Source organism: Geodermatophilus sp. SYSU D00965 (assembly GCF_054050075.1).
Window position 1 is genome coordinate 169304 of sequence record NZ_JBJGYQ010000005.1, and the last position, 57671, is coordinate 226974.

Sequence of the window (57671 nt, forward strand, 5' to 3'; positions counted from 1 at the left end):
ACCCAGCGGTCGATCGCGGCGTCGACGGCGGCCCGGGCCTTGGAGGCCGACAGGCCCTCGCCCGCGGCGACCTCGTCGCAGAACTGGACGTGCCGGCCCTCCATCACCTCGGCCACCCGGTACAGCACCTGGCCGCGGTTGTAGGCGGTGGCGCCGGACCACTTGCCGAAGGCGGCGCGGGCGGCGACGACGGCGTCCCGGGCGTCCTTGCGGGAGGCCCAGGCGGCGTTGGCCAGGAAGTGCCCCTTCGCGTCGGTGACCTCGTAGGTGCGCCCCGACTCCGAGCGCGGGAAGGCCCCGTTGACGTAGAGCTTGTAGGTCTTGCGGACGGCGAGACGGTCCGGGCTCACTCCGAGGCCCCCTTCAGGTACGCGGCGAGCCCGTGCCGGCCGCCCTCCCGGCCGTAGCCGGACTGCTTGTAGCCGCCGAAGGGCGACGTCGGGTCGAACTTGTTGAACGTGTTGGCCCAGACCACGCCTGCCCGCAGCTGGTCGGCGATCTTCAGGATCCGCGACCCCTTCTCGGTCCAGACCCCGGCCGACAGCCCGTAGGTGGTGTTGTTGGCCTTGGCGACGGCCTCGTCCGGCGTCCGGAAGGTCAGCACGGACAGCACCGGCCCGAAGACCTCGTCGCGGGCGATGCGGTGGGCGGGGGAGACGTCGGTGAACACCGTCGGCGGGAACCAGAAGCCGCGGTCGGGCAGCTCGCAGGCCGGCTGCCAGCGCTGCGCGCCCTCGGCCTCGCCGATGTCGGAGAGCTCCCGGATGCGGGCCAACTGCTCCGCCGAGTTGATCGCGCCGATGTCGGTGTTCTTGTCCAGCGGGTCGCCGACGCGCAGGGTGCCGATCCGCCGCTGCAGGCTCGCGATCACCTCGTCGTGGACGGACTCCTGCACCAGCAGCCGGCTGCCCGCGCAGCACACGTGGCCCTGGTTGAAGAAGATGCCCTCCACGATGCCCTCGACGGCCTGGTCGATCGGGGCGTCGTCGAAGACGATGTTGGCCGCCTTGCCGCCCAGCTCCAGGGTCAGCGTCTTGCGGGTGCCGGCGACGGCCCGGGCGATCGACCGCCCGACCTCGGTGGACCCGGTGAAGGCCACCTTGTCGACGTCGTCGTGCTCCACCACGGCCCGGCCGGTGTCGCCGGCGCCGGTCACGATGTTCACCACGCCCGGCGGCAGGTCGGCCTGCCGGCAGACCTCGGCGAACAGCAGCGCGGTCAGCGGCGTGGTCTCGGCCGGCTTGAGGACGACGGTGTTCCCGGTGGCCAGCGCGGGCGCGACCTTCCACGCCAGCATCAGCAGCGGGAAGTTCCACGGGATGACCTGGCCGGCGACGCCCAGCGGCCGCGGGCCCGGCCCGAGGCCCGCCCAGTCCAGCTTGTCGGCCCAGCCGGCGTGGTAGAAGAAGTGCGCCGCGGCCAGGGGGACGTCGACGTCGCGGGACTCCCGGATCGGCTTGCCGTTGTCCAGCGACTCCAGGACGGCGAACTCCCGCGCGCGCTCCTGCAGCAGGCGGGCGATGCGGAACAGGTACTTGCCGCGGTCGGCCGGGCGCATCGGCCCCCACACGCGGGTGAACGCGCGGCGGGCGGCGCGGACGGCGCGGTCGACGTCCTCGGCGGTGCCCTCGGTGACCTCGGAGAGGACCTCCTCGGTGGCCGGGTTGACCGTCTTGAACGAGGTCCCGGTGCCGTCGACGAACTCGCCGTCGACGAACAGCCCGTAGGACGGCGCGATGTCGACGATCGACCGCGACTCGGGGGCGGGGGCGTACTCGAAGGGCGTGGCGGGCTGGGCCGGGCTGGGCGGGGTGATCGTCACGTCAGTCCACCGTCACGTGGTCGGGGCCGGAGTAGTGGCCGGTGCGCAGCTTCTGCCGCTGCAGGAGCAGGTCGTTGAGCAGGCTGGAGGCGCCGAAGCGGAACCAGTCGGGGGAGAGCCAGTCGGGGCCGGCGACCTCGTTGACGAGGACCAGGTGCTTGACGGCGTCCTTCGTCGTCCGGATGCCGCCGGCGGGCTTGACGCCGACCTGGCGGCCGGTGGCGGCACGGAAGTCGCGAACCGCCTCGAGCATCACCAGGCACACCGGCAGGGTCGCGGCGGGGGAGACCTTGCCGGTGGAGGTCTTGATGAAGTCGCCGCCGGCGAGCATGGCCAGCCAGGAGGCGCGGCGGACGTTGTCGAGGGTGACCAGCTCGCCGGTCTCGAGGATGACCTTGAGGTGGGCGGTGCCGCACGCCTCCTTCACCGCGACGATCTCGTCGTAGACGTCGAGGTGGCGGCCGGCCAGGAACGCCCCGCGGTCGATGACCATGTCGATCTCGTCGGCGCCGTTGGCCACGGCGTCCCGCACGTCGGCGAGCTTGACCGCACGGCTGGCCCGGCCGCTGGGGAAGGCGGTCGCGACGGCGGCGGTGTGGATGCCGGTGCCGGCGAGCGCCTCGGTCGCGACGCCGGCGAGGTCGCCGTAGACGCAGACCGCGGCCACCCGCGGGCAGGTCGGGTCGGTGGGGTCGGGCTGCTTGGCCTTGGCCGCCAGCGAGCGGACCTTGCCCGGGGTGTCGGCGCCCTCGAGCGTGGTGAGGTCGACCATCGAGATCGCGGTGTCGATGGCCCAGGCCTTGGCGGTGGTCTTGATCGACCGGGTGCCGAGCACGCCGACACGGGCCTCGGCGCCGACCTGGTCGACGCCGGGCAGGCCGTGCAGGAACGCCCGGAAGGCGGCGTCGGAGCGGGTCACGTCGCGAAACGGCGCCAGGGGCTCGCGCCGCGGCGGGGTCTCCGCCGTCAGGGCGTCGGGGTCGAGCACGTGGGTCATGGGCGCATTCTCCCCCGAGCCCGATCTCCCCTGGCCGACACGGTGGGCTGGTGGCGGCCGATACGGTGGCCCGCGTGCAGCTGACCGTCGTGGACCACCCGCTCGTCCGTGCCCGCCTGACCCGCATGCGCGACGAGCGGACCGACAACGCGGCGTTCCGGGCGGCACTGCGGGAGCTCACCCAGATGCTGGTCTACGAGGCCACCCGCGACCTCGCCGTGGCGGAGGAGCCGATCACCACGCCGGTCACCGGCACCACCGGCTACCGGCTGGCCGCCCCGCCGCTGATCGTGCCGGTGCTGCGGGCCGGGCTGGGCATGGCCGACACCGCGCACGGGATGCTGCCGGAGTCGCAGATGGGCTTCGTGGGGCTGGCCCGCAACGAGGAGACCTTCCAGCCGGAGGCGTACATGGCGTCGCTGCCGGCGTCCCTGGTCGACCGCGAGGTGTTCGTCCTGGACCCGATGCTGGCCACCGGCGGCTCGCTGGTGCACTGCTGCGGGCTGCTGACCGCGCGCGGCGCCACCTCGATCACCGTGCTCTGCGCCCTGGCCGCGCCCGAGGGCATCGCCCGGCTGGAGGCCAGCGGTCTGCCGCTGCGGGTGTTCACCGCCTCGGTCGACGAGGGGCTCAACGACAAGGCCTACATCGTCCCGGGCCTGGGCGACGCCGGGGACCGGCAGTTCGGGGCGGTGTGACCGTGCGCTTCGGCGTGCTGGGCACCGGTCACTGGGCGCAGACCGTCCACGCGGCCGCGCTCGCCGAGCACCCGACGGCGTCCCTCGTGGGCGTGTGGGGCCGGGACCTGGCCAAGGCCAAGGCCGTCGGCGCGGAGTTCGACGTCCCCGGGTACGCCGACCTCGACGCCCTCCTGGAGCAGGTCGACGCGGTGGCGATCGCCGTCCCGCCGTCGGTGCAGGTCGGCCTGGTGGAGCGGGCCGCGGCCGCCGGCAAGCACCTGCTGCTGGAGAAGCCGATCGGGCTCTCGGTCGAGGAGGCCGACCGCGTCGTCGCGGCGGTGCGCTCGTCGGGGGTCGCCTCGGTCGTCTTCTTCACCTTCCGCTTCCAGACCGGGACGTCGTCGTGGCTGGCCCAGGCCGGCCGGACCATGCTGGTCGGGGGTGCGGGGACGTGGCTGAGCGCGCTCGCCGGCAGCCCGTTCGACTCGGCCTGGCGCCGGCAGCACGGGGCGCTGTGGGACATCGGCCCGCACGCGCTGTCCCTGCTGCTCCCGGCGCTCGGGCCGGTGACCTCGGTGCAGGCCGGCCCCGGCGCGGGGGACACCGTCCACTTGGTGCTGCAGCACTCCGCGGGGGTGGCGTCGACCGTGACGCTGTCGCACACCGTCGCGCCGATGTCGACCGGCATCGAGTTCTACGTGCACGGGGACGCCGGCCGGGTGGTCCTGCTGCCCGACACCGAGCACCCGGTCGAGGCGTTGTCGGTCGCGGTCGAGGAGCTGGGCCAGGCCGCGATGACCGGCGGGGCGCACCCCTGCGACGTCGGCTTCGCGCGCGAGGTGGTCGCGGTGCTGGCGACGGCGGAGCGGGCGCTGGCCTCGGGCTGCCGAGAGACGGTGTAACGGTTCGTCGGCTTTGCGGGTGTTCCTCGTGCTGTGCGGACCCTGCAGGACCCGCACAGCACGAGAAAGACCCGCAGTGTCAGTCGTACGGGTTGGTGAGGACAGGGCGCGCCTGCAGGACGTCGAACGTCACGGGCGGGCCGTCGGTGGACGTGGTGCCGGGGACGTCGGCGCTGGCCCCGCCGTCGACGCTGAAGGTGCCGCTCCAGGTGGTGGTCAGCGAGGCGGTGTAGGTGCCGCTGGGGTACTCGTGGCTGACCGAGTGGTCCGGGTACGGGGCGCCGGGGTCGGTGCTGGTGAGGTCGGTGCCGTCGCCGGTGTGCCAGGTGAAGCCGGTCGCGGTGGCGACGATGTCGACCGTGAAGCCCCGGATGTCGACGGTGAACGTCTGGGTGGTCGGGCCGTCGGTGTGGAAGACGACCGGCAGGCCGACGAGGGCGTTGCCCGGCGGCTGCTGCTGGGTGTCCAGCTGGGGCAGCGGGAGGGTCTGGAAGTAGCGGAACACCTCACCGGGGGACGGCGGCGGGTTCAGCGCCGTGATGTCCACGCACGTCCGGACGAGATTCAGCCACGGTCCCACCCCGGTCCCTGGAGGCGTCCCTGGCGTCACGGCGAAGCCATCAACCGTGGTCCCGTCGGGTAGTACCAGCCGCCGCTGTTGGACGAGGAGGAAGTCGGCCACTCGATCAGGCGGGGTTGGACAGGCCCGGAAGTCGACTCCCTGACAACTACCGGTTGTCGTGTCGTTCTCCACGCAGGGATCGATCAGTCGGTACGTGTACGGATGATCTTGGGGAGCGGATGAGTTGGCGACCCAGGATGAACCGGGCTCGGCCACCACATAAGCAGCGGTTAGCGCGCCGGGCGCGTTCTCAACAACTGGACAGAGGCGTCGGCCGCAGTTTTCTGCCATAGCCGCACTAGACATCATCAGCGGAACGAGGAATGTGACTACTATCGAGCTGACCCGTATAGCGAAGCGCATGTGTTACTCGAGAGTTAGTGCGGTGAGGAGCCAAGACTGGCGCTGCTCATCCCAACTCAATGCCGCGCCACCACTCAGGCCCTCGTATGTAGGAGATCCAAGTTCCTCGACGCTTGTGTCAGTCTTGTCAAGCACGACTAGGGCCGCTTGATCTACCTGCATCGCCATCTCAGCCGTGTCGCCCTCGAGGAGGGGTTGTGCAATCTCCGTGACGGTAATGTTTCCGCCCTCGTACCGGTAACCCGCAGTTATGTCGGATTCAATGGTGGAAGCGATGCGGTCACAGTCGCGGCAGCCGTCGCTGAACTCGCGCAGGGGAGCGGCGTCCATGACCGTCGACGTCCGGTTGATGAGGTCGATGTAGTAGCGGACGAAGGCCTCGGCGCCCGCGGCGTCCTGAGTCCGGGCCTCGTCGGGCATCGGCAGGTCCCCGGGCCCGAGAGGTGGGAGTTCCTCCTCCGTCGCCGCAGGAGCGTCCGCGCTCGGCAGCGTGTCCGCCGCCTCCTGCCCCTCTGAGCACCCGCCCAGCACCGCCGCGCCCACCGCGAGGCCCGCCACCAGCCGCAGGCTCCACGCCCGTGCCACGTCCACCCCCGAGTCGTCCACCGGTCCCGGGGAGACTACGGAGCGTCGGCGGCACGGGCACGCAGCCCTGTGGACATCCACCCGATCGCATTGCCGGGGTTCCTCGACCGTTGCGGGTCCTGCAGGACCGGCACTGCGCGAGCAACACCGGCAATGCCGCCGACGCCACCACCGCCGCCAGCAACACCGATGCCGCCAACAGCAACACAGCCGCCGCCGACGCCACCACCGGCGATGCCGCCACGTCCGGGCACCAGCCTGTGGGCCGTGTCACGATCTGCCCATGACCTCCACCCGAGCTGCCGGCCTGCGGGCCGGCACCGCCCTCGCCGCCGCCCTGCTCCTCGTGACGGGCTGCTCCGGCGACGACGGCGGGTCGGACGCCGGCGGCGGCTCGGAGGGGGGCACGGGGACCACGACGGTCGCGCTCGGGATCATCCCGATCATCGACGTCGCCCCCGTCTACCTCGGCCAGGAGCAGGGCTTCTTCGAGGAGCAGGGCATCGAGCTCGACCTGAGCGCCGGGCAGGGTGGCGCGGCGATCGTGCCGGGCGTCGCCAGCGGCAGCATCGACATCGGGTTCGGCAACAACCTGTCCCTGGTGGTCGCCGCGTCCAGCGGCCTGCCGGTGCAGGTCATCGGCAGCGCCGTCGACAGCACCGGCGACCCCGAGGCCGACCCCTTCACCATCGTGACGGCGGACCCGGCGATCACCCGGCCCGCCGACCTCGCGGGCAAGCGGGTCGCCACGAACACGATCAACGCCATCGGCGACAGCGTCGTCAGCGCCTCCGTGCGTGCCGACGGCGGCGACCCGTCGTCCATCCAGTTCGTCGAGCTGCCGTTCCCGAACATGGCCGCGGCGCTGCAGGCGGGGGACGTCGACGCGGCGTGGCTGGTCGAGCCGTTCGTCACCCTCGCCGAGCAGCAGGGCGTCCGCGTCCTCACCACGCCGCTGAACGACTTCACCGACGTCCAGATCGAGGTCTCCACCTACTTCACGAGCGCGCAGTTCGCGTCCGAGAACGCCGACGTGGTGGAGCGCTTCACCACCGCCATGAACGAGTCGCTCACCTACGCCCAGGAGAACCCGGACGCCGTCCGGGCGATCCTGCCGACCTACCTGGACATCTCCCCGGAGCTGGCCGCGCAGGTCCGCCTGCCGGAGTGGAACACCGAGGTCAGCGAGGACACCTTCGAGGTCTTCACCGACCTGGCCGAGACCCAGGGACTGCTCGACGGCGAGGTCGACCTGGACTCCCTGCTGGCCCCGGTGCGCTGAACCGGCTCAGCCCTCCAGCTCGTACGCGAGCCCGTGCCGCGGCTGGTAGAGCATCATCCAGCCGGCGCCGGGCACGTCGATCGAGGTCAGCAGCCCGAAGCCCTGGTCCTGCACGTCGTCGCGCACCGCGACGCCCTTGCTGCGCAGCTCCACGATCGTCGAGGCGACGTCGTCGCACACCAGCGTCGCCTGGTGGAACGGGACCGTCGCCCAGCGCTCGGCCGGCTCCTCCGCCGTGGGGTGCACGCCGAGCTCGCCGGGCGGGGTCTTGAAGATCAGCCACCCGCCGCCGGCGTCCAGGGACGGCCACCGCAGCACGTCCCGGAAGAACGCCCGGGTCGCCTCGGGGTCCTCGGAGTAGACGATCGTGTGGAAGCCGGTGATCACGGTGCACACCCCAGTCGGTCTGCCAGTTCGAGGAAGGACGTCACCGACAGGTCGGCGTCCGGGTCGGACGCCGGTGGCACGCGCCGCCGGCCGAACTCGTCGGGGCGGTGCACGTACGCCGTCCGCAGCCCGCGCGCCCGGGCGGCGACGAGGTCGTCGACGTGCGCGGCCACCATCAGCACTTCTGGCGGGGCCAGCGCCAGCAGTTGCGCCGCGGAGTCGTAGACCTCCGGGTCGGGCTTGTAGTGCCGCACGATCTCGGCGCCGAGCACCAGGTCCCAGGGCAGACCGGCCCGGCGGGCCATGTCGACGATCAGCGCCACGTTCCCGTTGGACAGCGGCGCCAGCACGTACGAGCGGCGCAGCCGGGTCAACCCGGGGACGACGTCCGGCCACGGGTCCAGCCGGTGCCAGGCGAGCACCAGCTCCTCCCGCACGTCGGCAGAGGTGGACGCCAGCCCGGCGTCGGCGAGGACGTCGTCCAGCGAGGAGCGGTGCAGCGCGTCGAGCGGGGTCCACGGCAGCTCGCCGGAGCGGACCTGCTCCATCGACGGCACGTACCGCCCGCGCCAGTCGTCGGCGATCGCGAGCGCGTCCACCGAGGGGCCGAGCAGCCGCCGCACCTCGCGGGCGACCCCGCCGCGCCAGTCGACGACCGTGCCGAACACGTCGAAGACCAGCGCGCGGACGTCCACCGGCCTACACCCCCAGAGCGGCGGACATCTCCGCCCGCAGCCGCCCGAGCTCGTCGGCGCCCCGGCGGCGCGCGTCGGCGACCGCGGCGGAGGAGGCCACCGGCACCACCGTCTCCAGGTAGGCCTTCAGCTTCGGCTCGGTGCCGCTGGGCCGGACGATCACCCGCACCCCGTCGCCGATCAGCCGGACGGCGTCCACGGCGGGGGTCGCCTCGAGCAGGTCGCCGGCCACGACGTCCCGGCCGAGCAGGCGGGACGGCGGGTCCGCACGCAGCCGGGCCATCATCTCGCCGATCCGGGACAGGTCCTCGACCCGCACCGACAGCTGCCCGGTGACGTAGAGCCCGTGCTCGACGGCGAGCTCGTCGAGCCGGTCGAGCAGCGTGCGGCCGGTCGCCCGCAGCTCGGCGGTCATCAGCGCGACCGCGAGCGCGGCGGAGATGCCGTCCTTGTCCTGCACCACCGACGGCGCCACCGAGTAGCCCAGCGCCTCCTCGTAGCCGAACACCAGCGGCGCCGCGTCGGACCCCGCGCGCATGATCCACTTGAACCCGGTCGGCGTCTCCGCGGTCGGGACGCCGTGCGCGGACGCGACCACGCGCATCAGCGACCCGCTGACCAGCGAGGACGCGTAGGTCCCCCGGACGCCGCGGCGCAGCAGCCAGTCGGCGAGCAGCGCGCCCACCTCGTCGCCGGTCAGCTGCCGGCCGTCGCAGACCACCGAGCACCGGTCGGCGTCGGGGTCCTCGGCGATCGCCACGTCGGCGTCGAGGTCGGCGGCGAGCGCGGTCAGCAGGTCGATCGCGCCGGGCTCCTCGGGGTTGGGGAAGGCGACGGTCGGGAACGCCGGGTCGGGCGCGTCCTGCTCCTCGACGCTGACCGGCGGGGCGAACCCGGCGGCGGCGAACACCGCGCGGGTGGTGTCCGCCCCGACCCCGTGCATCGCGGTGTAGGCCACCGTCAGCCCCTGCCGCACGATCGCCGGCACCGACGACGGCTGCAGCGCCCGGACGACGGCGGCCACGTAGTCGTCCCGGACGTCGTCGCCGAGGGTGACCCAGTCGTCGGACAGCGGGACCTCGCGGGCCGGCCCGACCGCCGCGATCGCGGCCTCGATCTGCCGGTCGGCCGGGGGCACCAGTTGCCGGCCGTCGCCGAGGTAGACCTTGTACCCGTTGTCGTCGGGCGGGTTGTGGCTCGCGGTCACCATCACCCCGGCCACGCACCCCAGGTGCCGGACGGCGAAGGACAGCACCGGCGTGGGCAGCGGCCGTGGCAGCACCTGGACGGCGAACCCCGCGCCGGCCAGCACCGCGGCCGAGACGTGCGCGAACTCGTCGGAGCGGCGGCGGGCGTCGAAGCCGATGACCACCCCGCCCCCGGCGTGCCCCTCGTCGGACAGGTACCGCGCCAGCCCCGCGGCGGCCCGGGTGACGACGGCGGCGTTCATCCCGGCCGGCCCGGCCCGCAGCGGCCCGCGCAGGCCCGCGGTGCCGAAGGTCAGCGGCCCGGCGAACCGGCTCTCCAGCTCGGGCCAGTTCTCGGCCTCGATGAGCGCCTCGATCTCGGCCCGGTCGCCGTCGTGCGGGTCGGCGTCGGCCCAGTCGCGGGCCCGGTCGAGCAGCCGCATGGCCGCCCGGGGCAGCGTGCTCACCGCTCCACCCCGCTGCCGGGCGCGATGTCGCCGCGCGGGAGCGGCGGCTCGAACTCCTCGGCGTCGAACGCCGCCGTCGTGTACTCGCCGCCCACGCGGGCGTGAACCGGGTCGGTGAGGTCGGGCTCGCCGTGCACCTCGACCAGCGCGTCGGCGAACACCTCGGCGTCGTCCTGCGGGTCGTAACCGAGCGCCCGGGCGGCGGTGAGGTCCCACCAGTTGCGGGTGTTGGCCGACACGCCCCAGACGACGGCGAAGCCGGGGGAGGGCGCCCGAAGCGCGGCGTCGACGAGGCCGACCTGGTCGGAAGGGGACAGCCACGTCGAGAGTTGCCGCACCGTCGTCGGCTCGGGGAAGGCGCTGCCGATGCGCAGGCAGACCACGTCCAGGCCGTACCGGTCGACGTAGAGGGAGCCCAGCGCCTCCATCGCGACCTTGGAGACGCCGTAGTAGGTGTCCGGCCGCGGCGGGGCGTCCTCCTCGCGGAGCAGACCGGACGCCGGCCGCTCGGTGAACCCGGTGGCGTGGTTGCTGCTGGCCAGCACGACCCGCGGGACACCGGCCCGCCGTGCCGCCTCGAGCACGCAGTACGTGCCCTCGATGTTGGCGTGCGAGATCGCCGGCCAGGTCGACTCGCCGGAGATGCCGGCCAGGTGCACCACGGCCGAGGCGCCGTCGACGGCGTCCACCACCGCCGCCAGGTCGGTGACGTCGGCGACCACCTGCTCCTCGCCGGGCCGGGTGTCGGCGATCGGGACGACGTCCAGCGACCGCACCGCCCAGCCGCGCTCGGGCAGCCCGCCGCGCAGCACCGTGCCGATCCGCCCGGCCGCCCCCGTGACGAGCACCGGGCCGCTCATGGCAGCCGCCCCACGAACTGCACCAGGAACTCGCCCAGTCGGCCGGCCGCGGCCTTGCCCGCCGCCAGGACCTCCTCGTGGTCGAGCTTCTCGCCGGTGATCCCGGCGGCGGCGTTGGTGACCATCGACAGCCCCAGGACCTCCAGGCCCGCGGCGCGGGCGGCGATCGCCTCCAGCGCCGTGGACATGCCCACCAGGTCGGCGCCGAGGGTGCGCAGCATGCGGATCTCGGCCGGCGTCTCGTAGTGCGGCCCGGGCAGCGCCGCGTAGACGCCCTCGGTCAGCGTCGGGTCCAGCTCGCGGGCCAGCGCGCGCAGCCGTGCGGAGTACAGGTCGGTGAGGTCGACGAACGTGGCGCCGACCAGGGGCGAGCGCGCGGTCAGGTTCAGGTGGTCGCTGATGAGCACCGCCTGCCCGACCCGGTGCTCGCGAGCCAGCCCGCCGGCGGCGTTGGTGAGGACGACGCTCCGCACGCCGGCCGCGGCCGCCGTCCGGACGCCGTGGACCACCGGCTCGACGCCCCGGCCCTCGTAGAGGTGCGTGCGCCCGAGGAAGAGCAGCACCCGGCGGTCGCCGACCCGCACCGAGCGGACCTCCCCGCCGTGGCCGACCGCGGTCGGGGCGGCGAAGCCGGGCAGGTCGCCGATCGCGACGCTCGCCGCGGCGGCCCCGAAGGCGTCGGCGGCCGGGGCCCAGCCCGAGCCCATGACGATCGCGACGTCGTGGCCGTCGCCGAGGGCGGCGGTGAGGTCGCCGGCCGCCCGGGCGGCGAGTTGGGAGGGGTCGTTGACCGCAGGTGCACTCACGCACGGACGCTAACGCAGCGCCGGTCCCGGCGGCCCGCCTGCGCCGGTCCCGGCCGCGCTCGCACGGGGAGCCGGGCCCGGTGATCGTCCCTAGACTCCGCAGCGTGCAGATACCTTTCCGCTCCTCCGAGCGCGCCAGCCTGGGAGTCGAGTGGGAGCTGCAGCTCGTCGACCTGCAGACCCGGCAGCTGACCGCCGGCGCGGTGGAGATCCTCTCCGAGATCGCGCCCGACGGCGCCGAGGAGCACCCCAAGGCCAAGCACGAGCTGCTGCAGTCGACGATCGAGATCATCACCGGGGTCTGCACCACCGTCGCCGAGGCGAAGGCCGACCTGGCCGGCACGCTCGCCGAGGTGCGGGCCGCGGCCGAGCGGCGCGGGCTGGGGCTGATGTGCGCCGGCACCCACCCGATCACCGACTGGCAGACCCAGCAGATCTCGCCCAAGGAGCGCTACCTCCAGCTGGTCGAGAAGATGCAGTGGCTGGCCCGCCGGCTGCAGATCTTCGGCGTGCACGTGCACGTCGGCGTCCGGGCGCCGGAGAAGGCGATCCCGATCGTCAACGCCCTCACCCAGTACGTGCCGCACTTCCTCGCGCTGTCGGCGTCCTCCCCGTACTGGGTGGGTGCCGACACCGGGCTGGCCAGCGCCCGGTCGAAGGTCTTCGAGGGGATGCCGACCGCGGGGCTGCCGTACCAGCTGTCCGGCTGGGACCGGTTCGAGCAGTACATGGAGACGCTGATCTCCACCCACGCCATCGAGAGCGTCCGCGAGGTGTGGTGGGACATCCGCCCCCACCCCGACTTCGGCACCGTCGAGCTGCGCATCTGCGACGGGCTGCCGACCCTCGACGAGATCGGCGCGGTGGCCGCGCTGTCCCAGTGCCTGGTCGAGCAGTTCGACCGCGAGCTCGACCGCGGGTACACCCTGCCCGTGCCGGCCGGCTGGGTGCTGCGGGAGAACAAGTGGCGGGCGGCCCGCTACGGCCTGGACGCCGACATCGTCGTCGACGAGAAGGGCACCGTCCGGCCCGTGCGGCAGGCGATCAGCGACCTGGTCGAGGACCTCGAGCCCACCGCCCGGCGGCTCGGCTGCGAGGCCGAGCTCGCCGACGTCCACCGGGTCCTCGCCGTCGGCGCCTCCTACCAGCGGCAGCGCGCGGTGGCCGCCGCCCACGACGGTGACCTGTGCGCCGTCGTCGACAGCCTGCTCGCGGAGCTGCGGGACGGCCTGCCCGCCCCCGACCCCGCCGGCGCCGCCGGGGGACGCCCGGCATGACGGAGTTCCCGGAGAAGCTGGGGACGGCGGTCGACGAGTGGACCGCCGACCGGAACCAGCAGCTCATCGCGGTCCGCCGGCACCTGCACGCCCACCCCGAGCTGGCGTTCGCCGAGTTCGAGACGACGTCCTTCCTCGAGCAGCGGCTGCGCGACGCGGGCCTGCAGCCCCGGCGGCTGCCGACCGGGACCGGGCTGGTCGTGGAGGTCGGCTCCGGCGACCCGGTCGTGGTGCTGCGGGCCGACATCGACGCGCTGCCGCTGCCCGACCTCAAGGACGCCCCGTACGCCTCCACCCGCGAGGGCACCTGCCACGCGTGCGGGCACGACGTGCACACCACCGTCGTCCTCGGCGTCGCCCTGGCGCTGGCCAGCCTCGACGGCCTGCCGGGCACGGTCCGGTGCGTGTTCCAGCCGGCCGAGGAGACGGTGCCCGGTGGCGCCACCGAGGTGGTCGCCGCCGGCGTGCTCGACGGCGCCTCCCGGGCGTTCGCGCTGCACTGCGACCCCTCGATCCCGGCGGGCACGGTCGGGCTGCGCACCGGCTCGATCACCGCCGCCTGCGACCGCATGGACGTCACGCTGACCGGTCCCGGCGGGCACACCGCCCGGCCCCAGCTGACCGTGGACCTGGTCGACGCCCTCGGCCGGCTGATCACCGACCTGCCTGCGCTGCTGTCCCGGCAGGTCGACCCGCGCGCCGGCATGTCCCTGGTGTGGGGCGCGGTCAACGCCGGGGTGGCGGCCAACGCCATCCCGCAGCGCGGCCACCTGCGCGGCACGGTGCGCGTGCTCGACCGGGACACCTGGCAGGACGCCGAGGCGCTGCTGCGCTCGCTGGTCGGGCGGGTGGCCGCCACGACCGGCGCCGAGGTGGACGTCGACTACATCCGGGGGGTGCCGCCGGTGGTCAACGACCCGCGGGCGGTCGCGCTGATGCGCTCGGCGGCGCTGGAGACGGTCGGCGGCGAGGGGCTGCAGCTGTCCCCGCAGAGCATGGGCGGGGAGGACTTCGGCTGGTTCGCCGACGTGCTGCCCATCGCGTTGGCCCGGCTGGGTACGCACGGTGGCGGTGCCCCGCTGGACCTGCACCGGGGGACCTTCGACGTCGACGAGCGGGCGATCGGGGTGGGTGTGCGGCTGATGGCCCGCACCGCCCTGCACGCGCTGGCCGCCGACGCGGGGACCCCGCCGCCCGGTCCGTCGCCGCACCCCGGCCGCGCGGACACGGGCAAGCGCCGGTAGAGACTGTCGCTCCTCGACCCGAGAAGGGGGACCCGACGATGCGTTCACCCGAGCAGGAGCCCGCCCACCCCGGTGACGCCGAGGTGCCCGCCGAGCACGAGGTCCCCGAGGACCTGCGGCTCGCGGGCGAGTTCCCGGCCGTCACCCGCGACCAGTGGCGCGACCTCGTCGCCGGCGTGCTGCGGAAGGCCGGCCGCGAGGACCTCCCCGACCCGGTCGAGGACGCCCTCCGCCGTCCGGTGGCCACCGGCGTGAGCGTCGCCCCGCTGTACACCGCCGAGGACGTCGGCGACCTGCCCGGCGCGGTCGGCGTCCCGGGGCTGCCGCCGTTCGTCCGCGGCGGGCGCGCCGGGGGCGCGAGCAGCGACGTGCCCGGTGGCTGGGACGTCCGCCAGCGGCACGCGGACCCCGACGTCGCGGTCACCCGCGAGGCGATCGCCGCGGACCTGGAGAACGGCGTCACCTCGCTGTGGCTGGTGCTCGGCGAGGGCGCGATCCCGGTCGAGGCGCTCGGCGAGGTGCTCACCGACGTGCTGCTGGACCTCGCACCGGTGACGGTGTCGGGGGGACCGGCGGCAGCGGAGGCGTTCCTGGCCCTGGTGGAGGGCCGCACCGACCTGGCGCCCGGCGGCTCGCTGGGCCTGGACCCGCTCGGGCTGCACGCCGCGTCCGGGGAGGCACAGGACCTCTCCGGCCTGGCCGACGTCGCCCGCCGGGCGATGGCCCACCCCGGTCTGCGCACGGTGGTCGTCGACGGCACGGTGTTCGCCGACGCGGGCGGCAGCGTCGTCGAGGAGCTGGGCTGCGCGCTGGCCGCCGGGGTGGCCTACCTGCGGGCGCTGACCGACGGCGGCCTGTCGGTGGACGAGGCGTTCGGCCAGCTGGAGTTCCGCCTCTCGGCGCCGGCCGACCAGTTCACGACGATCGCCGGGCTGCGCGCCGCCCGGCGGCTGTGGGACCGGGTCGGCGAGGTCAGCGGCGCCGCGCCCGACGTCCGCGCCCAGCGCCAGCACGCCGTCACCTCCTCGGTCATGACCACCAGGCACGACCCGTGGGTCAACATGCTGCGGACGACGGTCGCCTGCTTCGCCGCCGGCGTGGGCGGCGCCGACGTCGTGACCGTGCAGCCCTTCGACGCCGCTCTCGGCCTGCCCGACGCCTTCTCCCGCCGGATCGCCCGCAACACCCAGGCCCTGCTGGTCGAGGAGGGCCACCTGGCCCGCGTGCTCGACCCCGCCGGCGGCTCCTGGTACGTCGAGTCGCTCACCGACGACCTGGCCCGCGCCGCGTGGGAGTGGTTCACCGAGATCGAGCGGGCCGGCGGGCTGGCCGCGGCGCTGGACTCCGGGCTGGTCCGCGACCGGCTGGCCGCGGCCTGGGCCACCCGCGCCGAGCGGCTGGCGCACCGCAAGGACCCGATCACCGGCGTCAGCGAGTTCCCCAACCTCGCCGAGCAGCTGCCCGAGCGGCGGCCGGCGGCAGTCGCGCAGCCCTCCGGCGGACTGCCCCGGCTGCGCGCCGCGCAGGAGTTCGAGGAGCTGCGCGACCGCGCCGACGCGGCAGCGGAGCGGCCGCGGGTCTACCTGGCCACGATCGGCCCGGTGGCCCGGCACACCGCGCGGGCGACCTTCGCGGCCAACCTGTTCCAGGCGGGCGGGCTGGCCACGCCGTCCGGCGACGGGGCGAACGGCCTCGCCGACGCCGGGACGACGGTGGCCTGCATCTGCGGCACCGACCGCGACTACGGCGAGTCTGCAGCGGCCCTCGCCGAAGAGCTGCACGCGGCCGGTGCCACGCAGGTGTGGCTGGCCGGGAAGCCGTCGCTGGGTGTGGACGGCGTCGACGGGTACGTGTACGCCGGGTGTGACGCGCTCGACGTCCTCCGCACGGTCCACGAGCAGTTGGGAGTTCCGGCATGAGCACGATCCCCGACTTCGGCGGCGTCGACCTGGGGCGCCCATCGGCCGGCCCCTCGGCGGACGACTGGGCCAAGCGGTTCGAGGAGACCACCGGGCGCAGCGTGGCGGAGGCGACCTGGGAGACGCCCGAGGGCATCGCCGTCCCGCCGCTGTACACGCCGGCCGACCTCGAGGGCCTGGACTTCCTGCAGACCCTCCCCGGGCTGCCGCCGTTCCTGCGCGGCCCCTACCCGACGATGTACACGACCCAGCCGTGGACGATCCGCCAGTACGCCGGCTTCTCCACCGCGGCGGCGTCCAACGCGTTCTACCGGCGCAACCTCGCCGCCGGGCAGAAGGGCCTGTCGATCGCCTTCGACCTGCCCACCCACCGCGGTTACGACTCCGACCACCCGCGCGTGGTCGGCGACGTCGGCATGGCCGGGGTGGCCGTCGACTCGATCCTGGACATGCGGCAGCTGTTCGACGGCATCCCGCTGGACCGGATGAGCGTCTCGATGACCATGAACGGCGCGGTGCTGCCGGTGATGGCGCTCTACATCCTCGCCGCGGAGGAGCAGGGGGTGGCGCCCGCGCAGCTGGCCGGGACCATCCAAAACGACATCCTCAAGGAGTTCATGGTCCGCAACACCTACATCTACCCGCCCAAGCCGTCGATGCAGATCGTCAGCGACATCTTCGCGTTCACCTCGCAGCAGATGCCGCGGTTCAACTCGATCTCCATCTCCGGCTACCACATCCAGGAGGCCGGGGCGACGGCCGACCTGGAGCTGGCCTACACGCTGGCCGACGGGGTGGAGTACGTGCAGGCGGGCAAGGGCGCGGGGCTGGACGTCGACGCGTTCGCACCGCGGCTCTCCTTCTTCTGGGCGATCGGCATGAACTTCTTCATGGAGGTCGCCAAGCTGCGGGCCGGCCGGCTGCTGTGGGCCCGGCTGATGAAGGAGGCCGGCGCGCAGAACCCCAAGTCGCTGTCGCTGCGCACCCACTCGCAGACCTCGGGTTGGTCGCTGACCGCGCAGGACGTGTTCAACAACGTCGTCCGCACCTGCCTGGAGGCGATGGCCGCCACCCAGGGGCACACCCAGTCGCTGCACACCAACGCCCTCGACGAGGCGCTGGCCCTGCCGTCGGACTTCTCCGCCCGGATCGCCCGCAACACCCAGCTGCTGCTGCAGCAGGAGTCGGGCACGACGCGGGTCATCGACCCGTGGGGCGGGTCGGCCTACGTGGAGAAGCTCACCTACGACCTGGCCCGCCGCGCCTGGGCGCACATCCAGGAGGTCGCCGAGCACGGCGGCATGGCCCAGGCCATCGACGACGGCATCCCGAAGTTGCGCATCGAGGAGGCCGCGGCCCGCACCCAGGCACGCATCGACTCCGGCCGGCAGCCGGTGATCGGCGTCAACAAGTACCGGGTCGAGGCCGACGAGGCGATCGAGGTGCTGCGGGTCGACAACGCCGACGTCCTGGCCCAGCAGAAGGCCAAGCTCGAGGAGCTGCGCGCCTCCCGGGACGCCGCGGCGGTGCAGGACGCGCTGCGCCGGCTCACCGATGCGGCGCGGGCGGCCGCCGAGGGGCGGCGGGGGAGCGAGCTGGACGCGAACCTGCTGAAGCTCGCCGTGGACGCCGCGCGGGCCAAGGCGACCGTCGGGGAGATCTCCGACGCGCTGGAGGAGGTCTACGGGCGGCACGCCGGCCAGGTGCGCACCATCTCGGGTGTGTACCGCGAGGAGGCGGGAGCATCGGGCCCCATGGAGGAGACCCGGCGGATGGCCGAGGCGTTCGCCGAGGCCGAGGGACGCCGTCCCCGCATCCTGGTCGCGAAGATGGGCCAGGACGGCCACGACCGCGGCCAGAAGGTGATCGCGACCGCCTTCGCCGACCTCGGGTTCGACGTCGACGTCGGCCCGCTGTTCCAGACGCCGGAGGAGGTCGCCCGGCAGGCGGTGGAGGCCGACGTCCACGTCGTCGGCGTCTCGTCGCTGGCCGCGGGGCACCTCACGCTGGTGCCGGCGCTCAAGGAGGCGCTGGCCGAGCTCGGGGCGGAGGACGTGGTCATCGTCGTCGGCGGGGTCATCCCGCCCGACGACGTGCCGAGGCTGAAGGAGATGGGCGCGGCCGAGGTGTTCCTGCCCGGCACGGTCATCGCCGAGGCGGCGCAGGGGCTGCTGCGGACGCTGTCCTCGCGCCTCGGGCACTGATGGCGGCTCACGGTGGGGCAGAAATGGCCATCTCCGCCCCTCGGGGCCGCCCGGTCGACGTCCCGGCGCTGGTCGAGGGGGTCCTCGCCGGTAACCGCCGGGCCGTGGCGCGGGCGATCACGCTGGTCGAGTCCCAGCGTGCCGACCACCGGGAGAGTGCGCAGCAGCTGCTCGTCGAGCTGCTGCCGCACACCGGCTCGGCGCGCCGGGTCGGCATCAGCGGGGTCCCCGGTGTCGGCAAGTCGACCTTCATCGACGCGCTCGGCGTGACGCTCACCGCCGCTGGGTCGCGCGTCGCCGTGCTCGCCGTCGACCCGTCGTCCGCCCGCTCCGGCGGGTCGATCCTCGGGGACAAGACGCGCATGGCCCGGCTGTCGGTCGACCCGGCCGCGTTCATCCGGCCGTCGCCGACGTCCGGCACGCTCGGCGGGGTCGCGGAGGCCACGCGGGAGTCGATGGTGGTCGTGGAGGCCGCCGGCTACGACGTCGTCCTGGTGGAGACCGTCGGCGTCGGGCAGTCGGAGGTCACCGTCGCGGAGATGGTCGACTCGTTCCTGTTCCTGACCCTGGCCCGCACCGGCGACCAGCTGCAGGGCATCAAGCGCGGGATCCTCGAGATCGCCGACGTCATCGCGGTGAACAAGGCCGACGGGCCGGGCGCCGTCGACGCGCGGCGGGCGGCGCGGGAGCTGGCCGGGGCGATCCGGATGCTGCGCGGCCACGTCGAGGGGGGCTGGGACGTCCCGGTGCTCACCTGCGCCGGGCTGACCGGCGAGGGGCTGGACGCGGTCTGGGCCAAGCTGGTCGAGCACCAGGAGCGGATGAAGGCCTCCGGCGAGTTCGAGGAGCGCCGCCGCACCCAGCAGGTGCGCTGGACCTGGCACCTGGTCCGCGACGGACTCGAGCACCGGCTGCGGGCGCACCCCGGCATCCGGTCGGCCGCGCCCGAGCTGGAGAAGGCGGTGCTGGCGGGGGAGCTGACCCCGGCTCTGGCCGCGCAGCAGCTGCTGGAGACCTTCCTCGCCGCCCCTGCTTCCCGCGATCATGGCGCCACGACCATCGTGGGGCCTCCCGGAGTGGTCCTGGCGCCATGATCGCGGAGGGAGTGCACAGGTCGGGGCGGGATCCACAGATCACCGTGGCCCGGTCCCGGCCGGCGGTCGAGCCGCGACGGTCGGCGGGTGGACCGCGGGCTCGCACGGACAGCTGACCGACAAGGCGGGGTCTTCACCCGGGAGCAGGCCCTGATGGTCTGCTCATCGGCGCAGATCCGCGCCGCCCTCCGCCGCGGGCTGTGGCGGCCGACCCCGTGGCGTGGCGTCTACGTGGACGGGGACGTGCCGGACGACCCGACGTCCCTGATCCGGGCCGCGTCGCTCTGGCTGGGCGGCGACCTGGTGGCCTGCCACGACACCGCGGCCTGGCTGTGGGGCTTCGACCCGCGCTCCGAGGAGGCTGCGCGGCAGGCGCCGCTGCACTTCCTCGGCCCCGCGGACGTCGACAACCGGCGCCTGTCAGGGATCCGGGTCCACCCGTCGTCCCTGGGTACGGACGACGCCGTGCTCGTGGACGGCGTCTGGTGCACCCCGCCCGCGCGGACTGCGTGCGACGTCGTCCGGCTCGGCGCTCCGATCGACGGGCTGGCCACCCTGGACGCCGCTCTGCGGAGTGGCACGTGCACCCGAGCTGCGCTGGTGGAGGTGTGTGCCCGGCAGCGCGGACTGCGCGGCGTCGTCCGACTCAGCCGGCTGATCCCCCTCGCCGACCCGTTGGCGGAGTCACCGATGGAGTCACGGATGCGCTGGCGGTTCCTGGCCGCCGGGCTGCCGGCTCCCCGGGTGCAGGTGGAGGTCGGCGACGGTCGCCGTCTCCACAGGCTCGACATGGGGTGGGACGAGCAGTTCGTCGGTGCGGAGTTCGACGGGCTCGAAGCCCACATGACGAGGCAGCAGCTGGCCGCGGACCGGGATCGGCACAACTGGCTGACCGAGCGCGGTGGACGTTGTTGCACTTCACCGCAGTCGACGTCTACCGCCAGCACGGACGGATGGTGGAGACGGTGGCGCGGCACCTGGGCGACCCTCGTCGGACGATCATGGTGCTGTGACCAGCGAACGGGGCCGCGAACTGGTCACGGCGCCATGATCGCGGGGAAGGGGTGGGGTCAGACGCCGGTGGAGCGGCACTCCCGGGAGCGCAGCTCGGTCAGGTAGTCGTCGGGGGCGCCGGCGGACTCCGCGGCGTCGGCGAGTGCGCCCAGGTAGCGCGCCGAGGGGAGGCCGCCCTCGAACGCGTCGAGCACGTAGACGTAGGCCACCTGGTCGCCGGTCAGGGTGTGCACCCGCAGGTGCAGCTTGCGGTAGAGCCCGAGGTCGGCGCCCTCCCACGCGTCCAGCGCCCGCTCGTCGGCCTCGGTGAGGTCGTAGAGGGCCACGAAGACGCCGGGGGTCAGCGCCTCACCGGGCGGGGCGCCCGGGGGCAGGCTGTCGTCGGGGACGAGGGTCGCCAGCGCGCCGTCCCACCCGTACTCCTCGGCCCCGAAGGTCAGCCGCCAGCCGCGGATCCACCCGGTACCGGTGTGCGGGGAGGAGGGGCAGCGCCGGAGCATCTGTGCGGGGTCCATGTTCGACCCGTACGCGGCGTAGAGGCCCATCGCCTGGCGAGCCTAGTTCGTGTGGCACGTCCCTCCCCGGGGGATGGCGCGCGGCGTCCCCGGCAACGGGGAGAATGAGCCCGCACGTGTCCGCCCCGCACCCCTGAGGACCCTCATGACCCGCATCGTGATCATCGGCGGCGGTCCCGCCGGCTACGAGGCCGCGCTGGTCGCCGCATCGCTCGGTGCGCAGGTCACCGTCGTCGAGCGGGACGGCGTCGGCGGGGCCAGCGTGCTCACCGACTGCGTCCCCTCCAAGACCTTCATCGCCTCGGCCGGCGCGATGACCAACGTGCGCGACTCCGCCGCCCTGGGCGTGCAGGGCGCCGAGCTGGCGGCGGTGGGCATCGACCTCGGCGCGGTCAACCAGCGGGTCAAGGGGCTCGCGGTCGCGCAGTCGGCCGACATCAAGGCGCGGCTGGTGGGCGAGGGCGTGCGCGTGCTCCCCGGCGGCGGCCGCATGGCCGACGACGTCCGCGGCCTGGTCGAGCACCGGGTCGAGGTGGTGGACGACGAGGGCGCGGTGACCGAGACCCTCGAGGCCGACGTCGTCCTCATCGCCACCGGCGCCGACCCGCGCGTGCTGCCCGGCGCCGAGCCCGACCACGAGCGGATCCTCGACTGGCGGGACGTCTACGAGCTGCAGGACATGCCCGAGCACCTGGTCGTCGTCGGCTCGGGGGTCACCGGCGCGGAGTTCGCCTCCGGCTACCTGGAGGCCGGCGTCCCGGTCACCCTGGTCTCCTCCCGCGACCGGGTGCTGCCCGGCGAGGACTCCGACGCCGCCGAGGTGCTCGAGCAGGTGTTCCAGTCCCGCGGCGGGCGGCTGGAGCGCGGCCGGGCCGCCGGCGTGCGGCGCACCGAGAAGGGCGTCTCGGTCGAGCTGACCGACGGCCGCACCGTCGACGGCTCGCACGCGCTGATGACCGTGGGCACCGTGCCCAACACCGCGGGGCTCAACCTCGAGCAGTGCGGGGTGGAGCTGGCGCCCTCCGGTCACGTCGTCGTCGACCGCGTCTCGCGCACCAGCGTGCCCGGCATCTACGCCGCCGGTGACGTCACCGGCGTCTTCCAGCTGGCCTCGGTGGCGGCGATGCAGGGCCGGATCGCCATGTGGCACGCCCTCGGTGAGGCGGTCACCCCGATCCGGCTGAAGACCGTGGCGGCCAACGTCTTCACCCACCCGGAGATCGCCACCGTCGGCGTGCAGGAGAAGTCGCTGCCCGAGGACGCGCAGATCGACGTCGTCCGGCTGCCGCTGGCCACCAACGCGCGGGCCAAGATGGCCGACATGCGCGACGGCTTCGTCAAGCTGTTCGCGCGGCAGGCGACCGGTGTCGTCGTCGGCGGGGTGGTCGTCGCGCCCGGTGCGTCCGAGCTGATCCTGCCGATCGCCCTGGCGGTCACCAAGGGGCTCACGGTCAGCGACCTGGCGCACACCTTCGCGATCTACCCCTCGCTGTCCGGCTCGATCACCGAGGCCGGACGGCGGCTGATGGGAGCCGACGCGCTCGCATGAGGCCACTGGGGTCGTCGGGGACACGCGAGCGGCCTGCTGGGCGGATGGGACACCCGCGACGGATGTGACAGCGGTTTCGGCTGGATTCCCCGCCGCCGGTGCCGAGGGGGGCCGGGGCCGCCGATGGGGTAGGAGATGCACTCCTCCCCGAACCCCCGCCGCCTCCGCGCGGTCGCCGCTGTGGCGACCGCGGCCGTCGTCTCCCTCGCGCTGCCGCTGACGACGGCGCGGGCCGACGAGCCCGGCGACACCGTCGTCGGTGAGCTGGTGCAGGCCTGGCCGGAGACCGACCTGGCCGGTTCCCCCGCGGTGGCCGACGCTGCCGAGGGCCACGCCGCCGAGGCGCCGCTGAGCTGGGTCGAGACCGAGGCCGGCGAGGCCGTGCGCGTGCCCACCGACGCCGTCGCCGACCTGCCCGTGGGGTCGACCGTCGAGGTGACCGTGGGGGACCGCCTGGCCGACGCCGCCGGGGCGGAGGGCTACGAGGCCGCCCGCGACGTCCTCGACGCCGAGGTGGTCGAGGAGGCGCCGGAGCACACCGCCGCCCGCAGCGCGTCCCTCACCAACCGGGTCACCGTGGCGCTGGTGGTGCCGGCCGGAGGGACCGAGGACGGGACGACGCCGGCCCAGGTCGCGGCCGCCGTCGACGGGCCGGTCGCGGACTTCTGGGCCGAGCAGACCGCCGGCGCCGTCTCCCTCGGTGTCGACGAGACCCACGACTGGATCCGCACCGCCGCGGGCTGCTCGGACCCCACCGCGCTGTGGAACGAGGTCGCCGACCGGATCGGCTTCCGGTCCGGGCCGGGCCGCCACCTGCTGCTCTACGTGAGCAGCCTCCCGCAGCAGCTGCCCGGCTGCTCCTACGCCCTCGGCCAGGTCGGCTCGGGCCCGGGCGCGGGCGGGCGTCTCTACGTCCGCGACGTGCTGCCGTCGGTGATCGCCCACGAGCTGGGCCACAACTTCGGCCTGGGGCACTCCTCCGGCCACCAGTGCGACGCCGCCGTCGAGACCGGCACCTGCCGCACCGCGTCCTACCGGGACTACTACGACGTCATGGGCGCCTCCTGGGCCTCCATGGGCGCCCTGAACGCCCCGCAGGCGGCGCTGCTCGGCGTCCTGCCCGCATCGGCCCAGGCGGCCGTCGCGGCCGGCGCCCCGGCCACCACCGTGACCCTCGCGCCGCTGTCCGGCCGGCAGGGCACCCGCGCCGTCCGGCTGACCGACCCCGAGGGCGCCACCTACTGGCTGGAGTACCGCGCCGCCACGGGGCGCGACGCATGGCTGGGCACCGCGGAGAACCTGTTCGACCTCCAGTCCGGCGTCCTGCTGCACCGCGCCGGCGCGCTGCCCGACACCGCCCTGCTCCTCGACGGCACCCCGGCGGCCGCCGGGCACTGGGACGACGACCTGCAGGCGGCGCTGCCGGTGGGCGTGCCCGTGCCGGTCTCCGGTGGCGACCTCACGGTCACCGTGGACGCGGTCACCGCGGCCGGCGCCACCGTCACGGTGACCGGCGCGGCCGGGGACGCCGTCGCGACGACCCCGCTGCCGGAGGAGCCGTCCGGAGCGGAGCCCGAGGTGCTGCCGGGCACCCCGGAGCGCGCCGCGGCCCCTGCCGCCGCGGGCCCCGACACCGACGGCGCCTCCGGCGCCGGGACGCCCGGGACGCTGCTCGGCACCCCCACCTCCGCCGGGGCGCCGCTCCTGGCCGACGCGTTGCAGACGGTCGACGTCGCGACGGCGGCGCAGACCTCGCGCAACGGCGGCTGGCCGCTGCCGGCCCTCGCGGCCGGCGGCCTCGGCGCGGTCGCGCTCGCCGGCTGGACGCTCGCCCGGCTCCGGGCCCGCGGCTGAGCACAGGATCGACGCGGGCCGACCGACGACGAGGGCCCGGAACCGGTTGTCCGGTCCCGGGCCCTCGGGGTGTCTCGGGGACTACTCGGCGTCGGCGATCGTGCAGATCACCGCACCGCTGGTGACGGTGGCGCCCACCTCGGCCGACAGGCCGGTCACCGTGCCGGCCTTGTGGGCGGCGATCGGCTGCTCCATCTTCATCGCCTCGAGGACGACGACGAGGTCGCCCTCGGCCACGGTGTCCCCGTCGGAGACGGCGACCTTGACGATCGTCCCCTGCATCGGGCTGGTGAGGGCGTCGCCGGAGGCGGCCGAGCCGCCGTGCCCGCCGCTGCGCCGGCGGGGCTTGGCGCCCGGCGCCGCGGCGGGGGCACCGCCGCCGGCGGCCAGCCCGGCGGGCAGGGACACCTCGAGCCGGCGTCCGCCGACCTCGACGACGACGGTCTGGCGCTCCTCCGGCTCGCCGTGCTCGGCGGGGGCGGCGGAGTACGGCGGGACCTGGTTGTCCCACTCGGTCTCGATCCAGCGGGTGTGCACCGTGAACGGCTCGCTGGTGAACGCCTCGTCGCGGACGACGGCCCGGTGGAACGGGACGACCGTCGGCATGCCCTCGACGACCAGCTCGTCCAGGGCGCGGCGGGCGCGCTGCAGCGCCTGCTCGCGGGTGGCGCCGGTGACGATGAGCTTGGCCAGCATCGAGTCGAAGGCCCCGGCCACCTCACCGCCGGTCTCCACGCCGGAGTCCCACCGCACGCCCGGGCCCTGCGGGATCTCCAGCCGCTGCACCGGGCCGGGAGCGGGCATGAAGTTGCGCCCGGCGTCCTCGGCGTTGATCCGGAACTCGATGCTGTGCCCGCGCGGGGTGGGGTCCTCGGTGACGTCGAGGGCCAGCCCGTCGGCGATGCGGAACTGCTCGCGGACCAGGTCGATGCCGCTGGTCTCCTCGCTGACCGGGTGCTCCACCTGCAGCCGGGTGTTGACCTCCAGGAAGGAGATCGACCCGTCGGCGCCGACGAGGTACTCGACGGTCCCGGCGCCGTGGTAGCCGGCCTCCCGGCAGATCGCCTTGGCCGACTCGTGGATGCGCGCCCGCTGCTCGTCGGTCAGGAACGGCGCGGGCGCCTCCTCGACCAGCTTCTGGTTGCGGCGCTGCAGCGAGCAGTCGCGGGTGCCGACGACGACCACGTTGCCGTGGGTGTCGGCGAGCACCTGGGCCTCCACGTGCCGCGGCTTGTCCAGGAACCGCTCGACGAAGCACTCGCCGCGGCCGAAGGCGGAGACCGCCTCGCGGACCGCGGAGTCGAACAGCTCGGGGATCTCCTCCTTGGTGCGGGCCACCTTGAGACCGCGGCCGCCACCGCCGAAGGCGGCCTTGATGGCCACCGGGAGGCCGTGCTCCTCGGCGAAGGCGAGGACCTCGTCGGCGCCGGAGACCGGGTCCTTGGTGCCCGGCACCAGCGGCGCACCGGCCTTGGTGGCGATGTGCCGGGCCTGCACCTTGTCGCCCAGCGCGATGATCGCCTCGGGGGAGGGGCCGATCCAGGTCAGCCCCGCGTCGATGACCGCCCGCGCGAAGTCGGCGTTCTCGGAGAGGAAGCCGTACCCGGGGTGGATCGCGTCGGCGCCGGACTGCGCGGCGGCCTGGAGGATCTTGTCGATGACCAGGTACGAGTCGCCGGGCGTCGTCCCGCCGAGGGCGAACGCCTCGTCGGCCATCCGCACGTGCAGCGCATCGCGGTCGGGCTCGGCGTAGACGGCGACGCTGGTCAGCCCCGCGTCCTTGCACGCGCGCGCGACGCGCACGGCGATCTCGCCGCGGTTGGCGATCAGGACCATCTGCACGGGTCCTCCTCCTCCGGTTGTCGAGCCGCTCGACTGTAGCCAGCGGGGCGCCGCCGACACTCCCGCAGGGTGGACCGCCGCGCCCGGACCGGGCCCGGTCGCCGCGCCGGTCGCCTAGCCTGCGGCGATGACCTCCCGAGGGGCCTGGGTGCAGCGACCGCCCGACGACGTCCCCCCGCTGAACGCCGGCTTCGACGGGCGGCCCGACGAGTACGACGACCTGCGCGCCACCGGCCACATGGCCCGGCGGCGGGCCGACCACTTCGACCGGCTGCTCGCCGCGGTCCCGGGCCGGGTGCTGGAGGTCGGCTGCGGCACCGGCACGCTGCTGCGCGAGCTGGCGACCCGTCACCCCGCCCGCACGTTCGTGGGCGTCGAGCCGCTGCCCAACTACGTCGACTACGCCCGGCGGCGCGCGGAGGCGGCGGGGCTGGACAACGTGCGGTTCGTGGTCGGCACGGGGGAGACCCTCACCGACGCCGTCCCCGCCGGCTCCGCGGACCTGGTGATCAGCGTCGACGCCCTGCACCACGTGACCGACCTGGACCGGGTCCTCGCGCAGGTGCGGGCGGTGAGCTCCCCGTCGGCCCGATGGCGGGCGATGGAGCCCAACCGCGTGCACCCCTACGTCTGGGCCTACCACGTGCTCACGCCCGGGGAGCGGACCTTCCCGGTCCGCGACTTCCTCCGGCGGGCGCGGGCCGGGGGCTGGCAGCCGGCGGGTCGCGAGAACCTCTACCTCTACCCGAGCGGGGTGCGCCGGGTCCCCGCGTGGGCCGAGCGGCTCGAGCGCCGCCTGGAGCGCCTGCGGCCCGTCGCCGGTGCCGTCGTCCTCGACCTGGTCCGGGCCGACCCGGTCAGCGGCGCCAGAGGTCGGTGATCGTCAGCCCGCGCTTGGCCAGCTGGGTGCGCAGGGTCGCCAGGGACAGGCCGACCACGGCCGCGGGGTCGCCGTCCACCCGGCGGACGAACGGTGCTCCCAGCCCGTCGAGGGTGAACGCGCCGGCCACGGCCAGCGGCTCCCCGGTCGCCAGGTAGGCCTCGATCTCCTGCGGCGTCGGCGTGGCGAAGTGGACCGAGGTCGACACGACGGCGACGTCCCGGCTCACCACCCGGCCGTCCTGGACGTCGAACAGCGCCTGCCCGGTGTGCAGCACGCCGCTCTTGCCGCTCATCCGCTGCCAGCGGTCGCGCGCGTCCCGGGCGTCGGCCGGCTTGCCCAGCGCCTGCCCGCGGAACTCCAGCAGCGAGTCGGCGCCGACGACGAGCGCGTCGGTCTCCTGCTTGGCGACCGCGCCGGCCTTGGCAGCCGCCAGGAGCGCGACCTTCTCACCCACCCGCGGAGCCGTCACGGCCGACTCGTCGACGTCGCTGACGACGACCTCGGGGGTGAGGCCGGCCTGCCGCAGCAGCGTCAGCCGCGCCGGGGACGCCGACGCGAGCACCAGCCGACGATCGACACTCATGCGAACCTCCCTGCGGCGCGCCAGCCGCCGGGGCCGGGGCGCAGTGGTGTGCGGTGGGCGTCGCCGAACGCGGCCCAGGCCCCGACCGGGGCGGGCCGGCGGCGGAGCCGCCGCTGCGACAGCGCGGCGACGGCGACGGTGAGGGCGGCGAGCTCCTCGGGACTGGGCTCGCCCTTGACGACCCGCAGGAGCGGGCCGGCCGGGGACGACGATGTCACAGCGGGATGTTCCCGTGCTTCTTCGGGGGCAACGTCTGCCGCTTGTTGGCCAGGAGCCGCAGTCCCTTGGTGATCTCGATGCGGGTCTCCGACGGCCGGATCACCTGGTCGACGTACCCACGGTCGGCCGCGATGTACGGGGACAGCAGCGCGTCCTCGTACTCGGTGATCAGCTCCGCCCGGCGGGCGTCGGGGTCGTCGGCCTCGGCCAGCTCGCGCCGGTAGAGGATGTTCACCGCGCCCTGCGCGCCCATGACCGCGATCTGCGCCGTCGGCCAGGCCAGGTTGAGGTCGGCGCCGAGGTGCTTGGAGCCCATGACGTCGTAGGCGCCGCCGTAGGCCTTGCGGGTGATGACGGTGATCTTCGGGACGGTCGCCTCGGCGTAGGCGTAGATCAGCTTCGCGCCGCGGCGGATGATCCCCTCCCACTCCTGGGAAGTGCCGGGCAGGAAGCCGGGGACGTCGACGAAGGTCAGCACCGGGATGTTGAAGGCGTCGCAGGTGCGCACGAACCGCGCCGCCTTCTCGCTGGCGTCGATGTCCAGGGTGCCGGCGAACTGGGTGGGCTGGTTGGCCACGACGCCGACCGGGCGGCCCTCGACCCGGCCGAAGCCGACCACGATGTTCGGGCCGAACAGCGGCTGCACCTCGAGGAACTCGCCGTCGTCGAGGACGTGCTGGACGACGGTGTGCATGTCGTAGGGCGTGTTGGCCGAGTCCGGGATGAAGGTGTCCAGCTCCCGGTCGTCGTCGGTGACGCCGTCGGGCGTGGTGTCGACCGGGGCCACCTCGAGGGCCGGGAGCGGGTCGAGGTTGTTGCTGGGCAGGTAGGAGAGCAGCGCCTTGACGTAGTCCAGCGCGTCGGCCTCGTCCTCGGCCAGGTAGTGCGCCACCCCGGACTTGGTGTTGTGCGTGCGGGCGCCGCCGAGCTCCTCGAGCGTGACGTCCTCCCCGGTGACCGTCTTCACCACGTCCGGGCCGGTGATGAACATCTGGCTGGTCTTGTCCACCATCACCACGAAGTCGGTGAGCGCAGGGGAGTAGACGTGCCCGCCGGCGGCGGCGCCCATGACCAGCGAGATCTGCGGGATGACGCCGGAGGCGTGCACGTTGCGGCGGAAGATCTCCGCGTACAGGCCGAGGGAGACCACGCCCTCCTGGATCCGCGCGCCACCGCCCTCGTTGATGCCGATGACCGGGCAGCCGTTGCGCATGGCCAGGTCGAGCACCTTGACGATCTTCTCGCCGTAGACCTCGCCGAGGCTGCCCCCGAAGACGGTCACGTCCTGGGAGAAGACGCACACCGGCCGGCCGTCGACGGTGCCGTAGCCGGTGACGACGCCGTCCCCGAAGGGGCGCCGGTCGTCCATGCCGAAGTTGGTGGAGCGGTGGCGGGCGAACTCGTCGAGCTCGGTGAACGAGCCCGGGTCCAGCAGCGCCTCGATCCGCTCGCGGGCGGTCATCTTGCCCGCGGCGTGCTGCTTCTCGACCGCGCGCGCCGAGCCGGCGTGCGTGGCCTCCTGGACCCGCCGCTCGAAGTCCGCCAGCTTCCCCGCTGTCGTGTGGATGTCGACGTCGCCGGGCAGGTGCTCGCCAGCGTTCTCCAGTTCAGCCGCTGTCACAGGTTCCGTAGCGTAGGGGAGTGCCCGAACCGTCGCCGTCCGCGTCCGCCGACCCCGCGCGGGCGCCCCTGGACGGTCCCGCCGTCGCCGCCGCGCTCACCCCTGACAGCCGGCTGTGGCGGTCGGTCGAGGTGGTCCCCGAGATCGGCTCCACCAACGCCGTGCTGCTGGCGCGGGCCGCGGACGACGCGCCGGAGGGCACGGTGCTCGTCGCCGAGTACCAGGCCGCCGGCCGCGGGCGCTTGGACCGGACCTGGGCCTCGCCGCCCGGCGCCGGGCTCACCGTCTCCCTCCTGCTGCGCCCCGACGTGCCCGCGGCCCGGCGCGGGTGGCTGGCGCTGCTCACCGGGATCGCGCTGGCCGAGGCGGTCGGCGAGGTGCCCGGGGTGCGGGCGTCGCTGAAGTGGCCCAACGACCTGCTCGCCGCCGACGGCGCCAAGCTGGCCGGCATCCTCGCCGAGGTGGGCTCGGGTGCCGTCGTCGTCGGGGTCGGCCTGAACGTCTCCACCCGCGCCGAGGAGCTGCCCGAGGGCGGCACCTCGCTGGTCCTGGCCGCGGGCCGGCCGGTGGACCGGACCTCGGTGCTGCTGCAGTTCCTGCGCGGCTTCGAGCGGCGCTACCGGCCGTGGGTCGAGGCGCTGGGCGACCCGGTGGGCAGCGGGCTGGCCCGCGACTACCTGGCCTGGTGCTCCACCGTCGGGACGCCGGTCGTGGTCAGCCTGCCGGACGGCTCCACCCTCGAGGGCACCGCCGAGTCGGTGGACTGGGACGGCCGGCTCGTCGTCCGGACGCCGGAGGGGACCGTCGCGCTCGCCAGCGGTGACGTCCGACACGTCCGGACACACGCCCGGGAGCGCTGAGCGGCGCCGGAGGTCGGTCATCCTGACCGGGTGCCCTACCCGGACAAGCTCCTGGCCGAGGACGAAGAGGTCGTCCGCCACCTGCACCCGCACTGGCTGACGATCTTCTGGCCGATCGTCGCCTTCCTCCTCGTGGTCGGCGGCGCCTCCTACGGCGCGGCCCTCGTCCCCGACGGCCGCCAGCAGGGCGTCGTCCGCCTGGGAATCGCGGGCGTCGCGCTGGCGCTGCTGCTCGTCTTCGTGCTGGTGCCCGTCCTCCGCTGGCGGACGACCCACTACGTGGTCACCACCCACCGGCTGCTGTTCCGCGAGGGCGTCCTCGCCCGCCACGGCCGCGACATCGGGCTGTCCCGGATCACCGACGTCTCCTACCGGCAGACGCTGTGGGAGCGGCTGATCAGCTCCGGCACGCTGACCATCGAGTCGGCCGGTGACGGCGGCCCGACGGTGCTTAGGCAGATCCCCGACAGCGACGGCGTCCAGCAGCTGCTCAACCACATGATCGAGGAGGACGCGGACCGGCGGGCGCAGGAGAGCGCCGGCTACATCCGCGACCAGGACGGCTGGTACCCCACCGCGCGGCTGTGACTGCTGATCACACGTTGTGATGACTTGCCAACGCTGCGCTGCGACTCTGTTCGCGCCTCGCCTCAAGACGGGCCGGGGCCGCCCCTAGCGTCGATCGCGGACGAGGACGGATCGGTCCTCCTCCGGAGACGGCGAGGAGCGGAATGCAGACCCACGGCGACACGCGGAGCGCCCCGCAGCGCGACATCAGGGCGCTGACCGGGCTCCGTGCCGTGGCCGCGACCTGGGTGGTGCTCTTCCACCTGCTGGCCTTCTCCGGCCCCTACCTGGCCCCGTTCGGCGCGGTCCAGGCGGTCGTGCGGTCGGGCTGGGTGGGCGTCGAGCTGTTCTTCGTGCTCAGCGGCTTCGTCATCACGCTGGCCTACCTCGACCGGATGGGCCGCCGTCCCCGCCTGCGGGGCACGTGGGACTTCCTGGTCAGCCGCTTCGCGCGGGTGTGGCCGGCGTGGGCGGTCGTCACCGTCGTCATGGGCGCCTTCGTCTACGGGCTGCGGTCCCGGGGGCTGGACGCCGACGTCATCGCGCCGCACCCCGACGCCGACCTGCCCGAGCTGCTGCGGCAGCTGACCATGACGCAGATGTGGGACCGGTCCGCGCTCACCGGCGCGAGCTTCGTGCCGCCGGGCTGGTCGATCAGCGCCGAGTGGACGGCGTACCTGGCCTTCCCGCTGCTGGCGCTGCTGGCCTCCCGCCTGCAGCGGCTGCCCGGCCTCGTCCTGCTGCTGCTCTCCGTCTCCGCCATGGCGCCGCTGAGCGTCACCGCGTTCGTCCTCGGCACCCCCGACCACGACCAGAACTGGGTGCTGCGCATCGCGTGCGGGTTCACCGCCGGGATCCTGGCCGCGCTCGCCGTCCGCCGGCTGCGAGCGGACGCGCGGGCCGAGCGGGTCGCGCCGGCCGTGGTCCGGGGCTCGGTGGTGTGCGTCGTCCTCGGGCTGCTGTGGGGCTCCTGGCGGCAGGGCGGCGACTGGAGAATCGACTACTCCGCGACGGTCGTCGTCGTCTTCCCGGTGCTCATCGCGGCCCTGTCGCTGAGCGAGCGCGGCCTCGCACGCCGGCTGTCCTCCCGGCCGCTGGTCTACGGAGGACGCATCTCCTACTGCCTGTACCTGGTGCACTTCCCGGTGGTCGAGCTGGTCTTCACCCTGCCCTGGCAGGGCCAGGACGAGCGCTGGGTGCTCACGCCGGGGCAGGCGCTGCTGACGCCCGTGCTCGTCGGGCTGTCCTTCCTCGGGGCCGCCGCCCTGCACCACGGGGTGGAGGAGCCGACCCGCCGGCTCGTGCTCCGGCTGGCCGGTGCGCGGCGCGCTCCGGCGCGGGTCGCGGTGCCTTCGGTGGCCGACGTGCCCGCCGACCCGACCCGTGGCGGCCGGGCGCCGACCCCCCGGGTGCCCGGCGACCGCGGCGTGGTGCCGGCGCCGCGGGCCGCGGCGGGATCCCGGACGGCCGCGCCCCTGCCGGCGCACGCCGTCCGGAACCGCGCGCTGCGGAGCGTCGCGAGCGATGCACGGGAGCACCGGCTCCCCGCAACTGTCCGACCCTCCACCTAACGTCGGACGCCATGCGGCTGCTGCACACCTCGGACTGGCACATCGGCCGGTCGCTGCACGGCGCCGACCTGCTCCGCGAGCAGGAGGCGGTGCTCGGCGGGCTGGCCGACGTCGTCGTCGCCGAGTCCGTCGACGTCGTCGTCGTCGCCGGGGACGTCTACGACCGGGCGGTGCCGTCCGCGGACGCGACCGCGGTCCTGGACCGGGTGGTCGGCCGGCTCCTGCGCGCCGGCGCGACCGTCGTCCTGACCCCGGGCAACCACGACTCCGCGCGGCGGCTGGGCACGTTCTCCGAGCTGCTGTCGACCGCGGGCCTGCACGTCCGCGCCGCGACGGCCCGCCTCGACGAGCCGGTGCTGCTGCGCGACGAGCACGGCGAGGTCGCCCTCTACGGGCTGCCCTACCTCGAGCCGGAGATCGCCCGGCACGAGCTCGGGGTGCCGGCCGCGCGCAGCCACGAGGCGGTGCTGACCGAGGCGATGGACCGGGTGCGCGCCGACCTGTTCCTCCGGCCCGGCGCCCGCTCGGTGGTGCTCGCGCACGCCTTCGTCGGCGGTGGCGTGCCCAGCGAGAGCGAGCGCGACATCTGCGTCGGCGGGGTCGACCTGGTGCCCGCCGCCGCCTTCGACGGGGTCGACTACGTCGCCCTGGGCCACCTGCACCGGCCGCAGACCCTCACCCCGCGGCTGCGCTACAGCGGCTCTCCGCTGGCCTACTCCTTCGGCGAGGCCGGCCAGCAGAAGCAGGCCTGGCTCGTGGACCTCGACGCCGGCGGCCTGGCCGAGGTGCGGCCGCTGCCGCTGCCCACCCCCCGCCCGCTCACCGTGCTCACCGGCACGCTCGCCGAGCTGCTCGACGACCCGGCGCACGACGCCGTCGCGGAGCACTTCGTCTCCGCGCGGCTGACCGACGACGTCCGCCCGGCCGACCCGATGCGCCGGTTGCAGACCCGCTTCGCGCACTGCGTGCACCTGGAGTGGACCGGCGGGAGCTCCGGCGGCGACGGGCGCAGCTACCAGGAGCGGCTGCGCGGGCGCAGCGACATGGACGTCGCCGGCGAGTTCGTCACCCACGTCCGCGGCGGGGTCGGCGCGACCCTCGCCGAGCGGGAGCTGCTGGGGCGGGCCCTGGGCGCGGCGGCCCGCGAGGAGCTGACCCGGTGAGGCTGCACTCGCTGTCGCTGTCGGCGTTCGGCCCGTTCGCCGGCACCGAGACCCTCGACGTCGACGCCGTCGCCCGCGACGGGCTGTTCCTCCTGTGGGGCCCCACCGGGGCGGGCAAGACGACGCTGCTCGACGCCGTCGTCTTCGCCCTCTACGGGGTCGTGCCCGGCGCCCGCGGCGAGGAGAAGCGGCTGCGCAGCGACCACGCCGACGCCGGCACGCGCACCGAGGTCTCCCTGGAGCTCACCCTCGCCGGGGAGCGGCTGCTCGTCGTCCGCCGGCCCGAGCAGACCCGCCCGAAGAAGCGCGGCACCGGGGAGACCACCGAGCAGGCCAAGCTCCTGGTCCAGCGGCGGGACGGGGACAGCTGGGAGCCGGTCAGCACCCGGATCGACGAGGGGTCGGAGTACCTGCGGGTGCGGCTGGGCCTGTCCGCCGAGCAGTTCTGCCAGGTGGTGCTCCTGCCGCAGGGCGACTTCGCCCGCTTCCTCCGCGCCGAGCCGGAGGACCGCGCCCGGCTGCTGCGCACCCTGTTCGACGTCGGCCGGTTCGCCCGCGCCGAGGAGTGGCTGGCGGGGGAGCGGCGCGCCGCCGAGGAGGCGTTGCGCGCCGACCGGCACCGGATCAGCACGCTGCTGCACCGGGTCGCCCAGATCGCCGACGTCGAGGTGCCCGAGGAGCTGGCCCCCGAGCTGGTCGGCGCCCACCCCGGGACGTCGGTGCGCGCCTGGGTGGCCGGCGTGCGCACCCGGGCCGCCGCCGAGCGGGCCCGCGCCGCCGCGGCCGCCGAGGAGACCGCGGCCCGCAGCGCCCGGCTCGACGCCGAGCTGGCCGAGGCGCGCGCCCTCGCCGACCGGCACGCCCGGCGGGACCGCGCCCGGCAGGAGCTGTCCCGGCTGACCGCGCAGGAGGAGCAGCTGGCCCCGCTGCGCGCCCGTGCCGACGCCGGACGGCGGGCCGAGGCGCTCCGCGACGTCCTGGAGAACGCCGGCCGGACCGCCCGCGCCGCCGCGGACGCCGTCTCGGGCCTGGAGGCAGCCCGCGCCGCCTGGGCGGAGGTGGCCGCCCGGCTCGACCCGCCCTCCCCGGACGCGGACTCCCTGCTCGCCCGCGACCTGCGCGACGCCGCGGCCGCGGCCCGCGCGCTGGTGCCCGAGGCCGACCGGGCCGGCGAGCTGGCCCGCGCCACCACCCGGCTCGGCCGGGAGATCGCCGCCCTGACCGAGCGGTGCGCGGAGGGGGACCGCGCGGCGCGGGACTGGCCGCAGCCGGTCGCCGAGGCCCAGCGCCGGCTGGACGACGCGCTGGCCGCCGCCGCGCGGCTGCCCGGGCTCAGCGCAGCCGAGGAGGCCGCCCGCACGGCGCTCGCGGCCGCCCGCCGGGCCGAGCAGGTCGGGGCCGAGCTGACCGCCGCGCGGGCGCTCGCCGACGCGGCCCGGCTGGCCTGGGTGGAGGCCCGCGAGCGGCTGGTGGAGCTGCGCGCCGCCCGGCTCGACGGGATGGCCGCCGAGCTGGCCGCCGGGCTGCGACCCGGCGCCGACTGCCCGGTCTGCGGGGCCACCGAGCACCCCCGGCCGGCCGAGCACGCCGGCCCGGCCGTCTCCGCCGACGACGAGGAGCGCGCCCGGGGCGCGGCCGACGCCGCGGAGGAGCGGGCCACCGCCACCCGGCGCGCCGCCGAGGAGCTGGACCGCGGGCTCGCCGTGCTGCGGGCGCAGGCCGGGGAGCTCCCGCTCGCCGGACTCGCCACGCGGGCCGAGCAGGCCGGTGCCGAGCTGGCGCAGGTCGCCGGGCTCGCCGGCGCCGCCGACGCGGCCCGCGGCGAGCTGGCCCGGCGGGAGGCCGCCCGGGACGCCGCCGCGGCGGCGCTCGCCGCCGACCGCGAGGAGCTGCAGCGGCGCACCGCCGAACGAGCGGCCCGCGAGGAGGCCCTGCACGAGCTGACCGCGCGGCTGGACGCCGCCCGGGGGGAGGACGCCGACCTGCCCGCCCGGGTCCGCCGCCTCACCCGGGCCGCCGAGCGGTGCGAGGCCGTCGTGGCGGCCGAGGCCGAGGAGCTGCGCGCCCGGGCGGCCGCGGACACCGCCCGGGTCACCGCCGCGCAGCGGGCGGCCGCCGCCGGCTTCGCCGACGTCCGGGACGCGAACGCCGCCCTGCTGGGGACCGGCGAGCTGGCCGCGCTGGAGCGCCGGATCCGCGGGCACGACGACGCCCGGTCGGTCGTGGCCGCGACCCTCGCCGACCCCGAGCTCACCGACCTGCCCGACCGGCCGGACGTGGCCGCCCTGCAGCAGCGGTGCGCCGAGCTCACCGCGCGGCGGGAGGAGGCGGTCACCGCCCTCGACCAGGCCCGCCGCTGCGCCTCGGCGCTCGACGGGCTGGCCGGCGAGGTGACCGCCGCCGAGGTGGAGCTGGGCGAGCGCGGGGCGTGGGCCGGTCAGGTCGCCACGCTGGCCGACCTGGTCAACGGCCGGGGCGCCAACACGCTGCGGATGCGGCTGCAGTCGTTCGTCCTCGCCGCCCGGCTGGAGCAGGTCGCCGAGGTGGCCAGCCGGCGGCTCCAGGAGATGTCGGGGGGCCGGTACACGTTCCTGCACAGCGACGCGCAGGCCCGCCACGGCGCCCGCGGCGGCCTGGGGCTGGACGTGTTCGACGAGTACACCGGCACCCGGCGGCCGACCAAGACCCTCTCCGGCGGCGAGAGCTTCATGGCCTCGCTGGCACTGGCGCTCGGGCTGGCCGACGTCGTCACCGCCGAGGCCGGGGGCGTGCAGATGGACACCCTCTTCGTCGACGAGGGCTTCGGCACCCTCGACGCCCAGGCCCTCGACGCGGTGATGAACGTCCTCGACGAGCTGCGCCGGGGCGGGCGGACGGTCGGCGTCATCAGCCACCTCGAGGAGCTGCGCACCCGCATCCCCACCCGGCTGGAGGTCGTCGCCGGGCGGCACGGCTCACGGCTGGCCGGCTGAGCGCCCCGCCGGGCCCGCGATCCGCAGCGCGGGAGCCAGTTCGGCGATGCGGCGCAGCAGCTCCTCCAGCGGCCGGCCGCACAGGTCGGTGAGCCGGCGGGTGGTCCGCTCGAGCTCGCCGACGGTCAGCGGGTGGTCGGCGACGCCCGCGTTGGACCACACCGGCCGCATCCCCTCGTCGTCGCCGAGCCCGCCGCCCCGGTCGTCGTCGGCGTCGCCCCACACGGTGTGCACCACCGCGGTGCGGATCGCGTAGAGCTTGCGCACCTGGTGGGTCCACTCGAGGACGTCGTCGTTGAGCCGGCGGTCCCGCACGTGCAGGGGCATGAGGTTGCGGATGATGCGCACCAGCGCGTCGAGCTCGAGGGGGAGCAGGTAGGGAGCGCTCTTCGCGTCCATGCCGCTGAGCCCCCGGGCCAGCTGGGCGACCGCCCGCTCCGCGCCCGCGCCCGCACCGACCAGTCGCCCGACGGCGCGGTCCCACGTCGTCGGGTCTGCTGCCACGCCGTGCAGTCTGCCGCGAGCCCGGCGGCCGGCCCGGCGGGGGTCAGGCGGGCGGGACCGGCTGCGGCGTCCCGGCGGTCGGGAAGACCCACCGCCGGTAGCAGAGGAACCGCACCACCGTGCCCAGCGCGATCGAACCGACGTTGGCCACCTGCAGCACCAGCGCGCTCTCCTGGTCGAGGACGTACCGGACGAACGCGACGATCGCCAGGCCCTGCAGCAGGGTCGCGCCGTTGATGAGGGCGAACAGCAGGTACTCGCGGCGCAGGCCGGTGCGGGCCCGGTGGGAGAACGACCAGTGGCGGTGCCCGAAGTACGCGACGGTCATCGACACGACGGTGGAGACCAGCTTGGCTCCGACGGCGTCCACCCCGAGGGTGGCGTAGAGCAGCTGGAACAGCCCGACGTCGAGGACGAAGCAGGCGGCGCCCACGACCCCGAACGCGCTGACCTCCTTGAGCAGCAGCCGCCACGTCGTCCCGGCCCGGCGGGTCACGGACTCCAGCGGCATGGCAGCCGACTGTACGGGCCGACCGGCGCTCGGGAGGGGCGTTCGCGCGGGTACCCGGGGCCCGTCCGGGGACGCGCGCGGCAGATGTGACGGAAGGGTCCGGAAAAGTCGGGTACTCACGCGAGGCGCGTGGATTCAGGGCAACAGCTGGGTAACGTCTCGGTGGTGAGTCGATTGCGGAACGTGGCCGTCGTGCTGGCCGGCGGGACCGGTACCCGGGTGGGTCTGTCGATCCCGAAGCAGCTGATCAAGATCGCGGGGAAGCCCATCATCGAGCACACGCTCGATGCGCTCGGTTCCTCCCCCCTCATCGACGAGATCATCGTCCTGATGGCTCCCGGGCACCTCGACGCCGTCCGTGCCCTGGTGCGGACCGGCGCCCACCCCAAGGTCACCCAGATCCTCGAGGGCGCCGAGACGCGCAACGCCACGACGCAGCGCGCCCTGGACGCCCTCGGCGACCAGGAGTGCAACGTCCTGTTCCACGACGCGGTGCGTCCCCTGGTGAGCCAGCGGATCATCTCCGACTGCGTCGCCGCGCTCGACGAGTACGAGGCGGTCGACACCGCGATCCCCTCCGCGGACACCGTCATCCAGGTCGACGAGGCCACCGGCCGCACCATCGAGGAGGTCCTGCGCCGGCCGCTGCTGCGCCGCGGCCAGACCCCGCAGTGCTTCCGCCTGTCGGTGATCCGGCGCGCCTACGAGCGCGCCGCCCAGGACCCGGCCTTCGAGGCGACCGACGACTGCACCGTGGTCCTCCGGTACGCGCCGGAGGTCCCGATCGCCGTGGTCCCCGGTGAGGACCGCAACATGAAGGTCACCGAGCCCATCGACGTCTACATCGCCGACAAGCTCTTCCAGCTGCAGAGCCACGACGCTCCGGCCGCCCTCTCCGAGGCCGAGTACCGGGCCGCCCTCGAGGGCAAGACCGTCGTCGTCTTCGGCGGCTCGTACGGCATCGGCGCCGACATCGTCCGCTTCGCCGAGGCGCACGGCGCCACCGCGCTGTGCTTCAGCCGGTCGGCCACCCGCACCCACGTCGAGCGGCGCGAGGACATCGTCGCGGCGTGCGAGGCCGCGCTGGAGAAGACCGGCCGGGTGGACTACGTGGTCAACACCGCCGGTGTGCTGCCCCGCGGGGAGCTGGCCGACACCAGCGAGGAGACCATCTACCTCGCCACCGAGGTGAACTACCTGGCGCCGATCCACATCGCGCAGGTCTTCCACCCGCACCTCAAGGCGACCGGTGGCTCGCTGCTGCTGTTCACCTCGAGCTCCTACACCCGCGGCCGCAGCGGCTACAGCCTGTACTCCTCGGCGAAGGCGGCCACGGTGAACCTCACCCAGGCCCTGGCCGACGAGTGGGCCGGCGACGGCGTGCGGGTCAACTGCATCAACCCGGAGCGGACCGCCACCCCCATGCGGACCAAGGCCTTCGGGGAGGAGCCGGCCGGCAGCCTGCTCTCGTCCGAGGCGGTGGCCGAGGTGTCCCTGGGCGTCCTGGTCGCCCCGCTGACCGGGCACATCATCGACGTCCGGCGCGAGGACAAGCTGGCCACGCACCTGAACGCGGCCGTGGCGGCCGAGATGATCCACGAGGAGGAGCCCGGCGACGTCGTGCCGCCGGGCGTCGACCCGGGGGTCGTGCTGCCGGAGGCCGACCCGCTGCGTCAGTTCGCGCACCAGCGCTGACCCCGGTGGCCACTCCCGGGCCCCGGCTCGGGGCGGTGGTCCTCACCCAGGGCCACCGCCCCGCCGAGCTCGACGCCGCCGTCCGGTCGGTCCTGGCGCAGCGGTCCGTCGACGTCGACCTGGTGGTGGTCGGCAACGGCTGGACGCCGGTGGGCCTGCCGGACGGCGTCCGGTCGGTGGCCCTGCCCGAGAACCTCGGCATCCCGGCCGGCCGGAACGCGGGGGTGTCGCACGTCGGCGGTGAGCTGCTGCTCTTCCTCGACGACGACGCCGTCCTGCCCGACCCGGACTTCCTGGCCGAGGCGGTCCGGCGGTTCGCCGCGGACCCGGCCCTCGGGCTGCTCCAGCCGCGGGTGGACGTCGCCGGCGGCGGCGAGCCACCCCGGCGGTGGACGCCCCGGCTGCGCGTCGGGGACCGGCGCCGCTCCGGTCCGGTGTTCTCGGTGTGGGAGGGCGCGGTCGTCATCCGCCGGGCCGTGCTGGAGGCCGCCGGCGGCTGGCCCGACCCGTTCTTCTACGCCCACGAGGGCATCGAGCTGGCCTGGCGGGTCTGGGACGGCGGCGCCACGGTGCACTACGCCGGGGACCTGGCCGCCGAGCACCCGCTCACCGAGGTGACCCGGCACGCCGACTTCTACTGGCGCAACGCCCGCAACCGCGTCTGGCTGGTGCGACGCAACCTGCCGTGGGCCGTCGGGGTGCCCTACCTGACCACCTGGACCGCGGTGCAGGTGGTGCGGTCGCGGCGCGCGCCGCGGACTCTGCGACCCTGGTTCCGCGGCTGGGTGGCCGGGTGGCGCGAGTCGCCCGGGCCCCGGCGGCCGTTGAGCTGGCGCACCGTCTGGCGGATGACCCGCCTGGGCCGTCCGCCGGTCGTCTAGTCCCCCCGGGAAGGAGACCCGCCGGTGCGGCCCAAGCTGACCGCCGTCGCGGCTCAGGTGCGTCGGAACGGTGGACGGGTGGTCCGCCGGCTGGGCCTGGTCCCCGGAGGCGAACCCGACGGGCTGGGCGAGGACGACGCGCTGCGGTCGTTCGCGCCCGGGCAGCGGGTCTGGGTGTTCTTCCCCGAGCCCCCGGTCAACACCTACCAGCTGCTCCAGTGGGCCGACGTGCTGGCCGACCTCGACGCGCGGACCGGCGTCCTCGTGCTCACCCAGGACAGCCGTACCACCCGGGTGCTGCGCGAGCGGACGTCGCTGACGGTCCGGTGTGTGGCCCGGACGACGACCCTGGACGGCCTCCTGCGGCGCGGGCGGGCGGCACTGGCCCTCTACGTCAGCCACCACCCGCGCAACTTCCAGCTGCTGCGCTTCCCCGACCTGGCGCACGTCTACCTCGGGCACGGGGAGAGCGACAAGGCCGTGTCTGTGTCGAACCAGCTCAAGGCCTACGACCGGGCCTTCGTGGCCGGCCAGGCGGCCGTCGACCGGGTCGCCGAGCAGCTGCTGTGGTTCGACGCGGCCGCCCACCTGCAGGTGGTCGGCCGGCCGCAGGTGCCCGCCGTGCGCGAGCGGACCGGCGGGGCACGCACCGTGCTGTACGCGCCGACCTGGGAGGGCGCCCAGGCGTCCATGGCGTACTCCTCGGTGGTCAGCCACGGGGAGGCGCTGGTCGGCTCCCTCCTGGACGCGGGGCTCCGGGTGGTCTACCGGCCGCACCCGCGGACCGGGGCCAACCAGCGGTCGCACCGGGTGGCCGACGCGCGGGTGCGGGAGGCGGTGGCCGCTTCCCCGGGCAGTCGCACGGACACCTCCGCGCCGCTCGCGGAGGCCTTCGCCGAGGCCGACGTCCTGGTCACCGACGTCTCCTCGGTCGCCGTCGACTGGCTGCCGACCGGGCGCCCGCTGGTCGTCACCCTCCCGGCCGACCCCGCCGCCGTCGTCCCGCCCTCGCCGCTGCTCGAGGCCGTGCCGCGGCTGGCCGCCGACGACGCGGAGGGGGCCGGGGCGCTGGTGGAGCGGCTGCTCGCCGGCGGCGGCAGCGCGGCCACCCTTGGCGACCTGGTCCGCTACTACCTGGGCGAGCCGGACCCGGCCGCGGCGCGGGAGCGATTCCTCGCCGCGTGCGCGAGCCTCGTCGACGAGCGCGACGCCCTGGTGGCCGCGCGCCCCGGAGCGGCCCGGTGACCGCCACCGAGCGGCCCGCGTGGCCGTCGATCGAGCAGCTGCGCGCGGTCACCCAGCCGCCGGCGATCCGCGGCCGCCGCACGGCCGAGCACTGGACCGGCGACCTCTACATGCGCCGCATCTCGCCGTACCTGACGCGGGTCCTCATCCGGGCCGGCCTGAGCGCCAACGCGGTCACCGCGCTGATGATCGTCTCCGGGGCCGCGGCCGGACCGGCCCTGCTGGTGCCGGGACTGGCGGGAGCGGTGCTGGCCGTCCTGCTCACCCAGCTGCAGATGCTGTGGGACGCCAGCGACGGGGAGGTCGCCCGCTGGCGGGGGACCAGCAGCCCCAAGGGCGTCTTCCTCGACAAGGTCGGCCACTACGCCGCCGAGTCGCTGATCCCGCTGGCCCTCGGCGTCCGGGCGGCCGGCGGCCCCGGTGCGCTCGACGGGCGCTACGGGTGGACGACGCTCGGTGCGCTGCTGGCCCTGGTGATCGTCCTGAACAAGGCGCTCAACGACATGGTGCACGTGGCCCGGGCCTCGGCCGGGCTCGCGCGGGTGACCGACGACGAGGCCACCACCGCCCCGACGTCCGGCGGGCTGGCACGGCTGCGGCGGGCGGCGCGCTTCGTGCCGTTCCACCGGCTCTACCACTCGATCGAGCTCAGCCTGCTGGTCCTGGTGGCCGCGGTGGTCGACGTCGTCGTGGGGGACCTGAGCGGCACGCGGACGCTGCTCGTGGTCCTGGTGCCGGCGTCCCTGCTGGCGATCGCCGGGCACCTGCTGGCCATCCTCAGTTCGCGCCGGCTGGCCGCCTGACGGCCCGCCGCCGCGAGCCGTCAGGCCGACGGGTCAGACCCGCAGGGACCGCCGGGCCGCGCGGCGCAGCCGGCCCAGCTGGGCGCGGGGCGAGCGCACCTCCGGAGCGGGCGTCTCGGCGGCCGGCTCGGGGAACAGCCGCCCCCTCAGCGACGCGCCGAACTCCGGGTCCACCCGCTCTGCCAGCTCCACGGCCAGCGCGGCCTGCGCGGCGTCCCCGCCCCCGCGGGCTAGGAAGTCCTCCAGGGCGGCCCGGGCGTCGGCCCGGCGGCCGAGGGCGAGGTGCGCCTCGGCGTACACCAGCCGGGCGGCGGGCGCCCACGGCCGGTCGGCCTTCGGAGCGCCGCTGGGCCAGATGTCGCTGACCACGGGCTTGGCCACGCCGACGCGGACGTAGCTGGTGGCCATCAGGTACTTCAGCTCCGCGTTGTCCGGCTTCACCGCGCGGGCGGCCTGCAGCAGCGGCACGGCGCGGAAGTACCGGCCGGCGTGCACCAGGCAGCGGCCCAGGCGGCGGTCCAGGTCGAACGACTGCGGGCCGAGGTCCCGGACGGTGGCGTAGTCGTCCGACGCCTCCGCCCAGCGACCCAGGCTCTCCAGGGCCCGGCCCCGCCAGTAGAGGGCGTTCTTCTTCTGCGCCGGGTTCTGCGAGGCGTACTCGAACGGGGCGTCGACGGCGTCCTGCAGGTACGGCAGGGCCTCGGCCGAGCGGCCCTGCTCCTCGAGCGTGCGACCCAGCCACAGCAGCGGGAGGCTGGTGCCGGGCTCGGCGGCGAGGGCGGTCCGGAAGTGGCCCTCGGCGCCGGCGTGGTCCTTCGCCTTGTAGGCGAGCAGGCCGCGGGTCAGGGAGGTGTCGAAGAGCTCCTGCTCCTCGGCCGCCTCGACCATGCGGCGCACCTCGGCGAGGTCGGCCTCCTCGCGCAGGGGGCGGCCGTGGGTGAACAGGGCCCGCGCGCAGCCGAGGCGGGGCCGGTCCAGCCGCGGGTTGCCCGCGCCGGCGCGCAGGTCCTCCTGGACGGCGTCGAAGAAGGCGGGGAAGGCCACCGGTTCGGCGTCGGCGTCGAGCAACTGGTACTCGGAGCGGACGTTGTAGGCCTCGGTGCGGAACGCCTCCGGCGTCACGTCGGTGTTGCGCGTGACGTGGGTGTGCAGCAGCCCCTCTGCCCAGTACGGGCCGACCTCCTCGCGGGGGAGCGGGTCGGGCACGCCGGCGTAGATCTCGGGCAGCCGGCCGAACAGCGAGGTGACCGCGTCCATCGAGGCCGAGTCGCCGAAGAAGAGCTGGTCGGCGACCTGGTAGGCGGGGTTGATCGTGCGGATGCGGTGGAAGACGGTGCCGGGGGTGTCCCGCCGCCCCTCCGTGGGGTCGGACCCGATCAGCAGGTCCGGGCGGATCCGGATCACCAGGTCGTAGGTGAAGCCCTCCTCCCGCTCCCGCTGCGACTTGAGCTCGTTGCAGCGCTGGACCTTGTAGAAGAGGGGCAGCGACCAGCGGCTCTTGGGCTGGGCGGCCAGCAGCCGCTCGGGCACCTGGACGCCGAAGAAGGCGGCCTCGTCCTCGGGGTAGTCCTCGACCACCACGGTGCAGTCGCCGTAGGCGTCCCGGATCCGCTGCTCGGTGACCACCGCGGAGCGTGCGAACAGCCGCTCGTAGGTGGTGGGGAAGTCCGCGCGGAAGGACGCCAGCTCGCCCTGCTTCTTGAGGTAGCTGCGCATCGGGTGGGGGAGCAGCCGGTTGTGGATGTTGTTCGACATCCCCAAGTCCGACCAGGTGTGGACGAAGACGTCCGCGCCCAGGGGGCGGATGACGTGCTCCAGGAGGGCCGGGGCGGCCTGTTCGAAGCCCCGCATCTGACCGGCTATGCAGACTGCCACGCGCACCTGACCGACTGTACCGACGCGACGGCGATCCGTAATTCCCTCGTCGCACTCCGGGGTCCGGTGGGACGGATGGGTCAGGCGGGGGTCCCAGGCGTCGCAGCGGTCCGTCCACCCAGCCGGGAGACGGCCTCGGCGAACCGGTCGATGGCCGGGACGTCCGCCGGGCCGAGCAGCTGCCCGCGTGCCTCGGCGCGGGCGGCGCGCAGCCGGTCGGGAGCCGTGCCGGTGATCGTCGCGAGCAGTTCCTCGACCCCACCGCCGTCCGGCGCGAGCACCAGGCCCCCGCCGGCGGAGGGGAAGAGCCCGACGAACTCGGCGGCGTCCCGGCCACGCGGGTCGCAGGTGCCGAAGGGCTTGTCCGCGGCGAGGAAGTCGCTGAGCACGCTGGAGACGTCGGTGACCAGTCCCGACGCGGCGTTGAAGCAGCTGGCCAGCGGCAGCGCGCGGGAACCGACGACGACGTGGGCCTGTGGCGGCAGCGCGGCCAGGCGCTCCTCGCCGCGGACGACGGCCGCCGCCTCGGCGGCGCGGGCCGAGCCGCCCGCCGGGGTCGGGACGGCCTCGGCCGCCAGCACGGTGGGCCCACCGTGGCCGCGCGCGGCGTTGGCCTCCTCGAGCAGGGCGACCACCCGGCGGTGCGCGGCGGCCACCCGCCGGTCCCGCCGCCCCGTGTACGGGTGGGGCCGGTAGACCAGCCGGATCGGCACCGGGCCGGCGAGGACGGCGCGCACGAGCAGCTCCCCGTGCGTCCGCAGCGAGCAGTAGTCCTGCTCGGCGTTCCAGCCCTCCCACGTCGGGGCGTACAGCAGCGTGGGGACGGCGGGTCGATCGGGTCGGGCCGGGCGGACGTCGTCCAACTGGGGGCGGCCGACCTCCCGGATGGCGTCGGCGCGGACGCCGACGTCGGCCCGGAGGTAGCGGTCCCGGCCGGCCGGCCCGGCGACCCAGATCTCGTCGTAGGCCTTGCTGTACGGGTTGGCCGAGGCGCTCTTGTCGCTGTCCCCGTGCCCGATGAAGGTGCTCCGGAGCCCGGGCACGCGCAGCAGGTGGATGTTGTTGCCGATGTTGGAGACGAAGAGGGCGACCCGCAGCGGGTCCAGCCGGAGCGCCATCAGGTCGGTGGCGGCCGGCACGCACAGCACCGGCGTCGTGGTCGCCGGCAGCGCCGCCATCGTGGCGCGGTTGCGCAGCAGGACGACCGCCCGCTGGGGGAGTCGCTCCAGCGTCGACAGCCACATCGCGACCTCGTGCACCGACTCCGGGGCGTCGCCGCCGTAGAGGACGACCTCGGGCCGCTGGTCGTCCAGGTACCGCTGCACGGCGGCCAGGCGGGCGCCGCGCTGCCGGCGGACCGCGCGCACCCGCAGCACCCAGGCACCCACGGCCCCTGCGGCCACGGCCACGGCGGCGACCACGACCGGCCACACGACGACGGGCCGGTCCGGCAGCAGGCCCGCGGTGATCAGCAGGGCGCCCTCGGGCACCAGGGGCAGCAGGAGCGCACCCGGCCGGCGGGGCAGGGCGCCGCCCAGTCCGGGCACGAGGCGCCCGGTCACCTGCCGGCGCAGGCCCTGGACGGCGTCGTCGACGCCGTCCACCAGCGACAGCAGGCCCAGGGTGGCCGCCCCGGCCAGGACGACCGCCAGCAGCACCGCGGTGGGCCACGTCCCGGCCAGGAGACCGACCAGCACCAGCAGCCGGACGACCAGCCGCAGCCGGCGGTCCAGCACCCGGTGGACGGTCTCGGCGACGCCGCCGGCCGGCGCCCGTACCGCCACGGCGTCCACGGCCGCGGCGAGCACCAGCAGCAGGACCGCGGGGACGCGGCCGCCGAGGGCCCCCGCCACGGCGGCGGCCGCGGTGAGCCCGGCGACGGCGCCGACGGGCAGCAGCGCCTTGCTGGTCACGCCATCGGGTCGGTCGGTCCACCGGCGGCGCCACCGGCGGTGAGCGCGGCCTGGGCGACCCGGCCCTCCGGGATCCACGCGTCGATCACCCGGGCGGCCGCCGAGCCGTCGTTGAGCAGGTTGAACCGCTCGTGGAAGGCCCGCCGCGCGTCCGCGTGGTCCTCCCGGACGCGGTCGAGGTCGCGCAGCGCCGTCACCACCTCGTCGGTCGTCCGCAGCCACGGCCCGGGGGCGGTGGGCTCGTAGTCGAAGAGGAACGACCGGTTCTTGACGTAGTCCTCGAGGTCCGGGACGAAGAAGAGCATGGGTCGCCCGGTCAGCGCGTAGTCGAACCGCAGGGAGGAGTAGTCCAGGACGGCGGCGTCCGAGGCCAGGATGAGGTCGTTGATCTCCGGGTGGTCGGTGACGTCGATGACCGTGGCGTGGTCGGTGAAGCGGGCCTGTTCCCCGAGGTTGTGGTTGTGCCCACGGAGCAGGACGACGTGGTCGCTGCCCAGCTCCACCGCCAGCCGGTCGATGTCGAGCGCGTCGAACAGCGGCGCGTTCCAGGTGTCGGCCGAGATGCTCTCCCGCCAGGTCGGCGCGTAGAGCACGGCCTGCTGGTGCGGCGCGATCCCGAGCAGCTCCCGGGTGCGCTGCCGGACGGCGTCGGCCCGGTCGCTCACCAGGACGTCGTCCCGCGGGTAGCCGCTGACCATGATCTCGCCGCCGAAGGCGTACTCCCGGCGGTAGAGCTCCTGGCAGAAGTCGGCCGGCACCAGCGCGACGCTCCAGGCCTGCTCGCGGCGGGCCGTCTCCCGGGCGATGTCCCGCTCGTTGCGGCCCTGCTCGCGCCAGAAGGAGATGCCCATCGACTTGAACGGGTAGCCGTGGAAGGTCTGGACGAACACCTGGTGCTCGCGCCGCGTGAACCACTTCGGGAAGTCCACGTTGTTGCTCAGGTAGCGGGCGTCCGCGAGCAGCTCGTACCAGCGCTGCGACTGGATCAGCACCGGCACCGCGCCTTCCGGCAGGCTCACCGAGTGGTCGCGCACGCCCCAGTAGAGGGTCAGCGGGGCCCCGCGCCGGTGCAGCTCCTCGTGCAGCGCCAGCTGGCTGTCGGTGGCGACCTCGCCGCGGTAGCACTGGAACAGGACGGCGTCCTCGGGCTGCGCGGTGCGCTCGCGGTAGGCGCGCTGCAGCCGACGCTGCGCCGTCCGGCCCCACTCCTCGTCGGTCAGCGGGGGCCGGACGCGGACGGTCAGGACACCGGGGGACTGCCGGCCGTACCGCAGGATGCAGTCGGGGCCGTCGACCTCCTCGGGCAGGTGGTCCAGGAACGGCCACGCCGGCCACGGCCGGCGGGTGCCCTCTTCGGTCTCCACCGACAGCTGGTAGAGGCCGCCCGGCCAGCACCGCGGGTCCCGGCCCCAGCGCGAGATCCGGAGCGGGAAGCGCAGCTCGGTCCGGTCGCCGTCGGCCCGGAGCTCGGCGGCCGGGACGGTGACCCGGTGGCTGGTGAACGACGCCGCGGTGGGCTCCGGTGCGCCGGCCCGGGACACGACGACGACCAGCTGCTCGTCCTCCTGCCGGACGTCGACGACCTCGAAGACCGAGTGGTTGGCGACGACCTCCAGGTGGCCGCGCGGCGTGCCGCGCCACACGAGCTGGCCCGGCGCGGAGGTGCCGAGGGTGCGCAGGCCGGAGCCCACGTCCCAGGCCACCCTGCGGGTCGAGCCGTCGTCGGCGACCGCGCGGACCTGCCAGATCTGGTTCCGGCGACCCAGCCGGCGCTCGGGCACGGTGACCCGCGCGGTGAGCACACCGTCCACGCCGGCGCGGACGGGGACCTCGACCCGGCGCCGTCCGCCGCCGGCCCACAGCCGCAGCCGCTCGACGCGGACGCCCTCGGTGCGCAGCCGCACGGTCACCGTCGTGCCCTCGGCCGCAAGGGCCACGGCGCGCACCGCCGGGCGGCGGACCCGCAGCGTCATCCCGTGCAGCGGCGACATCACCGGCGCGACCAGCAGCCCGTCGACGTCCTTGGCGCGGAGCACGCCGGGGGAGCCGGCCGTGACCAGGTGGCGGACGACGCCGGTGCGGGTGACCCCCGCGACGGACAGGGTCACCTCCAGCCGCCACACCCGCTCGGTCTGGGGGACCTCGCCCAGCAGCGCGTCCGGCTGGGGCCGCAGGCGTGCGGTGAAGCCGCCGGTGTCGTACCGCTGGTAGGAGTCCGAGCCCCAGCGCGTCGCCTGGGCCAGCACCTCGTGCTCGACCTCCATCGGCAGCCGGTCGCCGGTGGTCGCGTCGACCAGTTCCACGGTGAGCTCCGGGACCACCCCGGTCATGTCGACGCCGTGCACCAGCGCCCAACCGGTCAGCTCGAGCACGTCGTCACGCCAGCGGACCCGCTGCAGCATGGCGGCGAGCTCGGTCTCGCTGCGCGCCAGCCGCCGGACGGCGGGCGGGAGGTCCGCCGGCAGCAGCCCCTCGTCGTCGTCCGCCACGTCGGCCAGGACGACGCCGTCGGCCACGTGGGTCGGCGGGGTGCGGCCGTGCAGGCCCAGGTACTCGACGGCCCGCTCGACGTCGTCCCACCGGTCCTCGGCCGCCAGCCAGGCGAGCAGCTTGACCGCGAACCGGACGTCGTCGAGGACGTCGTCGTCGGCGCGCTCCACGAACTCGGCCGCGAGGCCGGCGATGAGGGCGCGGGTGTGCTCGTCGGCGTCGACGCAGGCCCGCAACCGGGGCTCGAGGTCGACGTCGACGACGCGCGCGGTCCAGGCGGCCCGCATGGTGGGTGAGCCGCCGCGGTCGATCTGCGCGGTGGCGGCGCGGATGTCCGCGACGAAGGCCGCCGCCTCTTCGGCGTCGAGGACCCGGGTGCCCAGGAGGCCGTCACCGGCCGACGGCGCCCAGTGCAGCGTGACCGCGTCGAGGACGTCGAACTGCCGCGCCGACACGTAGGCCGCGGCCAGGGTGGCCCCCGGGTGCGGAGCGGTGTCGGGGAACGACAGGCCGTTGCGCTCCCAGAAGTCACGGCGGAACAGGCGGTCACCGAGCAGCAGGTCGCGCATGGCCAGCGGGAAGGAGTCGAGGTCGGTGCGCAGCCGCTCGACCTCGTGCACCTGCACCGCCCAGTGCGGGTCGGTGAGCTTCCCGCCGGCCGAGCGCTTCGCCCGGCCGACGGCGAAGTCCGAGCCGGTGCGCTGCAGGGTCCGGACCAGGGTGCGGACCGCCGAGCGCGGCAGCACGTCCTCGGCGTCCAGGAAGAGCAGGTACCGGCCGCGGGCCAGCCGGGCTCCGGCGTTGCGTGCGGCACCGACGCCGCGGTCGGGCCGGGCCACCACCCGGATGGGGCGGCGGGAGGTGGCCGCCATCGCGCGCACGGCGTCGAGGGTCTGGTCGGCGGACCCGGCGTCGGCGACGACGATCTCCAGGCGCGGGTAGCGCTGGCGGGCGACGCTGGACAGGCAGCGCAGCACCCAGCCCTCGGAGTCCTGCGTGGTCACGACCACGGTGACCAGGGGGTTCACCAGTCGCCGGCTGCTGCGCTTGACCAGGCGCACCAACTCGCCACGGACGCGCCAGGGCACGACCTGCCGCCCGACGGTGGTCAGGCGCGAGAGCGCGTGGCGCTGGAGGGTTCTGCGGTTCACGGTGCCTCTTCAGTCGCGGTCGACCCGGTGTCCGGGTCCGGTCGCCGGGGTGGGATCGGGGGCGGGGACGCGCGCGGCCTCGTCCGGCGCGTTCCGGAAGAGCCAGCTCAGGCGCGGTTCGACGACGGGTCGGGAGAACCGCCGCACCGCCCGGGTGCTCAGCACACACGTCCAGGCGACGGCCAGCGCCACCAGCAGTGTGAGCCGCGGGAGGGAGTCGAACCACTCGAAGGCGTCGGTCAGCTCGCGCAGGAGGTAGATCGGGACGAGGTGCAGGAGGTAGACGTACATCGTCGCGCCGCCCCACCCGGTGAGCACCGACCGGCCGCGGGGCACCAGTGCCATGAGGGCGCCCCCCAGCAGCACGGCGAGGAGGAGCTGGACCAGCCGGACCCCGCCGCTCCACCACTGCGCCTCGCCGGTGGCGGTGTAGGGCAGGCTCATCCGCGCCCAAGCGTGCAGGTCCAGCTCGCGCACCGTGTCGACCTGGAGGACGCCGACGACCAGCGCGGCGACCAGGACCGCCGCGGCGAGCACCCGGGCCGGTGCCGACGTCAGCGAGGCGAGGGCGTCCCGGCCGAACCGGCCGCCGCCCTCACCCCAGGCCTGCTGCTTGCTGACCCACCCGAGGACGAAGAACGGCAGCATGGCGAAGATGCGGCCGCTGTCGAACACCGCGCCGGCCGACGGCACGTACCCGGCCCCGACCGAGACCAGCACGCTGACCAGCAGCGGGTGGCGCAGCTCGGCCAGGTAGGGCAGCGCGGCCCGCCACACCGCCAGGGCCACGAGGAACCACAGGTGCCAGTACGGCTTGGCCAGGTCCAGGCCGCCGTCGCCCTCGACGACCCAGCGCAGGACGAACCAGGCGAGGCTGAACACCAGGTAGGGGACGACCAGCTGGCTGGTCGTCTTCCGCGCGGTGGCCCGGGTCAGCGGACCGGCCGTGGCGAACCGGCCGCAGACGAAGGCGAACAGGGGCATGTGGAACGCGTAGAGGACCACGACCAGGGCGGCCATCGTGTCCGAGGGCATCCGCTGCTCGGCGACGTGGCCGACCACGACCAGCGTGATGGCGACGAAGCGGAGGTTGTCCCAGTAGGCCTGCCGCGGGCGGGGTGGAGCCGCGCTGGGGAGGCCCGCGGTCACGCGTCCGGCCCCGTCTCCCGCGCGTACTCGGCCAGCACGTCGTCCATGGGGCCGTCGGCGGCGACGCGGCCGGCGCGCAGGTAGATCCCCCGGCGGCAGAACCGCTGCAGGTCCTTCTCGCTGTGCGAGACGAGGAACAGCGTGCGGCCGGCGGCGATGAGCTCGTCGATGCGGGCGTAGCACTTGCGCTTGAACGCCTTGTCGCCGACGGCCAGCACCTCGTCGACGAGGATGACCGGCTCCTCCAGCCGCGAGACCACCGCGAAGGCCACCCGCACCTTCATCCCGCTGGACAGGTGCTTGTAGGGCGTGTCGAGGAAGTCGTCGATCTCGGCGAAGTCGACGATGTGGTCGAAGTGCTCGGCGATGGCCGCCTTGTCCATCCCGTGCAGGCCCGCCGTCAGCGCGATGTTCTCGCGGACGCTGAGGTCGCCGACGAAGCCGCCGGTGATCTCGATCAGGGGAGCCACGCCGGCCCGGACGTCGACCGCGCCGCGATCGGGCAGCAGCACGCCGGCGACCAGCTTGAGCAGGGTCGACTTGCCCTGCCCGTTGCGGCCCACCACCCCGATGGTCTCCCCGGGCTGCACGTCGAAGCTGACGCCGTCCAGCGCCCAGAACTCACCCGGGCGCACCCCCGCCTGCTTGCCCATGAGCAGGTCGCGGACGCTGCGGTGCCGGCGGCCGCGGTGGAACCGCACGCCCACGTCGGCGACCGAGATGACCGGTGCGTCGACCACGGCGTCAGATCTCCTTCAGGACGGTGCGCTCCAGGCGGGCGAAGGAGGCCCACCCGACGACGAGCAGGACCAGGGTCGCGACGACGGACTTGCCGACGTCGCCCCAGTCCAGCTGTCCCGGGAAGAACCCGGCGCGGCACAGCTCGAAGATCCCGGCCAGCGGGTTGAGCGAGAAGAGCAGGTCGAAGGGCTCGGGGACGTCGGAGATCCCGTAGATCACCGGCGTCGCGTAGAAGCCCAGGCGCAGCGCGATCCGGACCAGCCGCTCGAGGTCGCGCACGAGGACCACCATCGGCGCGAGCAGCAGGCCGATGCCCAGGATCAGCAGCGCCTGCAGCACGATCGCCAGCGGCAGGAACACCAGCCGCCAGTTGACGTGCGCCGAGTAGAGGACGGCGAACAGAGCGAGCACCGGCAGGCTCAGGACGAACTCCACGCCCTTGGAGAGCACGACCCGCACCACCCAGATCTCGCGGGGGACGTTGGTCGAGCGGACCAGCTTCGCCTCGCTGCGCAGCGCCTTGGCCGTGTCGCCGACGGCGCTGTTGAACCAGGTCCAGGGCAGCAGCCCGGCGAGGAGGAAGACGATGTAGGGCGTCTCGCCGACGGTCCGGGTGAAGACCTGCGTGAAGATGAACCAGTAGATGCCCGCGAGCAGCAGCGGCTCGAGGATCGACCAGACGTAGCCCAGGGCGGAGTCGGCGTACCGGACCTTGAGGTCGCGTCCGACCAGGAGCCGGATCGCCCGGCGCCGCTGCCACAGCTGGGCCGGCCGCGTCCAGGGACCGGTCCGGCGGGCAGGGCGGGGCGCCGGGGTGGGCTCGGTGGTGACCTGGGTGTCGTCGACCGTGCTCACCGCGCCGTCCGTGCCGTCTGCAGAGTCGGCGACGGGCGCTGGCCGACCAGGAAACCCGCTCCCCAGCTCAGGTGGATGGTGGCGAGGACGACGGGGAACCACGCGCGCGCGCCCAGGCTCATGTGCCGGCTGTCGACGGTGGCCGCCGACACCAGGCCGAAGAGGTAGGCCACCGGGGCCAGCCAGCCCCAGCGCAGCGCCGCCACGCGGGTGCGGCGGCCGACCAGCCCGGCGGCCGCGCCGGTGAGGACCAGTGCGGTGGTGACCGGTGGGGCGAGGTAGCGCGGGTTGACCGTGTCGGGGTACTGGCGGATCACCTCGCGACGCCAGCGGCCGGTGTGGAAGAACTGCCGGACCAGCTCGGGCCAGGAGGACCGGGGTCGGTAGGTGACCGACAGGTCGGGGGAGAACCAGACCACCTCGCCGGCCCGCCGGATCCGCAGGTTGAGCTCCCAGTCCTGGGCGCGGTGGTAGTGCTCGTCGAAGCCCCCGAGCCGCTCGAGCACGTCCCGCCGGAACACGCCGAGGTAGACCGAGTCCGCGGGACCCTCGGCGCCGCCGACGTGGAAGCTGCCGCCGCCCAGGCCGATCCAGGACCGGTACGCCCGCGCGACGGCCTGCTCGAACGACGTCTGACCGACGGCGAGCATCAGGCCGCCGACGTTCGCCGCGCCGGTGGTCAGCAGGAGGTCCACCGCGCGGGCCAGGTAACCGGGGGAGAGCAGCCCGTGGGCGTCGACCCGGACGACGATGTCGTGGCTGGCCGCGCGCAGCGCCGCGTTCAGGCCCGCCGGGGTCCGCCCGGTCGGGTTCTGCACCAGGCGGATCCGCGGGTCCGACGCGGCGAGCCGGTGCGCGATGTAGTCGGTGTGGTCCTTCGAGGGGCCCAGCGCGAGGATGAGCTCGACGTCGCCCTCGTACGCCTGCGACAGCACCTCGCCGACGCTCTCGGTGAGCGTCTTGGCGCCGTTCAGGACCGGCATGACCACGGAGACGGAGGGCCACTCCCGCGTCGGGGACGCCGGGTCCCAGGCTTCTGCTACGGCCATAACGCAACCGATGCTAGGTCACTTCCGGCCGCCTCCCGGCCACCTCCGCGAAACCCAGTGGTGGGTGTGGCGACTGGTGCGGACGGGGCGGTCCGTCTCCCGCCGAGGCCCCCCGCATAGGCTCTCCGGTGATGAGCGACTCGCCGCTGGACCGCCGCACCGGACTCCCCGTCGTGGCCATGGTCGGTGGCGGCCAGCTGGCGCGGATGACGCACCAGGCCGCGATCGCGCTCGGCCAGTCGCTGCGGGTGCTGTCGACCGGCCCCGACGAGTCCGCGGCCCTCGTCGCCGCCGACGTCCGCCTGGGCGACCACCGCGACCTCGACGCCCTGCTGGGGGTGGCCGAGGGCGCCACCGTGGTCACCTTCGACCACGAGCACGTGCCCACCGAGCACCTGCACGCGCTGCGGGACGCCGGGCACCGCGTCGCGCCGGGCCCGGAGGCGCTGGTCCACGCCCAGGACAAGCTGGTCCTCCGGCGGGCGCTGGCCGCGGCCGGGGAGCCGCAGCCGGCCTGGGCCGAGGTCGCCTCCGTCGACGAGATCGCCGCCTTCGGCGACCGGCACGGCTGGCCGGTGGTGGTCAAGACGCCGCGCGGCGGCTACGACGGCAAGGGCGTGTTCGTGGTGGACGACGCCGCCGCGGCCGCCGAGCTCGTCGAGCGGCACGGCACGCTGCTGGCCGAGGAGCGGGTGCCGCTGGTCCGCGAGCTGGCCGCCGTCGTCGCGCGGTCGCCGTTCGGTCAGGTCGCGGTCTGGCCGGTCGTGGAGACCGTGCAGCGCGACGGGATCAACACCGAGGTGCTCGCCCCCGCGCCCGGTCTGGACGAGGCCACCACCACCGCCGCCCAGGAGCTCGCCGTGCGCGTCGCCGACCGGGTCGGGGTCGTGGGCGTGCTCGCCGTCGAGCTGTTCCAGACCCCGGACGCCGTCCTGGTCAACGAGCTGGCCATGCGGCCGCACAACTCCGCCCACTGGACGATCGAGGGTTCGCGCACCAGCCAGTTCGAGCAGCACCTGCGCGCCGTCCTCGACTACCCGCTGGGCGCGACGGCGATGACCGCACCGGTCGTCGTCATGGCCAACGTGCTCGGTGGGGAGGCCGCGGAGGAGGGGTGGTCCGGCCCCGCCATCGACGAGCGGGTGCACCACCTGATGGCGCACTGGCCCGACGTGAAGCTGCACTGGTACGGCAAGGGGCAGCGCCCCGGCCGCAAGCTCGGCCACGTCACCGCGCTGGGCGACGACCTCGCCGAGGTGCGCGCCCGCGCGGTCGCCGCCGCTCGTTACCTGGCCGACGGCGAGGTCGACCCGGCGTTCGCCTTCACCACCGAGCACTGAACCCCGACACCGAGCACTGGAGGAGCCCCGCGTGGACCCGGACCCCGGCAGCCCGGTCGTCGGCATCGTCATGGGCAGTGACTCCGACTGGCCGATGATGGAGCCGGCGGCCACGGCGCTGGCCGAGTTCGGCGTCCCGTACGAGGCGCACGTGGTCTCCGCGCACCGCACGCCGCGGCGGATGCTCGAGTACGCCGAGTCGGCCGCAGGACGCGGCCTGCGGGTGATCGTCGCCGGCGCCGGGGGAGCGGCCCACCTGCCGGGGATGGTCGCGGCGGCCACGCCGCTGCCGGTGATCGGCGTCCCCCGCCCGCTGGACCAGCTCGACGGGCTGGACAGCCTGCTGTCGATCGTGCAGATGCCCGCCGGCGTGCCGGTGGCCACGGTCAGCATCGGCGGCGGGCGCAACGCCGGGCTGCTCGCCGTGCGCATCCTGGCCGCGGCCGACGCCGAGCTGCGGTCGGCCGTGGAGCGCTTCCAGTCCGACCTCGCCGACGCCGTGGTGGCCCGTGACGCGGCGCTGCAGGAGCGGTTCCGCTCGACCTGAGCCGTCCTACGATCTACCCGTGGGTAACAACGCCGGCGGGCTGTACGCGCTGACCGAGGAGCACGAGGCGATCCGGGAGGCGGTCCGGGACATCTCGGAGCGCGAGATCGCGCCGCACGCGGCCGAGGTGGACGCCGAGTCGCGGTTCCCCGTCGAGGCTCGCAAGGCGCTGACCGCCGCCGGGTTCCACGCCACGCACATCCCCGAGGCCTACGGCGGCGAGGGTGCCGACGCCATCGCCACCTGCATCGTCATCGAGGAGGTCGCCCGCGTCGACGCGAGCGCCTCGCTCATCCCCGCCGTCAACAAGCTCGGCTCGACGCCGATCCTCCTGTCGGCGTCCGAGGAGCTCAAGCAGGCGGTGCTGCCCTCCATCGCGGCGGGCGACTCGATGATCAGCTACGGGCTCTCCGAGCGGGAGGCCGGCTCCGACGCCGCCGCGATGAGGACCCGCGCCCGGCTCGAGGGCGACACCTGGGTGCTCAACGGCACCAAGGCGTGGATCACCAACTCCGGGATCTCCGACTGGTACACGGTCATGGCCGTCACCGACCCGGACAAGGGCGCCAAGGGCATCTCCGCGTTCGTCGTGCACAAGGACGACCCGGGCTTCGCCGTCGGGCCCAAGGAACGGAAGATGGGCATCAAGGGCTCGCCGACCTGCGAGCTGTACTTCACCGACTGCACCATCCCGGCCGACCGCATCGTCGGCGAGCCCGGCACCGGCTTCAAGACCGCGCTCCGGACGCTGGACTTCACCCGGCCGACCATCGGCGCGCAGGCCGTCGGCATCGCCCAGGGGGCGCTCGACGCCGCGGTGGCCTACGTCAAGGACCGCAAGCAGTTCGGCGCCAGCATCAGCAGCTTCCAGGGCGTGCAGTTCATGCTCGCCGACATGGAGATGAGGATCGAGGCCGCCCGGCACCTGGTCTACGTCGCCGCGGCCGCGGGTGAGCAGGGCCGTCCCGACGTCACCCGCGTGTCGGCCTCCGCCAAGGCCTTCGCCTCCGACGTCGCGATGCAGGTGACCACCGACGCCGTCCAGCTGTTCGGCGGCGCCGGCTACACGCTGGACTTCCCCGTCGAGCGGATGATGCGCGACGCCAAGATCACCCAGATCTACGAGGGCACCAACCAGATCCAGCGCATGGTGATCGCCCGGAGCCTCCTGAAGTAGGGCGCCGGCCCGGGTCGTCCCGAGGGGTTGACGCGATCAAACGGTAAGAGGACTCTTACCGTTCGTGGACGCTTACCGAGACGAGGACGGCTGGTCCGCGCTGGGCGACCCCACCCGGCGGGCCATCGTCGCCGCCCTGGCCGAACGGCCGCGCGCGGTCGGCGAGCTCGCCGCCGAGCTCCCGATCAGCCGTCCCGCGGTGTCCCAGGCGCTGAAGGTCCTCAAGGACGCCGGCCTGGTCACCGAACGCCCCGTGGGCACGCGCCGCATCTACCGGCTCAACCCCACGGCGGTGGCCGCCCTGCGAGACCAGTTGGACACCTTCTGGTCCCGCGCGCTGGCCAACTACGGCGACGTCCTCGCTCCACCGCACGACGCACGGCCGCACGACCCAGGAGAGAACCCCGAGCAACCGGCAGAGGAGAGGCCATGACCCAGGCACCGGCCGCGGTGGTCCGTCGGCAGATCGTCGTCGACGCCCCGATCGAGCAGGCGTTCGCCGTGTTCACCGAGCGCTTCGGCGACTTCAAGCCGCGGGAGCACAACCTCCTCGCCGCGCCGATCGCCGAGACCGTCTTCGAGCCGCGGGTCGGCGGCGCCATCTACGACCGCGCCACCGACGGCAGCGAGTGCCGCTGGGCCCGGGTGCTGGCCTACGAGCCGCCGGCCCGGGTGGTGTTCAGCTGGGACATCGGCCCCACCTGGCGGGTCGAGTCCGACCCCGAGAACGCCAGCGAGGTCGAGGTCCGGTTCCACGCCGAGACGCCCGAGCGCACCCGGGTGGAGCTGGAGCACCGCAACCTCGACCGGCACGGCCCCGGCTGGGAGGCCGTGGCCGGCGGCGTCGGTGCCGACGACGGCTGGCTGCTGTACCTGGAGCGGTACGCCGCGCTGGTCACCGCGGGCGGCTGAGGTCCGGGCGCCGTCGTCCCGGGGCGGGCTGGGGACGCCCGTGCGTCTCGTACATCCGTCCCGCGACGACGGCGCCGGAGGCGGCCGTGAGCGCGGCGACCACCCAGACCGCGACCGCTGGGCCGAACGCGTCGGCGACGACGCCGGCCACCAGGGCGCCGACGGCGAACCCGCCGTCCCGCCACAGCCGGTAGACGCCGACCGCGCGGGCCCGCCAGGCCGGGTGG

At 74.7% G+C, this 57671-nt stretch carries 52 protein-coding genes (2 of these 52 running past the window's edge); 27 read left to right on the forward strand and 25 right to left on the reverse strand.

Annotated elements, in window-relative coordinates:
• The 3 genes in view from ACI789_RS06715 to deoC are tightly spaced (at most 1 nt apart) and all read right to left on the reverse strand, a layout consistent with a single transcriptional unit that may run on beyond the window.
• Positions 1-350, reverse strand: the 5' end (the start) of a protein-coding gene (locus ACI789_RS06715; protein ID WP_457007347.1) for an aldehyde dehydrogenase family protein. The gene continues 520 nt to the left of window position 1, outside the view; only the first 350 of its 870 coding nucleotides appear in the window; it begins with the start codon at positions 348-350; the stop codon falls past the left edge of the window.
• Complete coding sequence (locus tag ACI789_RS06720) at positions 347-1822, reverse strand: aldehyde dehydrogenase family protein (protein ID WP_457007349.1); 1476 nt, start codon at positions 1820-1822, stop codon at positions 347-349. Before ACI789_RS06720 ends, ACI789_RS06715 begins: the two co-directional genes overlap by 4 nt.
• Position 1823: 1 nt before the next feature.
• Positions 1824-2819 carry a deoxyribose-phosphate aldolase gene (deoC, locus tag ACI789_RS06725; protein ID WP_457007351.1) on the reverse strand — a complete coding sequence of 332 codons (996 nt, stop codon included), beginning with the start codon at positions 2817-2819 and terminating at the stop codon, positions 1824-1826.
• 50 nt (positions 2820-2869) lie between these two features.
• Between deoC and upp the strand changes: the two genes are divergently transcribed.
• On the forward strand, positions 2870-3517 hold the full coding sequence (upp, locus tag ACI789_RS06730; RefSeq protein ID WP_457007353.1) for a uracil phosphoribosyltransferase: 648 nt from the start codon (positions 2870-2872) through the stop codon (positions 3515-3517).
• Positions 3514-4401, forward strand: a complete 888-nt coding sequence (locus tag ACI789_RS06735; protein WP_457007355.1) for a Gfo/Idh/MocA family protein — start codon at positions 3514-3516, stop codon at positions 4399-4401. The genes upp and ACI789_RS06735 overlap by 4 nt, the downstream gene beginning before the upstream one ends.
• A gap of 79 nt (positions 4402-4480) precedes the next feature.
• Here the strand turns inward: ACI789_RS06735 and ACI789_RS06740 are convergent, their stop codons facing one another.
• Together ACI789_RS06740 and ACI789_RS06745 are read right to left on the reverse strand one after the other, a co-directional pair.
• Positions 4481-4948 (reverse strand): hypothetical protein, encoded by a 468-nt coding sequence (locus tag ACI789_RS06740; RefSeq protein ID WP_457007357.1) that lies wholly within the window; start codon positions 4946-4948, stop codon positions 4481-4483.
• A gap of 441 nt (positions 4949-5389) precedes the next feature.
• Complete coding sequence (locus tag ACI789_RS06745) at positions 5390-5977, reverse strand: DUF6318 family protein (RefSeq protein WP_457007359.1); 588 nt, start codon at positions 5975-5977, stop codon at positions 5390-5392.
• A 104-nt stretch (positions 5978-6081) separates the two neighbouring features.
• Between ACI789_RS06745 and ACI789_RS06750 the strand changes: the two genes are divergently transcribed.
• On the forward strand, positions 6082-6258 hold the full coding sequence (locus tag ACI789_RS06750; protein WP_457007361.1) for a hypothetical protein: 177 nt from the start codon (positions 6082-6084) through the stop codon (positions 6256-6258).
• Complete coding sequence (locus tag ACI789_RS06755) at positions 6255-7253, forward strand: ABC transporter substrate-binding protein (protein WP_457007363.1); 999 nt, start codon at positions 6255-6257, stop codon at positions 7251-7253. The genes ACI789_RS06750 and ACI789_RS06755 overlap by 4 nt, the downstream gene beginning before the upstream one ends.
• Before the next feature lie 6 nt (positions 7254-7259).
• Here ACI789_RS06755 and ACI789_RS06760 read toward each other — a convergent pair whose 3' ends face one another.
• From ACI789_RS06760 to ACI789_RS06780, 5 genes are read right to left on the reverse strand one after another with little or no spacing between them, the layout of a single operon-like run.
• Complete coding sequence (locus ACI789_RS06760) at positions 7260-7640, reverse strand: VOC family protein (protein ID WP_457007365.1); 381 nt, start codon at positions 7638-7640, stop codon at positions 7260-7262.
• Positions 7637-8335 carry a haloacid dehalogenase type II gene (locus ACI789_RS06765; protein WP_457007367.1) on the reverse strand — a complete coding sequence of 233 codons (699 nt, stop codon included), beginning with the start codon at positions 8333-8335 and terminating at the stop codon, positions 7637-7639. The genes ACI789_RS06760 and ACI789_RS06765 overlap by 4 nt, the downstream gene beginning before the upstream one ends.
• 4 nt (positions 8336-8339) lie before the next feature.
• Positions 8340-9989, reverse strand: a complete 1650-nt coding sequence (locus tag ACI789_RS06770; RefSeq protein WP_457007369.1) for a phospho-sugar mutase — start codon at positions 9987-9989, stop codon at positions 8340-8342.
• Positions 9986-10849 (reverse strand): NAD-dependent epimerase/dehydratase family protein, encoded by an 864-nt coding sequence (locus tag ACI789_RS06775; protein WP_457007371.1) that lies wholly within the window; start codon positions 10847-10849, stop codon positions 9986-9988. The genes ACI789_RS06770 and ACI789_RS06775 overlap by 4 nt, the downstream gene beginning before the upstream one ends.
• Positions 10846-11655, reverse strand: coding sequence for a purine-nucleoside phosphorylase (locus ACI789_RS06780; RefSeq protein WP_457007373.1), 810 nt, complete (start codon positions 11653-11655; stop codon positions 10846-10848). Before ACI789_RS06780 ends, ACI789_RS06775 begins: the two co-directional genes overlap by 4 nt.
• A gap of 104 nt (positions 11656-11759) precedes the next feature.
• On the opposite strand from ACI789_RS06780, the gene ACI789_RS06785 reads away from it, so the two are divergent.
• From ACI789_RS06785 to ACI789_RS06810, 6 genes are all read left to right on the forward strand, one after another.
• A complete protein-coding gene (locus tag ACI789_RS06785) occupies positions 11760-12932 on the forward strand; it encodes a glutamate--cysteine ligase (RefSeq protein WP_457007375.1) in 1173 nt (390 codons plus the stop codon).
• Positions 12929-14176, forward strand: coding sequence for an amidohydrolase (locus tag ACI789_RS06790; RefSeq protein WP_457007377.1), 1248 nt, complete (start codon positions 12929-12931; stop codon positions 14174-14176). Before ACI789_RS06785 ends, ACI789_RS06790 begins: the two co-directional genes overlap by 4 nt.
• A 38-nt stretch (positions 14177-14214) precedes the next feature.
• Entirely contained in the window at positions 14215-16095 is a 1881-nt protein-coding gene (locus tag ACI789_RS06795; RefSeq protein ID WP_457007379.1) for a methylmalonyl-CoA mutase subunit beta, read from the forward strand.
• Positions 16092-18299: a methylmalonyl-CoA mutase gene (scpA, locus tag ACI789_RS06800; RefSeq protein ID WP_457007381.1), complete on the forward strand. Its 2208-nt coding sequence runs from the start codon at positions 16092-16094 to the stop codon at positions 18297-18299. Before ACI789_RS06795 ends, scpA begins: the two co-directional genes overlap by 4 nt.
• 23 nt (positions 18300-18322) lie before the next feature.
• Positions 18323-19393 (forward strand): methylmalonyl Co-A mutase-associated GTPase MeaB, encoded by a 1071-nt coding sequence (gene meaB, locus ACI789_RS06805; protein ID WP_457007383.1) that lies wholly within the window; start codon positions 18323-18325, stop codon positions 19391-19393.
• A gap of 153 nt (positions 19394-19546) precedes the next feature.
• Positions 19547-20512: a hypothetical protein gene (locus ACI789_RS06810; RefSeq protein WP_457007385.1), complete on the forward strand. Its 966-nt coding sequence runs from the start codon at positions 19547-19549 to the stop codon at positions 20510-20512.
• On the opposite strand, the gene ACI789_RS06815 is transcribed toward ACI789_RS06810, so the two are convergent.
• Positions 20464-20952, reverse strand: coding sequence for a gamma-glutamylcyclotransferase (locus ACI789_RS06815; RefSeq protein WP_456920126.1), 489 nt, complete (start codon positions 20950-20952; stop codon positions 20464-20466). The genes ACI789_RS06810 and ACI789_RS06815 overlap by 49 nt on opposite strands.
• Before the next feature lie 115 nt (positions 20953-21067).
• On the opposite strand from ACI789_RS06815, the gene ACI789_RS06820 reads away from it, so the two are divergent.
• Both ACI789_RS06820 and ACI789_RS06825 read left to right on the forward strand, forming a co-directional pair.
• Positions 21068-22471, forward strand: coding sequence for an NAD(P)H-quinone dehydrogenase (locus tag ACI789_RS06820; protein WP_457007387.1), 1404 nt, complete (start codon positions 21068-21070; stop codon positions 22469-22471).
• A gap of 135 nt (positions 22472-22606) precedes the next feature.
• Positions 22607-24325: a reprolysin-like metallopeptidase gene (locus tag ACI789_RS06825; protein ID WP_457007389.1), complete on the forward strand. Its 1719-nt coding sequence runs from the start codon at positions 22607-22609 to the stop codon at positions 24323-24325.
• 81 nt (positions 24326-24406) lie between these two features.
• Here the strand turns inward: ACI789_RS06825 and ACI789_RS06830 are convergent, their stop codons facing one another.
• Positions 24407-26161, reverse strand: coding sequence for an acetyl/propionyl/methylcrotonyl-CoA carboxylase subunit alpha (locus tag ACI789_RS06830; RefSeq protein WP_457007462.1), 1755 nt, complete (start codon positions 26159-26161; stop codon positions 24407-24409).
• Positions 26162-26294: 133 nt separating this feature from the next.
• On the opposite strand from ACI789_RS06830, the gene ACI789_RS06835 reads away from it, so the two are divergent.
• Entirely contained in the window at positions 26295-27047 is a 753-nt protein-coding gene (locus tag ACI789_RS06835) for a class I SAM-dependent methyltransferase (protein ID WP_456920122.1), read from the forward strand.
• Here the strand turns inward: ACI789_RS06835 and ACI789_RS06840 are convergent.
• The 3 genes from ACI789_RS06840 to ACI789_RS06850 are packed head-to-tail and all read right to left on the reverse strand — an operon-like array spanning position 27025 to position 29473.
• Complete coding sequence (locus ACI789_RS06840; RefSeq protein WP_457007392.1) at positions 27025-27633, reverse strand: Maf family protein; 609 nt, start codon at positions 27631-27633, stop codon at positions 27025-27027. The two genes, ACI789_RS06835 and ACI789_RS06840, sit on opposite strands and share 23 nt — an antisense overlap.
• A complete protein-coding gene (locus tag ACI789_RS06845; protein ID WP_457007394.1) occupies positions 27630-27851 on the reverse strand; it encodes an acyl-CoA carboxylase subunit epsilon in 222 nt (73 codons plus the stop codon). Before ACI789_RS06845 ends, ACI789_RS06840 begins: the two co-directional genes overlap by 4 nt.
• The gene (locus tag ACI789_RS06850; RefSeq protein ID WP_457007396.1) at positions 27848-29473 is read right to left on the reverse strand and encodes an acyl-CoA carboxylase subunit beta; all 1626 of its coding nucleotides are present in this window, start codon (positions 29471-29473) and stop codon (positions 27848-27850) included. The genes ACI789_RS06845 and ACI789_RS06850 overlap by 4 nt, the downstream gene beginning before the upstream one ends.
• A 20-nt stretch (positions 29474-29493) precedes the next feature.
• Here ACI789_RS06850 and ACI789_RS06855 point away from each other — a divergent pair, with 20 nt between their 5' ends.
• The 5 genes from ACI789_RS06855 to ACI789_RS06875 all read left to right on the forward strand — a co-directional run bounded on the left by ACI789_RS06855 (position 29494) and on the right by ACI789_RS06875 (position 36606).
• Positions 29494-30333 carry a biotin--[acetyl-CoA-carboxylase] ligase gene (locus tag ACI789_RS06855; protein ID WP_457007398.1) on the forward strand — a complete coding sequence of 280 codons (840 nt, stop codon included), beginning with the start codon at positions 29494-29496 and terminating at the stop codon, positions 30331-30333.
• A gap of 30 nt (positions 30334-30363) precedes the next feature.
• Positions 30364-30921, forward strand: a complete 558-nt coding sequence (locus ACI789_RS06860; protein WP_457007400.1) for a PH domain-containing protein — start codon at positions 30364-30366, stop codon at positions 30919-30921.
• A gap of 143 nt (positions 30922-31064) precedes the next feature.
• Positions 31065-32471 carry an acyltransferase family protein gene (locus ACI789_RS06865; protein WP_457007402.1) on the forward strand — a complete coding sequence of 469 codons (1407 nt, stop codon included), beginning with the start codon at positions 31065-31067 and terminating at the stop codon, positions 32469-32471.
• An 11-nt stretch (positions 32472-32482) separates the two neighbouring features.
• Positions 32483-33634 (forward strand): exonuclease SbcCD subunit D, encoded by a 1152-nt coding sequence (locus ACI789_RS06870; protein WP_457007404.1) that lies wholly within the window; start codon positions 32483-32485, stop codon positions 33632-33634.
• A complete protein-coding gene (locus tag ACI789_RS06875) occupies positions 33631-36606 on the forward strand; it encodes an AAA family ATPase (protein WP_457007406.1) in 2976 nt (991 codons plus the stop codon). The genes ACI789_RS06870 and ACI789_RS06875 overlap by 4 nt, the downstream gene beginning before the upstream one ends.
• Here ACI789_RS06875 and ACI789_RS06880 read toward each other — a convergent pair.
• Both ACI789_RS06880 and ACI789_RS06885 read right to left on the reverse strand, forming a co-directional pair.
• Positions 36589-37110: a hypothetical protein gene (locus ACI789_RS06880; RefSeq protein WP_456920112.1), complete on the reverse strand. Its 522-nt coding sequence runs from the start codon at positions 37108-37110 to the stop codon at positions 36589-36591. The genes ACI789_RS06875 and ACI789_RS06880 overlap by 18 nt on opposite strands.
• A 43-nt stretch (positions 37111-37153) precedes the next feature.
• The gene (locus tag ACI789_RS06885) at positions 37154-37621 is read right to left on the reverse strand and encodes a GtrA family protein (protein WP_457007409.1); all 468 of its coding nucleotides are present in this window, start codon (positions 37619-37621) and stop codon (positions 37154-37156) included.
• A 165-nt stretch (positions 37622-37786) separates the two neighbouring features.
• On the opposite strand from ACI789_RS06885, the gene ACI789_RS06890 reads away from it, so the two are divergent.
• From ACI789_RS06890 to ACI789_RS06905, 4 genes are read left to right on the forward strand one after another with little or no spacing between them, the layout of a single operon-like run.
• A complete protein-coding gene (locus ACI789_RS06890) occupies positions 37787-39316 on the forward strand; it encodes an SDR family NAD(P)-dependent oxidoreductase (protein WP_457007411.1) in 1530 nt (509 codons plus the stop codon).
• A 5-nt stretch (positions 39317-39321) separates the two neighbouring features.
• Entirely contained in the window at positions 39322-40197 is an 876-nt protein-coding gene (locus ACI789_RS06895; RefSeq protein ID WP_457007413.1) for a glycosyltransferase family 2 protein, read from the forward strand.
• 24 nt (positions 40198-40221) lie between these two features.
• On the forward strand, positions 40222-41442 hold the full coding sequence (locus ACI789_RS06900; protein ID WP_457007415.1) for a CDP-glycerol glycerophosphotransferase family protein: 1221 nt from the start codon (positions 40222-40224) through the stop codon (positions 41440-41442).
• Positions 41439-42245, forward strand: coding sequence for a CDP-alcohol phosphatidyltransferase family protein (locus tag ACI789_RS06905; RefSeq protein WP_456920107.1), 807 nt, complete (start codon positions 41439-41441; stop codon positions 42243-42245). The genes ACI789_RS06900 and ACI789_RS06905 overlap by 4 nt, the downstream gene beginning before the upstream one ends.
• A gap of 33 nt (positions 42246-42278) precedes the next feature.
• Here the strand turns inward: ACI789_RS06905 and ACI789_RS06910 are convergent, their stop codons facing one another.
• The 7 genes from ACI789_RS06910 to ACI789_RS06940 form a co-directional block, all read right to left on the reverse strand.
• Positions 42279-44126, reverse strand: a complete 1848-nt coding sequence (locus tag ACI789_RS06910) for a tetratricopeptide repeat protein (RefSeq protein WP_457007417.1) — start codon at positions 44124-44126, stop codon at positions 42279-42281.
• Positions 44127-44200: 74 nt separating this feature from the next.
• Positions 44201-46033: a hypothetical protein gene (locus ACI789_RS06915; RefSeq protein ID WP_457007419.1), complete on the reverse strand. Its 1833-nt coding sequence runs from the start codon at positions 46031-46033 to the stop codon at positions 44201-44203.
• Positions 46030-49674 carry a CDP-glycerol glycerophosphotransferase family protein gene (locus ACI789_RS06920; RefSeq protein ID WP_457007421.1) on the reverse strand — a complete coding sequence of 1215 codons (3645 nt, stop codon included), beginning with the start codon at positions 49672-49674 and terminating at the stop codon, positions 46030-46032. Before ACI789_RS06920 ends, ACI789_RS06915 begins: the two co-directional genes overlap by 4 nt.
• 9 nt (positions 49675-49683) lie before the next feature.
• Positions 49684-50823 carry an acyltransferase family protein gene (locus ACI789_RS06925; protein ID WP_457007423.1) on the reverse strand — a complete coding sequence of 380 codons (1140 nt, stop codon included), beginning with the start codon at positions 50821-50823 and terminating at the stop codon, positions 49684-49686.
• Entirely contained in the window at positions 50820-51563 is a 744-nt protein-coding gene (locus ACI789_RS06930; protein ID WP_456920102.1) for an ABC transporter ATP-binding protein, read from the reverse strand. The genes ACI789_RS06925 and ACI789_RS06930 overlap by 4 nt, the downstream gene beginning before the upstream one ends.
• A gap of 4 nt (positions 51564-51567) precedes the next feature.
• On the reverse strand, positions 51568-52419 hold the full coding sequence (locus ACI789_RS06935; RefSeq protein ID WP_457007425.1) for an ABC transporter permease: 852 nt from the start codon (positions 52417-52419) through the stop codon (positions 51568-51570).
• Positions 52416-53468 carry a glycosyltransferase family 2 protein gene (locus tag ACI789_RS06940; RefSeq protein ID WP_456920100.1) on the reverse strand — a complete coding sequence of 351 codons (1053 nt, stop codon included), beginning with the start codon at positions 53466-53468 and terminating at the stop codon, positions 52416-52418. The genes ACI789_RS06935 and ACI789_RS06940 overlap by 4 nt, the downstream gene beginning before the upstream one ends.
• A 131-nt stretch (positions 53469-53599) precedes the next feature.
• Here ACI789_RS06940 and ACI789_RS06945 point away from each other — a divergent pair, with 131 nt between their 5' ends.
• The 5 genes from ACI789_RS06945 to ACI789_RS06965 all read left to right on the forward strand — a co-directional run bounded on the left by ACI789_RS06945 (position 53600) and on the right by ACI789_RS06965 (position 57444).
• Positions 53600-54808, forward strand: a complete 1209-nt coding sequence (locus ACI789_RS06945; protein ID WP_457007428.1) for a 5-(carboxyamino)imidazole ribonucleotide synthase — start codon at positions 53600-53602, stop codon at positions 54806-54808.
• A 31-nt stretch (positions 54809-54839) separates the two neighbouring features.
• Positions 54840-55355: a 5-(carboxyamino)imidazole ribonucleotide mutase gene (purE, locus tag ACI789_RS06950; RefSeq protein WP_457007430.1), complete on the forward strand. Its 516-nt coding sequence runs from the start codon at positions 54840-54842 to the stop codon at positions 55353-55355.
• A gap of 19 nt (positions 55356-55374) precedes the next feature.
• Entirely contained in the window at positions 55375-56532 is a 1158-nt protein-coding gene (locus ACI789_RS06955; protein WP_457007432.1) for an acyl-CoA dehydrogenase, read from the forward strand.
• A 64-nt stretch (positions 56533-56596) separates the two neighbouring features.
• Positions 56597-56965, forward strand: coding sequence for an ArsR/SmtB family transcription factor (locus ACI789_RS06960; protein ID WP_457007434.1), 369 nt, complete (start codon positions 56597-56599; stop codon positions 56963-56965).
• Positions 56962-57444, forward strand: coding sequence for an SRPBCC family protein (locus ACI789_RS06965; RefSeq protein WP_457007436.1), 483 nt, complete (start codon positions 56962-56964; stop codon positions 57442-57444). Before ACI789_RS06960 ends, ACI789_RS06965 begins: the two co-directional genes overlap by 4 nt.
• Here the strand turns inward: ACI789_RS06965 and ACI789_RS06970 are convergent.
• Positions 57428-57671, reverse strand: the final stretch of a protein-coding gene (locus ACI789_RS06970; RefSeq protein ID WP_457007438.1) for an MFS transporter. The gene runs 1082 nt beyond the window's last position; 244 of the gene's 1326 nt are visible here — the last part of the coding sequence; its start codon lies off the right edge, out of view; its stop codon occupies positions 57428-57430. The two genes, ACI789_RS06965 and ACI789_RS06970, sit on opposite strands and share 17 nt — an antisense overlap.

Bases quoted from the DNA above. Each gene is read 5' to 3' on its own strand.
- ACI789_RS06940 (WP_456920100.1), bottom strand. From the start codon at position 53,468: ATGGCCGTAGCAGAAGCCTGGGACCCGGCGTCCCCGACGCGGGAGTGG.
- ACI789_RS06870 (WP_457007404.1), top strand. From the start codon at position 32,483: ATGCGGCTGCTGCACACCTCGGACTGGCACATCGGCCGGTCGCTGCAC.
- deoC (WP_457007351.1), bottom strand. From the start codon at position 2,819: ATGACCCACGTGCTCGACCCCGACGCCCTGACGGCGGAGACCCCGCCG.
- ACI789_RS06830 (WP_457007462.1), bottom strand. From the start codon at position 26,161: ATGGTCCTGATCGCCAACCGCGGCGAGATCGCCGTGCGCGTCGCGCGC.
- ACI789_RS06885 (WP_457007409.1), bottom strand. From the start codon at position 37,621: ATGCCGCTGGAGTCCGTGACCCGCCGGGCCGGGACGACGTGGCGGCTG.
- ACI789_RS06835 (WP_456920122.1), top strand. From the start codon at position 26,295: ATGACCTCCCGAGGGGCCTGGGTGCAGCGACCGCCCGACGACGTCCCC.
- ACI789_RS06810 (WP_457007385.1), top strand. From the start codon at position 19,547: ATGGTCTGCTCATCGGCGCAGATCCGCGCCGCCCTCCGCCGCGGGCTG.
- ACI789_RS06790 (WP_457007377.1), top strand. From the start codon at position 12,929: ATGACGGAGTTCCCGGAGAAGCTGGGGACGGCGGTCGACGAGTGGACC.
- ACI789_RS06775 (WP_457007371.1), bottom strand. From the start codon at position 10,849: ATGAGCGGCCCGGTGCTCGTCACGGGGGCGGCCGGGCGGATCGGCACG.
- ACI789_RS06755 (WP_457007363.1), top strand. From the start codon at position 6,255: ATGACCTCCACCCGAGCTGCCGGCCTGCGGGCCGGCACCGCCCTCGCC.
- ACI789_RS06795 (WP_457007379.1), top strand. From the start codon at position 14,215: ATGCGTTCACCCGAGCAGGAGCCCGCCCACCCCGGTGACGCCGAGGTG.
- ACI789_RS06865 (WP_457007402.1), top strand. From the start codon at position 31,065: ATGCAGACCCACGGCGACACGCGGAGCGCCCCGCAGCGCGACATCAGG.
- ACI789_RS06825 (WP_457007389.1), top strand. From the start codon at position 22,607: ATGCACTCCTCCCCGAACCCCCGCCGCCTCCGCGCGGTCGCCGCTGTG.
- ACI789_RS06840 (WP_457007392.1), bottom strand. From the start codon at position 27,633: ATGAGTGTCGATCGTCGGCTGGTGCTCGCGTCGGCGTCCCCGGCGCGG.
- ACI789_RS06965 (WP_457007436.1), top strand. From the start codon at position 56,962: ATGACCCAGGCACCGGCCGCGGTGGTCCGTCGGCAGATCGTCGTCGAC.
- scpA (WP_457007381.1), top strand. From the start codon at position 16,092: ATGAGCACGATCCCCGACTTCGGCGGCGTCGACCTGGGGCGCCCATCG.
- ACI789_RS06945 (WP_457007428.1), top strand. From the start codon at position 53,600: ATGAGCGACTCGCCGCTGGACCGCCGCACCGGACTCCCCGTCGTGGCC.
- ACI789_RS06815 (WP_456920126.1), bottom strand. From the start codon at position 20,952: ATGGGCCTCTACGCCGCGTACGGGTCGAACATGGACCCCGCACAGATG.
- meaB (WP_457007383.1), top strand. From the start codon at position 18,323: ATGGCCATCTCCGCCCCTCGGGGCCGCCCGGTCGACGTCCCGGCGCTG.
- ACI789_RS06820 (WP_457007387.1), top strand. From the start codon at position 21,068: ATGACCCGCATCGTGATCATCGGCGGCGGTCCCGCCGGCTACGAGGCC.